Raw genomic sequence first — 57,223 nt, 5'->3', positions numbered from 1 at the left:
GACCTCCGGCCCGGTCGTGGTCCAGGTGTTGGAAGGCGAGAACGCCGTCGCCAGGAACCGTGAGATCATGGGCGCCACCAACCCGGCCAACGCCGCCGCCGGCACGATCCGCAAGGATTTCGCCGAGTCGATCGAGGCGAACTCGGTCCATGGCTCGGACAGTCTCGAGAATGCCGCGAACGAGATCGCGTTCTTCTTCGCCGGTTCGGACATCGTCGCCTGACGCTTCGGCGATAGTCGCGAGATCAGAAGCCGCCGTCGGAACGTTCCGACGGCGGTTTTTCTTTGCCCGGCGCAAAGTACCGAAATAGCAGGAGCGTCACCGAACCGGCGCATGATCGGCGAACCCTTGGACCCGTGCTTCGTCGAGCCGATCAGGAGAATGCCCCATGAGCTCACGTGCCTTCACCACAGGAATAGGCGCCGGTGCCCGGCGCAGCCACGTTCCGCCGGCGGGTGGCGCCACGTTCCAGACCCAGTCGCCGCGGTTCGTCCTGCCGAAATACCCGTTTCAACCGCTGCCTGCGCCGAACGGCCCGGCGCCCTATCGCTACGACCTGTCGCAATTGCTCCATGCCGACGACGTCCAGAAGATCGTGGAAGCGGGCGTGCTGGTGTGCCACGCGGTCGGCGATACCGGCGACTACCGGGGCCGGCAGCAGGATTTCGTCGCGGCGATGATGGCGGCCGATGCCGACGCCCTGCCGGACGGCAGGAAGCCGGCGTTCCTGTATCATCTGGGCGACGTGATCTATTTCGCCGGCGACATCGACAAGTACGGCGATAATTTCTACGAGACCTACAAGGATTATCCGGGGTTCATCGTCTCGATCCCGGGGAACCACGATTGCCAGCCCGACGACCCGCAGGACGGACCCGTCGACCCGACCAAGGTACCGCTCGACGGTTGGGTCCAGAATTTCATGACCAAGGATCCGGGCCAGCTGGGCTCGCTGAAGACCTCGTCGGGCCGGACGCAACTCGACTTGCCGAATGTGTTCTGGACCTTCACGACGCCGTTCGCGACGTTCCTCGGGCTGTTCTCCAACGTCGGCGAGATCGAGGGCGAGATCCATCAGGACCAGATCGACTGGTTCCGCGGCGAGCTGGCGGCGGCCGATCCGGATCTGGCTCTCATCGTCGCTGTCCATCATCCGCCCTATTCGGGCGACACAGAGCATAGCGGCAGCAGTGCGGTGCATCAGGTGCTGTTCGACAGCTTCGCAACGGTCGGGCGCTATCCCCATCTCGTGCTGTCGGGTCACGTCCACAATTACCAACGGTTCACGACGACGGTGACCGGGCCGCAGGGGGCCGTTCAGCTGCCGTGCGTCGTCGCCGGCGCCGGTGGCTACACAGCGCTCGGCAAACTGCAGAAGGTGAGGGGCGCCTATCCGACCACGCCCCTGCACATCGACCCGGGCCTGACGCTGGAGCGGTACGACCAGGACAATTTCGGTTTCCTGCGGCTGGAGATTTCCAAGAGCGAGATCGTCGGCAGCTACCTTTCTGCGCCTTATGCGGTCGGCGGGACGCCCGACGCCAAGGTGCTGGAAAGCTTCACGATCGATCTCGCGTCCAGAACGGTTCGGACCCGGGGTTAGGCCCGTTCGATCCGCGCGGCGTAGCAGCCCCGCTTGGCATAGTGCGCCTGGAGATAGGCGACCTTGGGATCGGACAGGAAGCGTTCGATCAGGGTCGCCAACTCCGGCCCGTCCACCAGATCGGCATCGACCATCAGATGGTCGGGGCCGAATGCCCGCAGCGAAATCGAGCGTCCGCGCAGCGCCTCGGGGATTTCGTTGACCTGGTCGTAGGTCGTTTTGGCGCCCTCGCGCACGAACACGGCGTGGCTGGAGCGGTACGGGGTGTTCGCCGGCTGATGGATGTAGTTGACCAGCAGCAGCGCTTCGCCCGGCTCTGCGTCGCGAATTTCGATCCGGTCGGGATAGCCGGGCTTCGCGTCGGCGACGCAGCGTAGCGCGCCATGCTTCGCGAGTTCCTCGTCGGACAGACTGAAGAGATGTCGGAACGGTTCAGGCGACAGACCGGTGATGCGGAAATTCATGAATGCGCGACCTTCTTCCAAGGTGATGGCCCGACGCTAGGCCGCTCCCCTGGTGTCCGCGTTCCGAATCTTGCTTCGGTATTATGGCGCGCAGTCCTCGCCCAGCCATCGCAACAGATCGAGCGACGCGGCGCTGAGATAGCCGTCTTTCCGGACGATCGCGACCACCGGGTTGGCAGCCTGGAGATCACGAACCGCGATCGTCGCGAGCGTCTGCCGCGCCCGTTCCTCGACGATGCTGCTCTCCGGCAGCAGGCCGATGCCGAAGCCGGCTTCGATCAGGCATTTCTGCGCCGTCAGGCTGTCCACTGGCGTCCAGTCGATATCCGCCACGTCGCGGATCAGGAATTGCGCGAAGATGTTGTGGCTCGACGCCTCGCGGCGCTCGTGGGGGCGGGGAAACGCCAGCCAATGCTCGTCCTTCAGGTCACGAAGACCCGACACGCTCCGGTCGGCAAGGCGGTGGTCGCGACCGCAGACGACGACCAGCCGCTCGGCATGGAGCAGGCGGCCCAAGAGATCCGGCGCAGGGTCGTCATAGTAGCGCAGGCCGATCGTCGCCTCGCCCCGTCGCACCAGATCGCTCACCTCCGCGCTCGTTGCCGTACGCAGCGACAGCGTCACGTCCGGAAAATGCGTGGCGAACCGCTTCAATGTCACCGTCAAGTCGGTGCTGGCGAGGGTGCCGACGGCGGCGATCGCGATCGGCCCGGCATGGCCTGACCGGAGTGCTGCGACCGCATCCGACGCATTCTGCAGCACGGCGAGCACACGTTCGGCATGGGGCAGCAAGACGCGCCCGGCTTGGCTAAGCGTCACGCCGCCGGTCACCCGTTCGAACAACGGCGCCCCCAACTCGTCCTCCAGCAGGGCGATCCGGCGGCTGATCGCCGGCTGGGAACGGCTGAGCAAGGCCGCCGCCGCGGAGAAGCCACCAGACCGGTGAATGGTGACGAAGGTTTTGAGTGCATCGGAATCCATCGTCAGGCCCATGCAAAAAGCTGTTCGAGCCAGAAAGAAATATGCATTGGACGGATGGAGATGCAAGTCCGCTAACTCGCCAATCGATGCTGTGAAGCGAGGAATTGCCAGATGTCGCTGACCGACTTGCCGCCGCTCGGCGCTGCAGACGCCGCTTATGTGAAGGCCCGATTCATGCCGCTGCCCCTGCTGGCGCGAGCCCATGGCTGGAACCTGGATTCGCTGCACGAGGCGATGGAACGGCGTGCAGTGCCGAAGCCATCCTACGTGCTGCCCGATGGAACCGAGATGGTGTCGACCGACTATTTCACCCTGATCGGCGACGGCTCGGACCTTGGGTCCTTGCGCGACCGCTTCGTGGCCCGTTTCGAGGCGGCCCTGCGTCGCTTGGGGTTGCCGGTGGCGGCGGAGAACAGCGTGGCGACCTGGAACAGCTATCTCACGGGCGAATTCGCGGCATGCCTCAAGAGCGTCTCGCCGGAAGCGATGGCCTTGAAGGAACTTCTCATCGGATCGATCGCCGACCTGGTGGCCGAACCGCAGCCGCAAGAGGAGGGATGGCGCGCTGCGTTGCGCGACGCGGTCGGGCGGCTCGACGATCTCGAAATGCCGTTCGCGGGTTGGGACGAGGTACGGTTCGGCACGCGAACCTCCCGCGCCCGTTCCATCGACGATGTCCACGCCCGATTCCCGGAAGTCTTCACGCAAGGATTGCCCCGATGATCACCTGCTGCATCGAATACACGCTCGATCCGCGCCGCTTGGGCGATTTCGAGACCTATGTCCGGGCCTGGCCGCCGATCATCGAGCGCTGCGGCGGCGCGCTGATCGGCTATTTTCTGCCGAAGGAAGGGGCGAATAATTTCGCTCTGGCGCTGATCGAGTTCGAGAGCCTGGCCGCCTACGAGATCTACCGTGCCCGGCTGGCGGCGGACGAGGAGGCGAGGGCGAACGTGGCGTTCGCCCGGGAGACCGGCTGCATCCTGGTCGAGGATCGCTCGTTCCTGCGCCGGCCGTGAAAATGAAAACCGCCGCACGGGCGAGCCCGGCGGCGGTTTTTGCGGCGTCCGGTCAGACGACCAGGAAGAACCAGAGGCAGACCACCAGCAGGAGAACGGCGGCCGTGCCGTACTTCACGAAATTGGTGAAACCGTCCCAGATCTGCTGGTGCCGTATGGTTTCGGTATCAGCCATCGCGAAATCCTCGAGTGAAGCCAGAAAGAAAAAACCGATATCGGGTGTTACCCTCGACCGGGCACATTTGGCAAGGGGAGGCTTGGGCGATCCAGCGGATTCATCAGCAATTCCGCCACCGCCGGGAACTTGTCGTCGATCCGCGCCCGGGCGCCGTCGATGGTGACCCGTCCCTCGGCGATCAGCCGCAAGGCCGACGGATAGGCGCGATGTTCCGCCTCCAGCACGCGGGTCGCCAGGCTCTGCTCGTCATCGTCGGGCAGCACCGGCACCACGGCCTGCACCAGGATCGGGCCGTCGTCGAGCAGCGGCCGCACGATGTGGACGGTGCAGCCATGGAAACGCACGCCGGCATCGAGCGCCTGGCGATGGGTGTGCAGGCCCTTGAAGCTGGGCAGCAGCGACGGATGGATGTTGACGATCCGGTCGTGCCACAGCTCCACGAACATCTCGCTCAGTACGCGCAGGAAGCCCGCGAGGCAGATGAATTCGACATCGCTCGCGCGCAGGGCCGCGTCGATCGCCTGGTCGAACGCGAGGCGGTCGGGAAATCCCTGGTGGGCGATGACCTGGGTCGCGATGCCGGCGCGCGCGGCCCGCTCCAGGGCCATGACGTCCGGCTTGTTCGACACGACCAGTACGATCTCGGCCGGAAAATCCGGCGTCGCGCACAGATCGATCAGCGTCTGGAGGTTCGAGCCGTTGCCCGAGACGAGAACGCCGACCTTCAGCCGGGCCATGCGGCCGATCCGAGCGCCGGAATGACGCAGCCCGGCTGGCCGTCGGGGCGGGGCCCGATCCGGCCGATCCGGCTGACCGTCTCGCCCTTGTCGGCGAAGATCCGGATCAGGCGATCGGCGTCGGCTGCAGCGACCACGGCGATCATGCCGATGCCGCAGTTGAAGGTCCGTGCCATCTCGGGCGCCGCGATGCCGGCCGTGTCGGCCAGCCAGCGGAACACCGGGGGCAGGGACCAAGCGGCCACGTCGAGTTCGGCCTGAAGAGTATCCGGCAGGACGCGCGGGATGTTTTCCAGCAGCCCGCCGCCGGTGATATGGGCGAACGCCTTGACACCACCGGCGCGCACGGCGGCCAGGCAGGACGTGACATAAAGCCGGGTCGGCGTCAGCAGCGCCTCGGCCAGCGACTGGCCGGGCGCGAACGGCGCCGGACGGGCATAATCGAGCTGCGCATCGGTCACGACCTTGCGCACCAGCGAGAAGCCGTTCGAATGCAGGCCGCTCGAGGCCAGGCCCAGGATCACGTCGCCATCGGCGACCGTCGTGCCGTCGATGACCTGGTCGCGCTCGACCGCGCCGACGGAGAACCCTGCCAGGTCATAGTCGCCGTGGGTATACATGCCGGGCATTTCGGCGGTCTCGCCGCCGACCAGCGCGCAGCCCACTTCCTGGCAGGCCTTGGCGATGCCGGCGATGATCGCCTTGCCGGCCGCCACGTCGAGCTTGCCGGTCGCATAATAGTCGAGGAAGAACAGCGGCTCGGCGCCCTGGACCACGAGATCGTTCACGCACATGGCGACCAGGTCGATGCCGACCGTATCGTGCCGTCCCGAGTCGATCGCGATTTTGAGCTTGGTGCCGACACCGTCGGTGGTCGAGACCAGCAGCGGGTCCTTGAACCCGGCCGCCTTCAGATCGAAGAATGCGCCGAATCCGCCCAGGCTGGCGTTAGCCCCTTTGCGGGACGTGGCACGGGCGAGCGGCTTGATCGCTTCGACCAGCGCATTGCCCGCATCGATATCGACGCCTGCGTCACGGTAGCTTTGACTCTTCATGGCATCCTTGCGCGTTATACGGGCGGCGCGGCCAGTTCAGCGGCTCGGGGGGCGACCTGACCCATAGGGCAACATGATTTGGCGCGACCATACTTGAAACGGGACGGACTTCAATGATCGAGCGACGCTTCCCTGGCTTGCACATGACACGGCTCGGTCCCTTCGCTGCCGCGACCTTGGCGCTTTCGCTCCTGTTCTCGAACCAGCCGGCCTCGGCCGCCGGATTTCCGCCGGCCTTCGTCGTGGCCGACGTGCCGGTCGACGCGACCGCGCAGAGCGCCGTCCAGGCCCGCGAGGCGGCGCGGCACGACGGCGAGCGCAAGGCGTTCCGGCAGTTGCTCGAGCGTCTGACGGCGAAGAGCGACTGGGCGCGCCTGCCCCAGCCGGGTGACGAGACGATCACCAACCTGGTGCAGGATTTCGAGGTCAAGAACGAGCACAGCTCCGCCGTCCGCTATCTCGCGAGCTATACCTATCGCTTCAGTCCGAACGGCGTGCGCAAGCTGCTGCGCGATGCGCACCTGGGCGTGACCGAACTGGCAAGCAAGCCGGTCGTCATCGTGCCGGTGCTGCAGGCTGGCGGGACCGCGAAATTGTGGGACGATCCCAATCCCTGGCGCGCCGCCTGGTCGACGGCCGACGGGAAGGCGGGTCTCGTGCCCTGGACCCTGCCGGCCGGCGACCTCGCCGACGTCACGGCCCTCGACGTGCCGGCCGTGGCCAAGCCGACGTCAGAACAGCTGCAGGCGCTGGCGCAGCATTATGGCGGCGGCGACGTGGTGATTGCGACGGCGACGCCGGGCAACGACGGGATCGACGTCACGATCGCTCGCTACAGTCCGGATGGAACGACCGATCCGGTCAGCATCCAGGTACCGGGAAGCAAGCCCGATGCCGCCCTTTATCTGGCGGCCGTCGTCGCATCCGAAAGGGCGCTCGAGGACAAGTGGAAGCAACTGACGCTCGGCGGCGGCGAGCAGGAAACCATCTTGTCGATCAGCGTGCCGATCGCCAGTGCGGCCGATTGGGGTGCGGTGCGCGAGCGCCTGACCCGGATTCCGTTCGTGCGCGGACAGCAGGTCGACCTGTTCGCCCGCACCGAGGTTCGCCTGCGCCTTCGGGTCCGCGGCGACGCCAACCTGCTCCGGATCGGCTTCGCCCAGCAGGATCTGGTGTATACGCCGGCGCAGCCCGTGGCGACCTTGGCGCTCCGGACGCCGGTCGCGACGGCCAAGCCTGCGGCCGTCGACCCGGCACCGGCCGATGCGGATACCGGAACGGAGTAGGCGGCGGGGCCGATCTGCGATACTCGAAAGAGGCGGGCGATCGCCCGGAACGGGCCGGCGATCGGATTGGAAGAGGTGTTCATGAATCAGGCTTGGGGCCGGACGCTGTTTTGGATCGGGGCCGTGGTGCTAGCGGCCTATATGCTCAATTTGTTGAGCAGCATTCTTTTGCCGTTCGTCATGGGCTCGGCCATTGCGTTCCTGCTCGACCCGATCGTCAACCGGCTGGATCGGCTGCGCCTGCCCCGGACCATCGGCTCCATCCTGGTCCTGTTCGCCTTTCTGGCGCTGATCGTCGCATTCATCTTGCTGCTGGTGCCGCTGCTCGAAACCCAGATCGTCGCTCTCGTCAGCCATTTTCCCTCATACCTGGCACTGGCGCGCGACGAGCTCGATCATTTCCTGGCGCTGCTGCAGGACCGGCTCGACCCGGACCAGGTCGCCAAGCTGCGCGATGCCGCGAGCGACAAGATCGGCGACATCCTGTCCGGCACCGGCAAGATCATCACCTCGCTGCTGACCGGCGGCGTTGCGGTCGCCAACGTGCTGTCGCTGATCTTCATCACGCCGATCGTCGCCTTCTTCCTGCTGCGCGACTGGGACGTGCTGCTGGCGACCATCGATTCGTGGCTGCCACGCGAACACGCCGCGACGATCCGCGAGCAGGCCCGCCTGATCGATCAGACCCTGAGCGGCTTTCTGCGTGGGCAAGCCTCCGTCTGCCTGCTGCTGGGCGTATTCTATGGGTTGGCGCTGACCATCATCGGGCTGGATTTCGGCCTGGTACTGGGCCTCGTGTGCGGGGCGCTGATCTTCATCCCGTTCCTGGGCGGCATCACCGGCGGGTTGCTGTCGATCGCGCTCGCCTTCGCCCAGTTCGGCAGCTGGCACAAGCCGCTTGCCGTGCTCGTGCTGTTCGCCGTAGGCCAGACGCTCGAAGGCAACATCATTACGCCGAAGCTGGTCGGGGACCGGGTCAACCTGCATCCGGTCTGGCTGATCTTCTCCCTGCTCGCGTTCGGTGCGCTGTTCGGCTTCGTCGGCGTGCTGATCGCCGTGCCGATGGCGGCGGTGATCGGCGTGCTCGTGCGCTTCGCGCTCACGCGCTATCTGCGGAGCCCGCTCTACGACCCGGTCAACGCGGCCCCGATCTATGACCCCCATGGCGGGGAGCCGCCGATCGGCGGTGCGCCATGATCGCGATCGCCCAACTGCCGCTCGATCTCGGCCACCGTCCGGCGCTCGACCGGGATGCATTCCTGGTCACGGACGGCAACGCCGCCGCCGTCGGCTGGATCGACCGCTGGCCGGCCTGGCCGATGCCGGCGCTGGTGCTGGAAGGGCCGCCGGGGGCGGGCAAGACCCATCTCGCCAGTGTCTGGCAGGTGCGCGCCGATGCCGCCCTGATCGACGGGCCGGCGCTCGACGCGGCAGCCGTGCCGCGCCTGCTCGATGCCGGTCGCTCGCTGGTCGTCGAACGGGCGGACCGGGCGGCGGAAAAGCCGTTGCTGCATCTCTACAACGGCTTTGCCGAACGACGGCTGAGCCTGCTGCTCACGGCCGACCGGGCTCCGGCCCGATGGGGCACGGCCTTGCCCGACCTCAGTTCGCGGCTGAGGGCGCTGCCTGTAGCGCCGATCCTGCCGCCGGACGATCGGCTGATCCATGCCGTGCTGATCAAACTGTTCGCTGATCGGCAATTGATCGTCGCCGACGACGTCGTGGATTTCCTGACCGCACGGATGGAGCGCTCGTTCGAAGCCGCCCGGCGGCTGGTGGCCGGCATCGACGCCACCGCGCTGGCGGCCCATCGCCGGGTCACGGTGCCGCTGGCCCGTGATGTGCTGCGGTCGCTCTATCCGGACGAAGGCTAGTCGCGCTCCGGCGTGCATAGATCCAGCCACCGCACCGGGACGTGGCCGAGTTCGTTCCAGCCCGCGCCATCGAACTCGATCCGTGCGCGCGCCGCCGTCGGAAAGTTGCCGACCGGACCGATGCCATCCGCTGTCTGCGCCAGGCGGTTGGCGAGATCGTGCAGTCCCGGATTATGGCCGATCAACCAGACATGGCCGACGTCCGGCGAAAGGCGACGCAGCCGCCGCAGCAGGGCCTCGGGTTCCGCCAGATAGAGCGCCTCCTCCATCAGGGCGGGCGGCATCAGATCCCAGGCTTGGCTCAGGATCGCCCAGGTCTCGCGCGTGCGAGCCGCGGTCGAGCACAGCACGAGGTCGGGCCTGGCGCCGGCGGTCTCGATCCCGACCTGGCCGGCGGCCCGCCGGCCGCGTTCGTTGAGCGGCCGGGCGTGGTCGTCGATCCCGGACAGGGCCGGCACGGCCTTGGCATGGCGCAGCAGGGTCAGTTTCATCGAGGGCATCGCCGAGCTCGGCCTCCGGGTCTCGTTGCGTCTGCCGAGCATTTGACGGCGCGGCCCAGCCAACACAAGGGCCTCGCGATGAAATCTGGTCGGAGGAGTCGGATTCCTGATAGGGTCCCGGCGCATTATTTCGCCCTGCCGGGCGAGCGCGCGATACGAATCAATTCGAGGACGATATGAGCGACGAAAACACCCAGATGGAAGCGCTTTACGATCAGGCCGCCGACATCGCCGACAAGCATCTGGTGGCGGCGCTCGAGGAAGGCGGCGCGCTCGGCTACCTCGTCGGCGTGATGATGGTCGAGGCGGCCGTCAATGCCGCGGCGGAAGCGACCAGCCGCGAGGATATCGTCCGCCTGCTGAAGGATCTGGCGACGCAGATCGAGCAGGACATCAAGGACAATCCGGGCGAATAACCGTCCACGACCGGCGGGGCGGATCGTTAATCATCCGCGCCGACCGTTCATTAAGCCCCTCTTCAGCGGCCGGGTGGCAAACTCGGTCATGTGATGGAAGGGGCGGCATCCCGTGCCCAAGTCTGTGATTAATTTTGCGGCGCCGAAAAAACGAGCGCAGTTGCGAAATGCACAGTATTTGCTCCGGTTTTGCCCGGGCGCTTCCAATATTTTCCATCATCTGAAAAAGCGGCCCGAAGTCTGTGGAAGTAGCAGATATGACCGCTTGACCAGGGTCATGGTCTGCGTAAATTGATGTGATCGCAAATTTTGCGATGTGGTGAAATTCGAGACGATGTTCGCGCGTTGTCTTGGAACGAAGGCCGGCCGATGCGGGTTGTTCTGGAATGTCCGGGCCCGTCGGCTCCGTCGATGACTTAGACGGCGAAGACCATCGCGCTGGCGATACATGTCGGCGGGGTTTTCGAGGTCACCTTTTGGAAGGTGTGACGGCACATGCTGTATCAGGCTTATCAAGCTCACGCCGACGTCATGGGGCCCTTTCGTTTGATGGCCCAGTCGACCGGTGCCTTTCTGAAGCAGCCCTGGCCGGGCTTCGGCGACAACATCATGGTCCGGACGATGGCAGCCGCGTGCGAGCTCGTCGTGCGCTCCGGCATGTCCCACAGCCGCCCGCCGTTCGGCATCGAGACGACCATGGTCAACGGCCGTGAGGTCGCGGTGATTGAAGAGGACGTGGTCGAAACCCCGTTCGGCAACCTGCTGCATTTCGCCAAGGAGGGCGGGGCCGATCAGCCGCGCATCCTTCTGGTCGCTCCCATGTCCGGCCATTTCGCCACGCTGCTGCGCGGGACGGTCGCGACGCTGTTGCCCGACAACGACGTCTACATCACCGACTGGAAGAACGCGCGCAGCGTCTCGCTGTCCCACGGGCGGTTCGATCTGGACGATTTCATCGACACGCTCGGCGGGTTCATGAATTTCCTGGGGCCGAAGCATCACGTCATCGCGGTCTGCCAACCGGCCGTGCCGGTCTTCGCCGCGGTCGCCCTGATGGCGGCCGACGGCGCGCCCAACCAGCCGGCGACCATGACGCTGATGGGCGGCCCGATCGACACGCGGATCAACCCGACGCAGGTCAACCTGCTGGCCACGACTCGCGAGCATGAATGGTTCGAGCGCAACGTGATCACGTCGGTGCCGATGCGCTATCCGGGAGCGTTCCGGCGGGTCTATCCGGGCTTCCTGCAACTGGCCGGCTTCATGACCATGAACCTCGACCGGCATGTGAACGCCCACGTCGACCTGTTCCATCATCTGGTCAGGGGCGATGGCGAGAGCGCCGAGGCGACTCGCAAGTTCTATGACGAATACACCGCCGTGATGGACCTGCCGGCCGAGTTCTATCTGCAGACGATCAAGGAAGTCTTCCAGGACCATTCGTTGCCGCTCGGGCGTTTTGTGTCCCGGGGCCGCAAGGTCGAGCCGAAGGCGATCAAGAAGACGGCGCTGCTGACGGTCGAAGGCGAGAACGACGACATCTGTGCCGTGGGTCAGACGTCTGCCGCCCACAGCCTTTGTACCGGTCTCGCCAGCGCCAAGAAAGCGCAGCATCTGCAGCGGAAGGTCGGCCACTACGGCGTGTTCAACGGCCGCCGCTGGTCGACGGAGATCTACCCGGTGGTGCGGGAGTTCATCCGGACCCACGGCTAGACGAAACCTTCGGCGCCGGGACTGCGATTTTATGGTCCCGGCGTTTTGGCTGGTTCAGCCGATGGCCTCGTCATAGGTCATGACCAGATAGACGACCGTCTCCTGCTCGCCGGGATTGCGATAGCGATGGGGGCGCCCTGCCTCGAACAGGATGGCGTCACCGGTTTCCAGGAGATGGCTTTCCTCGCCATCGAACAGGTCCAGGCGACCGGCGCTGACCGTCAGGTTTTCGATCGTTCCGGGCGCGTGGGCCGGCGCTCCCTCCGTATGACCCGGTGCGATGCGCAACTCGTAGAATTCGATGCGCCGTTCACCGTCGAACGGGAACAGGGCGCGTGAAGTGAAGCGCCCCAGGCTTGATGACAGGATCTTGGCCTCATCTCGACGCAGGACGCAGGTGCCGCCCCCGGCACCGGATGCGGTCAGGGTGGCGAACGTCACGTCGAGCGCGGTGGCGATCTTCCACAGCAGGCCGATCGTCGGCGCGCTGCGGCCGAGCTCGATCTGTCCCAGCATGCCGCGGCTGACGCCGGACAGTTTCGCCAGACGCTCCAGGGAATGGCCTTGCCGCGTCCGCAGCCGCCGCAGATTTCGCCCGACGATCGCCGCCAACTCCGCCGCGGGATCCTTGGCGACCTCCGGGTTTTCGATGTCGAGACCTTCGGCTTTGGTCGAATCAGTGGGTTCAGGATACATTGAAGGCTCATTCCAGTAACTATACTGGGCGATGTGTCCGTTATGACGGATGGGCTGTCAAGTCGCCGAGGCGACGAGTACCGCGCCGATGGCGCATGTCCGGATTTGGGCGGTAAGATCGACACGGCGCTACCAGGGAGCGGACCCATCCATGAAGCCTGCCCTCCGGCCAGCTACTGAAGGTGCCCATCGCCGGTTCGCGGGGATGGCGTTGCCGGCGACTGCCGCGGGCCTCGTGGCGATCGTGGTGCTGTCGCTCGTCGGCCTCGATCTGTGGCACAGTTGGCAGGCGCGCGATCTCGCCCTGGAGGTGGCCCGGATACAGGCGCAGAACGTTGCGGACGCCCTGGCACAGCAGGTCGCCCGCTCGATCGACCTGATCGACCTGCCGTTGCGGGAGGTGCAAGAGCGGGTCGCGGCCGAGGGCCTGGATCCCGCGCGGGCGACGGAAGTCGATACGGTGCTGAAGAACCGCGCGCGGGTCACGCCGCAACTGCGCGATCTGGTGGTGCTGGATCAGGCGGGCAAATGGTTCGCCACTTCGTTTCCCGATGCTCCGAAAGGCGAGGGCGCCAACCGGGAAATATTCGCCGCCCATCGGGACCGGCTCGATCGCGGCATCGCGATTTCGGCGCCCTATGTCAGCCGAACGACGGGGCGCCTCAGCATCGCGATCAGCCGCAGGCTCGACGATGCGCAGGGTCGATTTGCCGGCGTCGTGTTCGCCACCACGGATCTCAGCTTTTTCGACCAGCTCTACGACAGCTTGTCCGTGGGTCAGCAGGGTACGATCGTCGTGTTCCGCGGCGATGGCATCCTGCTCACGCGCCGCCCGTTCCTCGAAACGGCCATCGGGCACAGTTATGCCGACGGCCCGCTGTTCCTCGACCATGTGCGACAGGCGCCGAACGGCTCCTTCATGGCGCCGTCGATGATCGATGGTGTCAGGCGGATGGAAACCTATCGCCGCCTGACTGACCTGCCGCTGGTGATTCTGGTCGCGACGGAGGAGGGCGAGTCGCTGGCAGGCTGGCGTCGCGACTTCCGTGCGCATCTGCTTGGCATCGGCCTGCTGGGCTCGGTGGTGGCGCTGATGGGCTGGCGCCTTGCGGTGCTTTGGCGGCGGCAGAGCGCGGCCGCGGCGGAAAATGCGAGGGTGACGGCCGACTATCGGCTGCTGGCCGACAATGTCGGCGACATGATCGTCGTCAACGATCTCGGGACGCTGGAACGGCGCTACGTGTCACCGGCATCGCTCGCCCTCTATGGCGTGGCGCCCGAAGAGCTGATCGGGACCAACCCGAAGGACTTCATCCATCCGGACGACAGCGCCGACGTGGCTGCGATGTGGCACAGGCTGCTGGACGGTGGCGAGGAAGGGATGAGCTGTCATCGCATCCGGCATGCCGCCGGGCATTGGGCCTGGGTCGAGTCGAAGTCGCGGGTCGTACGCGACGGCGCGGGGCAGCCCACCGGAGAAATCGTCAGCGTCGTCCGCGACGTGGGTGCCCGGATCGCCGCCGAGCGGGCAAAGCGCGAGAGCGAGCTACGGTTCCGGGCGATCGCAGAGAATGCGACCGACATCATCCTGCGCATCGGTCCCGACGGCACGCGCCGCTATGTATCGCCGGCCTGTCGGGAGATCCTCGGGCTCGATCCAGCCGACATGACGGATTGCAACGATCTCTCTCGGGTTCACCCCGAAGATCGGCCTCTGGTCGCCGATCGCTTCAGCGCGATGATGCGGGGAAGCGGACCCGAGATCGGCGTGTACAGCTTTCGCGCACTGCATCGCGACGGGCGAACGATATGGCTCGAAGCCCGGGACCGGCTGCTCAAGGACGAAGTCACGGGCCAGGCGATCGAACTCATCAGCATGCTGCGCGACGTGACCGAGCGTGTGCGCAGCGAAGACGAATTGCGCGAGAGCGAGGGGCGCTACCGGCTGTTGGCGGAAAACTCCACCGACATGATCATCCGCCTGCGGCTCGACGGGCAGCGCGTCTATCTGTCACCGGCCTATCGCGACGTCCTGGGCTACGAGTTGGATGAACTGAAGACGGGCATCGCCGGCGACATCGTCTTTGCTGCCGATCGTCAGATGGTCACGAACGCGATCGCCGATCTGGCGGCGGGTCTGCGCGATGTGGTCGGGATCGAATACCGTGTCCACCACAAGGCAGGCCATCTGATCTGGGTCGACACACGTCTGAAGCTGGTGCGCGATGCGGTCACCGGCGCGCCGGTCGAAATCGTCGGCGTGGTGCGCGACAACAGCCGCCAGAAGGCGAACGAGGAAAAGCTGCGCGCCGCCCATGACGAGGCCGAACGATCGAACCGCATGCGCAGCGCGTTCTTTTCGAACATGAGCCACGAACTGCGCACGCCGTTGAACGCGGTCATCGGCTTTGCCGACCTGATGCGCCATGAAACGCTGGGTCCGCTGGGCGTGCCGAAATACCGGGAATATGTGGACGATATCCATGCGAGCGGCGAGCACCTGCTGGCCATCATTAACGACATTCTCGATTTCGCGAAGCTTGAGGCGGGTGCGCTGGTGCTGCATCAGGAACCGGTCGAACTCGGCACATTGGTCGCGACGAGCTGCCGCTTGATGGCGACGAAGGCAGAGCAGAAGGGGGTCGAGCTCGGCTCGGTGATCGAAGGTGATGCGCCGGACGCGATGGGCGATCCGGTGCGGATCAAGCAGGTGCTGCTCAATCTTTTGTCCAATGCGATAAAATTCACGCCGACCGGCGGCCAGGTAAGGATCTCGGTCTTCCGGGCCGCCGATGGAACGCCGGCGATTTCGGTCGCGGATTCCGGCATCGGCATCTCGCCCGAAGACCTGGTGAAGGTGGTCGAGCCGTTCGGCCAGGTCGACAACGCCCGCAACCGGGAGGGCGACGGTACCGGGCTGGGCCTGCCGCTGTCGCGACGCCTGATGGAGATGCAGGGCGGTGCGCTCGAGATCACGTCGCGCCTCGGCGCCGGCACGACGGTGACCGCGCGCTTCCAGACCGCGGAGGGCGAGATCGCGCTGGCGTCGACCGGCTAGACGGGACCGTCCGTCTTTACAGGCCGATGATGGACGACATGGTGGTCGAGGACAGGTTCTCTCGGGCTATGCGGTCTGCTCGATCGCTTTCGGCAGGCTTTCCGCCAGAGCGCGAAGCGTCGACGCGGCGTGGTCCGGAAACGGCCGGGACTTCCGCGTCGTCACGTCCATCAGCACGACGACGGCCTCGGACGTAGCCACGCAGCGTCCATTGTTGAACAGGCCTTGGCCGAAAGTGACGGAACTGCGGCCGAGCTTCATCAGCCGGGTGCCGACCTCGATCGAGCCCGGATAATGCACCTCGTGGCGATAGTCGATAACGATCCTGACCAGCACGAACAGATCGTCCCAACCGATCAGCGGGCGCACGACCGTGTCGAAGAAACGAACCCGGCCGTTCTCGCAGAAACTGGCGAAGGCGACGTTGTTGACATGGTTCTGCCGGTCGAGATCGCCGAAGCGCAGCACATCCTCGTGCCAGTAAGTAAAACTCGACCGGTCGAGGAGGTCGCTCACGGCGCCCCGTCGCGAGTCGTGAAGGCGACGCCGTCGGCGACCAGCTGGTCGATTTCAGCATCCGTATAACCGGCCTTCCCCAGCACCGCACGGGTCGCGTGGCCGAATTTCTGCGGGACGCTCCGCACGCCGCCCGGGGTGCGCGACAGCTTGATCGGCGTGCCGAAGCCGCTGTACTCGCCGTCATGGACCACCATCTCGCGATGGATCGTCTGGGGATGGGCGATGACGTCGGGCAGGTCGAGCACGGGACCGCACGGCACGCCCTCGGCCAGCAACCGCTCGGCGATAGCATGGCCGTCCAGCTCGTCCAGGACCGGCTGCAGCAGTGCCGTCAGCGCGTCGCGGTTGGCGACCCGGTCCCGGTTGGCGGCGAAGCGCGGGTCGGCGATCAGGGCTTCGATGCCCAGGCTCTTGCAGAACAGGGCGTATTGCCTGTCGTTGCCGACTGCGAGGAAGATCGGCACCGTCTTCGTCGGAAAGCAATCGTACGGGCTGATGTTCGGATGCGCGCTGCCGGTGCGCCCCGGCGTCTTGTGGTTCAGCAGGTAGTTGGCCAGGTGCGGATGCAGCAGTGCCACGCCGCTGTCGAACAGCGAGGCTTCGACGAACTGGCCCAGCCCCGATTTGCCGCGCTCGATCAACGCCATCAGAATGCCGATCGCGGTGTTGAGGCCGGTCGCCAGATCGACGATCGGAATGCCCAGCCGCAACGGCGCGCCGCCGCGCTCGCCATTGACGCTCATCAGCCCGGCCATGCCCTGGATGACCGCGTCGTAGCCGACCCGGCCACCCAGCGGCCCGTCGCTGCCGAAGCCCGAGACTCGGGCATGGATCAGCTTCGGGAAGCGCGCACGCAGCGTCTGTTCATAGCCGATGCCCCAGCGTTCAAGCGTGCCGGCCTTGAAATTCTCGACCAGCACGTCGGCATCCTCGAGCAGCCGGAACAGCAGCTCGCGCGCCTGGGGTTTGGTGAAATCGAGGGCCATCGCCTGCTTGTTGCGATTGACGCCGATGAAGTAGGACGCGTCGCCGTCCCGGAACGGCGGACCCCAGCCGCGCGTCTCGTCGCCGGTCGGCGGCTCGATCTTGATCACTTCCGCCCCATGGTCGCCCAGGATCTGCGTGCAATAGGGGCCACCCAGAACGCGGGTCAGATCGATCACCCTGATGCCGGCGAGCGCGCCGGGATGGGGTTGCGGCGCGGTACTCATCGGACGGTCTCTCCGGAAGGGGCGTGCCAGCCGAGCACGTCGGCGGCAAAGGTGGGATAGGTTTCGGCGAGGTCCTGGGCGACCGCGCCACGCAGCAGCGCCAGGTCTTCGTCGGACGGGAATGCCGTGGTCGGCACGATCTCCGGCGCCTCGAACGCGAAGCCGGTGCGGTCGCGTACCTGGTCGAGCGTCACGCCAGGATGCAGGCTGGCGAGCGTGAAGCGGCCGGCTTGGCGGTCGAAATGGAACACGCACAGCTCGGTCACCAGGGCGTGCGGTCCACCGGGCCGATAGGTCCCAGCGGGACTGGTGCCGGGTGCCGAGACGAAATCCACCTTCTCGACCAGGGTGCGGTTGGTATGTTCAAGCCGGAACAGGATCACCTTGGGCACGACGTAATAGAGATAGGCGGAGCCGAACGAGCCGGAGAACCGCGCCTTGGGCTTCTCATAATCGCCGATCGCGACCAGATTGACATTGCCGGCGCCGTCGATCTGGCCGCCCGACAGGAAGAAGGCGTCGATCCGGCCCTGGCCGGCACAGTCGAACAGCTCCCGCCCGCCGTCGGTGAAGAAGCTGTGCCGCCGGCTGTTGAGGATCGAGACCCGCATGCCGTCATGGCGCCGGGCGCCCAGCAAGGCCGCGGCGGCCGGGATCGGTGACAGGGCGCCGACCGCGACGTGACGCACCCGGCCGATCAATTCCGCGACGACGCCGATCAGCAGTTCCTCGGGACGGCAGGGCGCGCTCATCGGGCCAGCTCGCGGGCGAGATAGGTCTGGAACCCTGCCTCGGTCTGGGCGAGTTTGGCATAGTCGGCCATGTGCGCCCCGTCGGTCGGACGCGCGCCGAACCGGATCGGCCATGTGCCTTCGGGCACCACGGCGATGCCGCTGACATAGAGCGCTGGCAGGGTACCGGCCGCCAGGGTTTCGTCGGCCAGCAGATCACCGTCGTAGAGTTTCTCGACCGTCACCACGGTATCGGCCGCGGCATGGGCCATGGTCACCAGCTCCCGACGCTTGCCGACCCAGACGTTGCCGTGGCGATCGGCCATTGGCGCATGGAACAGCGCCACGTCCGGCCGGATCGCCGGAATGAGCGCCACCGGGTCGCCGCCCTCGCCGAACGGATTGTCGATCACCCGCCAGTCGGGCCGGACCGTCAGCAGGTCGCTGCCGATCAACCCGCGCATCGCAGTGAAGGGCGCGCCCTTCTCGCTGGCCTGCAAGCCGGCATGGATCGCCGGGCAGGTCGCGTCCTTGATGCGGATCGCGCCGCTGCGGATGGCGGCGATGAAGCGCGGGGCCAGGCCGTATTCGCCCAGGGTCACGGCGGCGGTCTCGATCTCGGCCACGGCGCCGGCACCGATCAGCATGTCCGCCTGCAGGCCGCTCTGCGGTACGCAGACCAGGCGAAGGTTTCGCACGCCTCGACGGATCAGCGCCCGGGTTGCCGCGAGCGCGGCGCCGGCATAGTCGGGCGGAATCGCCAGCAGCGTGCCGTCTCCGATCAGCCGGAGCGCGGTATGGAGATCGGTCGGGATCGCGACGGCCATGGGCGGGCCTTTCTAGCGGACGCGGTAGAGATGGATGCCGTCGCGCCCGGTTTCGCGCGACAGCTCCCGGCGGCGCATCATGTAGTTCAGATGGGCCACGACCTCGCCGACCGCGAAGCCGGTCTGATGGGCATCGAGCGGGCGCCGGAACAGGATCGGGATGATGTCGGCGGCGCTTTTCGGCTCCGCCCGGCAGGCGTCGAGAATTTCACCACAGCGCTGCTGGTGATGGGCCGCCAGCTCGTCGATCCGGCGATGCAGGCCGTAGAACGGCAGGTTATGGCACGCGACCACGAAGGCGTCTTCGGGCAGGGTCGCCCGGATTTCGGCCAGGGACGACAGATACAGGCCGAGCGGGTCGGCCTCCGGTTCCATCGACCAGACACTGACGTTGGGCGAGATCTTGGCCAGCACCTGGTCCGCCGAAAAGAACAGTTTCGACTCGGGTTGAAACAACATGACCTGCTCCGGTGCGTGGCCGCCGCCGGTCGAGACATCGAAGCCCCGGCCGCCCAGATCCAACCGGTCGCCGGCCATGAGGCGCAGGAAGGTCGGCGGCAGGCCCGTGGTCCGCTTCAGGTAGCTGTGGCCGCGGCCGACGACCTGCTCGATCTGTTCCTCGTTGAGGCCGGTCGTGCGGTGGAACACGCGCAGCTGCTCGTCCGCCGTGCCGGCCCGGTCGAGTTGGATCGACAGGCTGAACAGGTACTCGGTCTGGCTCATGTGCAGGGCCAAGCCATGGCGCTCGCACAGCCAGCCGGCGAGTCCGACGTGATCGGGATGGAAATGCGTGACGATCAGGCGGGTAAGCCGGCTGCCGGCGAGGGGGCCGGCCAGCACCGCCTCCCAGGCGGCGCGCGTCTCGTCGTCGCCCAGGCCCGTGTCGAGCACGGCCCAGCCGCCGTCATCCTCGATCAGGTAGATGTTCACATGATTGAGCGCGAAGGGCAGGGCCAATCGCAGCCAGAGTACGCCCGGTGCGATTTCCACCAGGCCGCCGGGCTCCGGCGGCGTCGCTTGGGGAAAGGTGAGGCCGGCGGCCGCGGCCGCGGGGGACGAACTGCTCATTCGGATGAAACTAAGGGATCGTGCCTGCCCTCACAAGCGCCCGTGCCGGAAAACCGTCAGCGGGGCCGGCCGGTCGCGGTCCGCGGGGCGACCAGTTGGTCGATGAAGCGGCCCTGATACATGGCGATGCCGATGCTATGCCCGAAACGCAGCGCGTCTTCATTGTCGACGTGGCACATGATGACCTTGGTCTTGCCGGTTCGTTCGACCATGTCGCGGATCTTGGCTTTTTTCTCGGGCAGGCGATCGTCGCCCATGTTGGATTTCCACTGCAGCTTGACGAGGTCGATGCCCAGTTGCTCGCGGTCGACGACCGGCAGGGTCAGCTCGTTCAGCCCGTCGAGGCACAGGCGATAGCCGCGCTCGCGGGCGAAATCGCGGGCGAAGGTGAAGGCGGCGATGTCGGCATAGACGTCGAGCATCTGCAGCTCGATCACGATCGTGCCGCGTGCACCGGCCTTGAGCGAACTGTCGAAGGCCATGAATTCCTTGGACAGGATGGTCGAGACGTTGAGATTGACGCTGAAGGAGTTGGAGATCGCCGGGTCGTCGTTCTTGCCCAGCATCGCCAGCATGCGCTTGTCGAGCGTCTCGGTCAGGTACTGGAACAGCCAGCGGTTGGCCAGGATGTCGTAGTTCGGCAGCACCAGCTTCTGCAGGTCGCCGATCGAGATGAACAGCTCGCGGAACAGAGGCTGGGGCGCCTGGGTCGACAGGATCGCGAAGACCGCCTGCCGGCGCAGCAGGTTGGACAGGTCGGCCTTGGCGATGATGTCGATGAGCTCGCCCAGGCGATGGGCATTGATCGGCGTCTTGGCGCCGTGGGCACCGCCGGTACCGGCGATCTGCGCCAGGCGCTTCTGGCGCTTCTGGACGTCTTCGTAGAGCGCCTGGGCGACGGCGCGCAGGTCGTTATACTGCCTTTCCAGGTCGTACCAGGTGCAAAAGCCGTCGACCTCGTCGCTGTCCTGCACCAGCGGGTCGTCCGTGAACAGGTAGCGCAGGCGCATGACCGCCTCGTCGATCTCGCTCGGATCGACGTCGCGGTAGATGAAGAACAGGTCCTGGTTGGCCAGGCGAAACATCTGGCCTTCGAACGACCGGACCTGGTTCTCGAACGTGCTGGCGGCAATGCGCAGATGATGGTCGCGCCGGTTTTCCGAGCGAAGCCGGGACAAGTGGATATGAACAGCGCGACGGCCTTCGCGATGACGCGACAAGCGGTCGACCTGCTCCAGGAGCCGATACTCCTGGTCCGACGAAATTTCTTCCTGACCTGACCTAGACATCATGCCTCACGTGCGGGCGCCCTCATCAACAACCGATTTCCGCAAGCGGTTTCTGCTGGCTGCCATTGGAGCCCATTTGTGTTAACTCGGTGTAAACCCTGTTGCACTAGGGGCGCCACTATCGGTCGCCCGTAGGAATAAGCGCCTGGTCCGCCATCTAGACCGCTGCGACCGATCGACCAGAGGGAAAATGAAGATGTTGAAGGCAGATCTGTCGGGCAAGCGGGCGCTGGTAACCGGCGGCATTTCCGGTATCGGCCGCGCGACGGTCGAACTGCTGGCGCGGTGCGGCGCCCGCGTCGCGGTCAATCATCTGGCCGATGATCCGCGCGCCGCCGACGTGTTGGGCGAATTGAGCGGGCAAGGCTTCGACGTCGTTGCCGCCCCCGGTAGCGTGGCCCTGGCCGGCGAGGCGGAGCGCATGGTCGTGGCGGCCGTCGACCAGCTCGGCGGGCTCGATATTCTGATCAACAATGCCGGCACGCCCGCTGCCGCCGTTCCCGTCGATTTCGCCGATCTCGACCGGATGGACGAGGCGTTCTGGCAAACGATCCTCGCGACCAACCTCATCGGTCCGTTCCGCTGTGCCCATGCCGCGGCGCCGGCGCTGAAAGCTGCTCGGGGCGCCATCGTCAATACCGCCTCGGTCGCCGGCCTCGATCAGGCGGGCAGCTCGATCGCTTACGGGGCGTCCAAGGCCGGGCTGATCAACCTGACCAAGAGCCTGGCGCGCGCGCTGGCCCCCGACGTCCGGGTCAATGCGGTGGCGCCCGGCCTGGTCGACTCGCCCTGGACCAAGGATTGGCCCGAAGACCGCAAAGCACGGACCCGGGCGATCACGCTGCTCGACCGGCTGGTCCAGCCGGCGGAAATCGCTGAGGCGATCCTGTTCCTGGCGGTCCATCCGATGGTGACCGGGCAGGTGCTGGTCGTGGACGGCGGGCGGCGCTAGCGTGGGCGGGGTTTAACGCCGCTTCATCGCCGGTCATTCTGGTCGCCGCAGGCAGGGACAGGCAACGGGATCCGAGGCCATGCGGCATCACCAGCTTTCGGCCATGATCGTCACGTCCGGACCTGCGGGAGCCGCCCGACCGGCGCCTGTCCTCAGGCCCGCTTGCGCTTGGTCTCCGCCGCGCGCGCCAGATACGGCGCCAGATACCGGCCGGTATAGCTTTCCGCAACCTCGGCCACGTCCTCCGGCCGGCCCTCGGCAACGATCCGGCCGCCGCCGGCACCGCCCTCGGGGCCGAGGTCGATCAGCCAGTCGGCGGTCTTGATCACTTCCAGGTTATGCTCGATGACCAGCACCGTGTTGCCCTGGTCGACCAGGGTGTGCAGCACCTCCAGCAGCTTGCGGACATCCTCGAAATGCAGGCCGGTCGTGGGCTCGTCGAGGATGTAGAGCGTCTGACCCGTAGCCCGGCGCGACAGTTCCTTGGCCAGCTTGACCCGCTGCGCCTCGCCGCCCGACAGCGTCGTCGCTGATTGGCCGACATGGATATAGCCGAGGCCGACCTGTTCCAGGGTCTTGAGCTTGTCGCGGATCGCCGGCACCGCCTTGAAGAACTCGGCGCCATCCTCGACCGTCATATCGAGCACGTCGGCGATCGACTTGCCTTTGAAGGTGATGTCGAGCGTCTCGCGGTTGTAGCGCCGGCCTTTGCAGACGTCGCACTGCACGTAGACGTCGGGCAGGAAGTGCATCTCGATCTTGATCAGCCCGTCACCCTGGCACGCCTCGCACCGGCCGCCCTTGACGTTGAACGAGAAGCGGCCGGGCGCGTAGCCGCGTGCCTTGGCCTCGGGCAATCCCGCGAACCAGTCGCGCATCGGCGTGAAGCAGCCGGTATAAGTCGCAGGGTTCGAGCGCGGCGTGCGGCCGATCGGCGACTGGTCGATGTCGACGATCTTGTCGATCCGTTCCAGCCCGTCGATCTTGTCATGGGCAAGCGGTTGCTCGCGCGCGCCGTTCATCCGCTTGGCCAGCGACTTGTACAAGGTCTCGATGATCAGCGTCGACTTGCCGCCACCCGATACGCCGGTGACGCAGGTGAAGGTGCCGAGCGGGATCTTGGCTGACACGTTCTGCAGGTTGTTGCCGCGGGCGCCGACGATGCCCAGCACCTTCTTTTTGTCGATGCGGCGTCGTTCGGTCGGCACCGGGATCGACCGCTCGCCGGTCAGGTAGAGCCCCGTCAGGCTGTCCGGATGGGCCATCACCTCGGCCGGCGTGCCCTGGGCGATGATCTGGCCGCCATGGGCGCCGGCGGCCGGTCCCATGTCGATCAGGTAGTCGGCCGCGCGGATCGCGTCCTCGTCATGCTCGACCACCAGCACCGTATTGCCGATGTCGCGCAGGCGCCGCAGGGTCGCCAGCAGCCGGTCGTTGTCACGCTGGTGCAGGCCGATCGACGGCTCGTCCAGCACATAGAGCACCCCGGTCAAGCCGGAGCCGATCTGGGAAGCGAGGCGGATGCGCTGGCTCTCGCCGCCCGACAGGGTCGCCGACGCGCGCGCGAGCGTCAGGTATTCCAGGCCGACATTGTTGAGGAAGCCCAGGCGGTCGTTGATTTCCTTGAGGATGCGATGGGAGATCTCGGTCTGCTTCGGAGTCAGGCTCTGGGTCAGGTTGGCGAACCAGCGGCCAGCATCGGCGATCGACAGGGCCGTCGTCTCGGAGACATGCAGGCCGCCGATCTTGACCGCCAGCGCTTCCGGCTTGAGGCGCGCGCCGCCGCACACTTCGCAGGTCTGCTGGTTCTGGTAACGCGACAGCTCGTCCCGGATCCAGGCGCTATCGGTCTCTTTCCAGCGCCGGTCCATGTTCGGCACGATGCCTTCGAACGGCTTCGAGGTCGTGTAGTTGCGCAGGCCGTCGGCATAGGTCAGCGGCACGATCTTGCCGTCCGAGCCGAACAGGATGACCCGGCGCGCGTCCTCGGGCAGTTCGGCCCAGGGCGTCTTCATGCTGAAGTGATAGTGCTTGGCGAGGCTCTCGAGCGTCTGCGCGTAATATTGCGAGGTCGAATTGGCCCAGGGCGCGATGGCGCCGTTCGCGAGCGATTTGCGTTCGTCAGGCACGATCATGTCGGGATCGAAATACATTTTGGCACCCAACCCGTCGCAGGCCGGGCAGGCACCGAACGGGTTGTTGAACGAGAACAGCCGCGGCTCGATCTCGTCGATGGTGAACCCCGAGACGGGACAAGCGAACTTGGCCGAGAAGGTCGTGCGCTCGCCGCCGTCGGCATTCTCGGTCAATACCAGCCCGTCCGACAGTTCGAGCGCGGTTTCGATCGAGTCGGCCAGGCGGTTGCCCAGTTCCGCCGACACGACGACGCGGTCGACCACGACCTCGATATCGTGCTTCAGCTTCTTGTTGAGCGCCGGCGCATCCTCGATGTCATGGAGCGTGCCGTCGATCTTGACCCGCTGGAAGCCGCGCTTCTGCAACTCCAGCAGCTCTTTGCGATACTCGCCCTTGCGGCCGCGCACGACGGGGGCGAGCAGCAGCAGCCGCGTGCCTTCCGGCATGGTCATGATGCGATCGACCATCTGGCTGACGGTCTGGCTTTCGATCGGCAGGCCGGTCGCGGGCGAGTAGGGGATGCCGATGCGGGCATAGAGCAGGCGCAGGTAATCGTAGATCTCGGTCACCGTGCCGACGGTCGAGCGCGGGTTCTTCGACGTCGTCTTCTGCTCGATCGAGATGGCCGGCGACAGGCCCTCGATCGAATCGACGTCGGGCTTTTGCATCAGTTCCAGGAATTGGCGGGCGTAGGCCGACAGGCTCTCGACGTAGCGGCGCTGGCCTTCGGCATAGATCGTGTCGAAGGCCAGCGAGGATTTGCCGGAGCCGCTGAGCCCGGTGATGACCACCAGCTTATCGCGCGGAATGTCGACGTCGACGTTCTTGAGATTGTGCTCACGGGCGCCGCGCACGCTGATCTGCTGCATCAGGAAATTCTTCCGTATGGGGGTCGCGTGACTATATGGGGCGACGGCCCGGAAAATCGACTCATGTCTGTCCTGCACGACGAGAACAAAACAGGACCACGGTACAACATGTTGGCCATAGAGCAAAACCTATCTTGCGGGCCGCGGTTTCGTCGGACGCTTGCTGAAGTGCACTGCACAATGCGATAAGATGGAAAGTTACAAATTTCCATGTCGTGAGAAACTAATGCTTGCTGATTCAGGGGCCGAAAGAGCTGATTTCGATCGCGTGCAACGCAGCATGCTGGCTTCGCGCCTGCGGGCGCTGCTGGCCGGATCGGCGGCCTCCACGGCGGATGGCGCGACGCTCGAACGGCTGTTGCGCGAGCGACTCTTCGTGCTGGCGGAGCAGGCGGAGGTCGATCCATTCGGCAATCCGATCCTGCTGATGGCGCTCGAGATCTCACGCATGATGGACGGTGGGCAGGCGTCGCCCGAAGCGATCGACCAGCTGGTGCAGCGGTTGTCGGTCAAATCCTTCGCCGATCGGGTCGACCGGCAGGTGCGCTATCTGGGCGATACTGATCCCCAGGCGAATGCGCTCGCGATCGCTGCCGTGGTGCGGACGATCGCCGGCACGCCGCTGCTGTCGTTCGACGCGTTTCGTACGCGGATCGAGCGCGCCGTGCTGGGCATCGTGCTGACCGCGCACCCGACCTTCGGCATGAAGATCGAGCTGTCGCGCGCGCTGATGCGCATGGCGACGGGTCGCGAGGAGGCGGGCGGTCCGCTGGGGGCGTCGGCCGGCGCCGATACGTTGCGCGAGGTCATGAACGCCGATCACCTGCCGCCCGGCAACCTGACGCTCGCGGTCGAGCATGATTTCTCGATCGAGGCGCTGGGCCACATCCAGGACGCGCTGGACCGGACCAACGAGATCGTGCTCGACGTCGCGGCCGAACTCTATCCCGACCATTGGAGCCAGCTGCGGCCGAACCTGATCACGGCGGCCTCCTGGGTCGGCTACGACCTGGACGGCCGAACCGACATCGCCTGGAGCGATACGGTGGCGAAGCGTCTCGGCGTCAAGCTCGCGCAGTTGAAGCGCCATCAGCTCGCGATCGCGCGGATCGGCGGGGCCGACCCGGCCGTCGCCGACGCCTTGGCACCGGCCGGAACGCTGCTGGACGGGGCCGTCACGATGGTCGAGCAGCAGCAGGTCCTGCTGGCCGCAGTCGCCGGCCATCCGGAACGGGTCGGCGACCTGTCCCATCTGTTCGTCACCGGGCGAGAGGCCGGGCTGGTCACGGCGGCGCCGCTGCGGGCGGTCGTCGCGGCGGCACTGGCCGCGACCGAGGATCGGACGATCCAGCGCGACCTCGTCACGCTCGACGCCAGCCTCGCCAGCCACGGGCTGGGCCTGGCCCATACTCATGTTCGCCTGAACGCGACCCAGTTGCACAATGCCATCCGCAAGCAGGTCGGCATGGAGACGGCGCCGAACGATCCGAGCCATCGGCGCAGCTATCACAATGCGATCAACGACCTGCTGGGGTCGGTCACGCCGGTGACGGTCAATTTCGCCGACCTGATGGCCGAGCGGGCGACCGCCAAGCGCCTGTTCATGATCGTACGGCAGATGGTGAAATACGTCGATGCCGACACGCCGGTCCGCTTCCTGATCGCCGAGACCGAGGCCGGCTTCACCTTGCTGACCGCGCTCTATTACGCCCGCCTGTTCGGCGTCGAGGACCAGGTCGAGATTTCGCCGCTCTACGAGACCGCCGAGGCGCTGGAGCGCGGCGACGGCATCATCGAGGAGGCCCTGCGCAGTCCGCACTACAAGGACTATCTGAAGCGCACCGGCCGGTTGACCGTGCAGTTCGGCTTCTCCGATTCCGGGCGCTACCTCGGCCAGATGGCGGCGACCTTCATGATCGAGCGGCTGCGCCTGCGCCTTGCCGGACTGTTGGAGCGTCACGAACTGACCGACGTGCAGATCGTGCTGTTCAACACCCATGGTGAATCGATCGGCCGCGGCGGCCATCCGTCCAGCCTGGCCGACCGGTTGCGCTATGTCAGCCCGCCGGTGACGCGCGCCAATTTCGAGAAATTCGGCATCGCGGTGAAGGAGGAGGTGAGCTTCCAGGGTGGCGACGGCTTCCTGCCGTTCATGGGTTTCGCCTCGGCGCTGGCGGTGATGCGCGGCGTGTTCGAAACCATGCTGTTGCCCGACCCCGAAGCGATCGACGACCCGATCTATCGCGAGAACGACTATGCGGTCGAATTCTTCGCGACCATCCAGCAGCTGTTCGAGAGCCTGGTCGAGGATCCGAACTACGCGGTCCTGGTCAGCGCCTACGGCGCCAACCTGGTGCCGCGCACCGGCTCGCGCCCGACCAAGCGCCAGCACGACGGTTCGGCGCGCGCCATGGAAGTGACCCATGTCTCGCAGATCCGCGCGATCCCGAACAACGCGATCCTGCAGCAGCTGGGCTTGCTGGCCAACACGCTGTTCGGCGTCGGCCGCGCGCGGGCCAAGGATCCGGAATTATTCGACGAGCTGTGTCAGCGCTCGCCGCGCTTCCGCCGCGCCATGGTCATGGTCGAGACGGCACTGGGCTTCAGCGACCTCGACGTGCTGCGCGCCCATATCGACACGCTCAATCCCGGCATGTGGCTGTCGCGCTCGGCCCGGACCCGGCGGCCGGAGCGGGCGATGGAGCTGCGCGGCGTGTCGAGTGCCTTGGAACGGCTCGACCTGCATCCGGCGCTGATCAAGCTCTATCGGAGACTGCAGGCGGATTTCCTCGACCTGACCGACCGGGCCGGCGCCTATGGCGGCGGGCTCGAAGGCAAGCTGGAGCCCGATCGCCAGCACACACTCGTCCTGTTGCATGTCGTGCGCCTGGCGCTCATCCACCGGATCTACCTGCTGGCCATGCATGTACCGGATTTCTCGCCGCACCACGGCCTGATGCGGGCCGACATCGTGACCCGGTTGATCCGGCTCGACGTGCCGGGCGCGGTGCAGCTGCTGAAGGAGATTTTCCCCAAGGTCGACGATGGCGCGGTGCCGGCGGCGGCGGGCAGCGACGAGCCCTCGACCTACGAGGGTGAGGCGGCCCAGGGCTACGCGCGCGAGCATGAAACCCTATTCGATCCGCTGCTGGCGCTCTATGCCCAGGTGCTGCGCCTGTCGAACGCCATCGCCTATCAAATCGGCGCGGTCGGGTAAACTCGGGCTTGCGTCGCCCGGGTCTTCCAGCCTACCTCATGAGCATCGATTTCAATGGCGCATAGGGGTGTTTCATGGCCGGTTCGGTGAACAAGGTCATTTTGATCGGCAATCTCGGCAAGGACCCCGAGATCCGCTCGACCAACGACGGCACCAAGGTCGCCAGTCTGACGATTGCGACCTCGGAAAACTGGAAGGATCGCACGTCAGGCGAGCGCAAGGAGCGCACCGAATGGCATCGCGTGGTGATCTTCAACGATCGCCTGGTCGACGTGGTCGAGCGGTACGTGAAGAAGGGCGCCAAGGTCTATATCGAGGGCGCGCTGCAAACCCGGAAATGGACGGATAATTCCGGTCAGGAGCGCTACACGACCGAGGTCGTGCTGCAGAAGTTCCGCGGCGAGCTCACCATGCTCGACAGCCGCCAGGGTGGCGGCGGCGGCGGCGGCGGTGAGTTCGGCGACGACGAAGGCGGCGGCTACAGTAGCGGTGGCGGAGGTGGCGGCTATGGCGGTGGGTCGCGCGGCAGCTCCAGCGGGGGCGGCGGCGGTGGGCGTAGCGGTGGCGGCGGGCCTGCCCCAGCGACCGATCTCGATGACGAGATCCCGTTCTGAGCCTTTCCAAAATCTGATGTTGCAAGAATGGTCGGACCTCAGGTTCCGGCCATTTTTGTTTTTCGCGAGCATCGACCGGCTTGCCGGTACGGATTGCAGCTGGCTTTCAGAAGTCGCGCGGCCGGTAGGATTCCGTCAATCCTTGTCGGGCAAGCTGTCCGCGCGGCCGTGGCCGCGGTTTGGAGTGAGAGGACGCTCCATCGGGAAGCGTCGGTCGCCGGTATGGGAGAGGTGCAGTGCGCGGCTTCGGTCTGCTGGCGCTGATCGCGTGTTTCCTGGGTGCCGGTTCCGCTGGCGCCATGGCGGGGGATTTGCCCCATCTGCGCCTGTTCACCAGCTCGCAGACGCCGCCCAAGACCTATCTCGACCAGGGTAAAGCTACCGGCTATCTGGTGGAAATCTCCGTCGAAGCGATGCGCCTCGCGGGCTACGAGCCTGAAGTCGAGGCAATTCCCTGGGCACGCGCCGTCGCCGCCGCCGAGGCCGGGGAGGGCGTGATCACTGCATTCTCCCACACGCCGGACCGTGACCGGCTGTTCGAATATTCCGATGTGGTCTTCGAGGATCGTGTCGTGCTGGTGACCCGGCGCGGCGCCGACTTTCCGTTCGAGAGCCTGAAGGATCTCGCCGGCCGAACGATCGGCATCCAGCGTGGCAGCAGCTACGGTCCCTCGCTGGAGGCGGCGCTGGACACGTTCAATGCGGTGCGCGACAGCGGCCATGTCGAGCGCCTGAAGATGCTGGTCGCCGGCCGGATCGAGGGTGCAATCGTGTCGGGCGGCACGCCGGCCGTGATGTTCAATGCCAGTGCCGCCGGCATCGAACTGCGCAATCTGGTGATCCATTCCACGCCGATCGCGATCGACCCGAACTACATGGCCATCGCGAAGAGCCGGCCCGACGGGGCCGAGGTTCTGGGACGGATCAATCGGGCAGTCGAACAGATGAATCGTGACGGTATCATCCGCAAGATCATCGCCGCCTATGAGGACGATTTCTGAGCGGTCGCGGCGAGTGGACCGGTTGTTTTTCCGAGGAGTGGTCCTTTCGGAGCTGCATTCCTACGACATAGGGTAACGCACCATCGTCAATGGCGATGCCGCAGACGCGAGCGGCCTTTCTTTCAGAGAGTTGCGAGCCCATCCCCATGAAACGACGGCTTCGGATCGGCACTCTGCTCTGCGGCCTGGTCGCCATCCTCCCGCCGTTATCGGGCTGTGCCTCGCAGACCTCCGCCGCGGCGCCGTCAAGCGCGGTGCGGCCGGCCGTGCCGCAAGACGGGCAGAAGGATTTCGATTTCGAGATCGGCACTTGGAAGACGAGCCTGTCACGCCTGGTGCATCCGCTGACCGGATCGACGACGTGGGTTGGGTACGAAGGCACGACGACCGTCCGAAAGGTCTGGGACGGTCGCGCCAACCTGCTGGAGCTCGAGGTCGACGGTCCGCCGGGGCATATCGAAGCCCTGTCCCTTCGGCTTTATGATCCCGTCTCGCGCCAATGGAGCCTCAATTTCGCCAACAGCAGCGGCGGCGGCTTCGGCTCGCCCACGGTCGGTGCTTTCGAGAAGGGCCGCGGCGAATTTTATGACCAGGAAACGCTGAACGGCCGGGCCATCCTTGTGCGCTTCGTCATCTCCGACATCACTCCCAGGACGTGCCACTTCGAACAGGCCTTCTCGCCGGATGGCGGCAAGACATGGGAGGTTAACTGGATCGCGACGGACACGCGCATCGATTGAGAATTCGGCCCGTTGCCGCGACCCGTGCGCGGCGGGTCCGAGCGGTCACGACCGGTTGCGGTTGTAGACGTCGAAGCACACGGCGGCGAGCAGCACCAGGCCCTTGATGACCTGCTGCCAGTCGATGCCGACGCCGACGATCGACATGCCGTTGTTCATGATGCCCATGATGAAGGCGCCGATCACGGCCCCGGTCACCTTGCCGACGCCGCCGGACGCCGAGGCGCCGCCGATGAAGCACGCTGCGATGACGTCAAGTTCGAACGACAGGCCGGCCTTCGGTGTCGCGGTGTTGAGCCGGGCGGCGAACACCAGCCCGGCCAGGGCCGCCAGCACGCCCATGTTGACGAAGGTGAGGAACGTCAGCCGTTCGGTATTGATGCCCGACAGCCGTGCCGCCTTCTCGTTACCGCCAAGCGCATAGATGCGGCGGCCGATCGTCGTGCGCAACGTCGCGAACGTATAGAGCGCGATCAGCACGATCATGATGATGAGGACGTTCGGCAGGCCCTTGTAGGACGATAGCAGGTAGCCCAGCCCCAGGACGGCGACGGCCATGACCACGTGCTTCAGCCAGAAGAACAGCGGCGATTCTTGCGAGATGCCGTTCTCCAGCCGCTTGACGCGATTGCGCCAGGCCAGCCCGACCAGAGAGGCGGTCAGCAGGATGGTGAGGACGAGCGACGTGACGTTGAGCTTGCCGCCGGCCAGCACGTCCGGCAGGAAGCCGGAACTCAATTTCTGAAAATCGACCGGGAACGGTCCGATCGACTGGCCGGCGAGCGTCACCAGGCACAGGCCGCGAAACACCAGCATGCCGGCCAGGGTGACGATGAAAGAGGGGATCTTGAAATACGCGATCCAATAGCCCTGTGCGGCACCGATCAGCGCGCCGGCCGCCAGGCACAGCAGCGACGTCAGGATGAAATTCAGATGGAACTGCACCATCAGCACAGCGGCGAGCGCGCCGATGAAGCCCGAGACGGAGCCGACCGACAGGTCGATGTGCCCGGCGACGATGACCAGCAGCATGCCCAGCGCCATGATGACGATGTAGCTGTTCTGCAGCACCAGATTGGTGAGATTGAGCGGCAGCAGCAGCGCCCCGTTCGTCGTCTTCTCGAAGAAGAGGACGATGACGGCGAGCGACAGGATCATGCCGTATTCGCGCAGATGCCCGCGCCACGCCCCCTTTGCCGGCGGCTGGGGCGGGCGGCTTTCCTTCGCCGCGGGGACTGTGAACTTCAGGCTCATGACGCTCTCTCCCCGGCCTTCACGATCGATCTCATGATCTTTTCCTGCGACGCGTCGGCGGCCGGCATCTCGGCGACGATCCGGCCTTCGTTCATGACGTAGATCCGATCGCAGACGCCCAGCAGTTCCGGCATCTCCGACGAGATCATCAACACCGCTTTGCCCTCGTCGGCGAGATGATTGATGATCGTGTAGATCTCGTATTTGGCGCCTATGTCGATGCCGCGCGTCGGCTCGTCCAGGATCAGCAGGCGCGGATCGGCATAGAGCCATTTGCTGAGGACGACCTTTTGCTGGTTGCCGCCCGACAGGGTGCCGGCGGTCTGCAGAATGCCCGAGCAGCGGATCTTGAGCTGGCGCCGATAGTCGTTGGCGACGGCGGCCTCGCGGCCGTCGTCGATCACCAGATGGCGGGACACGCCCCGGAGGTTGGCGAGCGAGACGTTGTGCAGGATGCTGTCGTCGAGCACGAGGCCGTAGTGCTTGCGGTCCTCTGTCGCATAGGCGACGCCCTGGGCGATCGCCTTCTGCACCGTGCCGAGATCGACTTCCTTGCCTTCCAGATAGGCCGTGCCGGTGATGTTGCGGCCGTAGGAGCGGCCGAACACGCTCATGGCGAACTCGGTCCGGCCGGCCCCCATCAGGCCGGCGATGCCGACGATCTCGCCGCGCCGCACGTTGAGGTCGATGTCCCGGATGACCTGCCGCCCGGCATGGCGGTGGTGCTGGACGCTCCAGTTCCGAACCTCGAACAGCACGTCGCCGATCGCCGGCGTGCGCTTGGGATAGCGATCGTCGAGCGCTCGACCGACCATGTTGCGGATGATGCGGTCCTCGCTGATCGGCTCGGCGCGGCAATCGAAGCTTTCGACCGTGGCGCCGTCGCGCAGCACCGTGATGCTGTCGGCCACCTTCGAAATTTCGTTCAGCTTGTGCGAGATCAGGATCGAGGTGATGCCCTGTGCCTTCAGCGCCAGCAGCAGGTCGAGCAGCACGTCGCTGTCGCTTTCGTTCAGGCTGGCCGTCGGTTCGTCGAGGATCAGCAGCTTTACCTCTTTCGACAGCGCCTTGGCGATCTCGACCAGCTGCTGCTTGCCGACGCCCAGATGAGTGACGAGCGTCTCCGGCGGCTCGTCCAGGCCCACGATGTCGAGCAGCGCCTTGGTCTGGTTCATCACCGCCAGCCAGTCGATCACGCCGTGGCGAGCGCGCTCGTTGCCGAGGAAGACGTTCTCGGCGATCGACAATTGCGGCACCAGGGCCAGTTCCTGATGGATGATGATGATGCCCAGCTTTTCGCTGTCGGCGATGGTGCGGAAGTGTTGTTCTTCGCCCCGATAGACGATCTGCCCCTGGTAGGAACCGTGCGGATAGACGCCGCTCAACACCTTCATCAGGGTCGACTTGCCGGCGCCGTTCTCGCCGACGATGGCGTGGATTTCGCCGCGGCGCACCGCGAGGGTGACATTGTCGAGAGCGTTCACTCCCGGGAACGTCTTGGTGATGCCTCGCATCTCCAGGATCGCGTCCATGGCTTCCTTCCCCTTCGAGACCGCCAACGCCGTGGCGGCCCCTTGGTTTCGCCAACGCTGGAGCACGATGATCTGAGGCCGGCCCGGCCTCAGATCTGAAACGCTCTCCAAACCTATAACTAGAGACCGGGCCACCGATCAAACCGAGTCGGTTTGTTCGGATCAGGCTCTAGTGCAGCTGGCTTTCCTTGTAATAGCCGCCGTCGACCAGAACCTGCTTCCAATTGCCGGCATCGACCTCTACCGGCTTCAACAGATAGGCCGGCACGACCTTGATGCCGTTGTTATAAGTCTTGGTGTCGTTGACCGGCACCGCCGTGTTTTTCTCGATCGCCTCGACCATGTCGACGGTGACTTTGGCCAGTTGGCGCGTGTCCTTGTAGATCGTCGAATGCTGCTCGCCGGCGATGATCGACTTGATCGACGGGATTTCCGCGTCCTGGCCGGTCACGATCGGCATGGGCTGGCCGGCACCGCCGTAACCAACCCCCTTCAGCGACGAGAGAATGCCGATGCTGAGCCCGTCGTAGGGCGACAGCACCGCATCGAGCCGCTTGTTGCCGTAGTAGGCGCTCAGCAGATTGTCCATACGTGCCTGGGCGACGGCGCCGTCCCAGCGCAGGGTCGAGACCTTGTCCATACCCATCTGGCCGCTGCCGACGACCAGTTTGCCGCTCTTGATGTAGGGATCGAGCACCGACATGGCGCCGTCGTAGAAGAAATAGGCATTGTTGTCGTCGGGCGAGCCACCGAACAGTTCGATGTTGAACGGACCCTTGCCTTGTTTCAGGCCGAGCGCCTTTTCGATCGAGGTCGCCTGCAGCACGCCGACCTGGAAATTGTCGAAGGTCGCATAATAGTCGACGTTGGGTGATTTGCGGATCAGCCGGTCGTACGCGATGATCTTGATCTTCTTGTCGGCCGCCTGCTGCAGCACGTCCGACAGCGTGGTGCCGTCGATCGCCGCGATCACCAGGATCTTGTCGCCCTTGGTAATCATGTTCTCGATCTGCGCGAGCTGGTTCGGGATGTCGTCCTCGGCATATTGCAGGTCGGTCTTGTAACCCTTGGCCTCGAACTGCTTGACCATGTTGTTGCCGTCGTCGATCCAGCGCGCCGAGGATTTCGTCGGCATGGCAATGCCGATCGTGTCCTTCTCCTGTGCCCGGGCGCCAGGGGCGAGCGCCATGGAACCCAGGATCATGGCGGTCAGTATGAATTTCACCGTCATCGCATTCCTCCCGTTCATCGCTTGCGGCGGCCGATATGTTTCGGCTGTCTGTCGCTATTTATGATCAGTACCGCGTCATAAATATGTGGGTTTTCCGTGTTCTCGCAGCCGGTTTTGTTGGCTGAGAGGGTTCGGCAGGTGCTTCAGGTAACCCATCTTATGCGAGAAAATCGAAAATTTCGCGGCAATCTTCGCGTAATTATTTGTAAATGAATGATTTTAAAAACAACTCATACATATCAATGGACTGGCGTCATGACCCGAAGCGGCCGTATTAATGTCTACCGGCATGACAAAAAGGCCGGCCTAGAGGGCCGGCCTTTTCCGATCGGGTCCGCGAGGATGCGCTAGATCGCCGGTGCGACCCTGCCGCGGCATTCGCCGAAGCCGATGGTGACGAAGCCGTCGCGCCGGCACCGGGCGCGGAAGATCACCTCATCGCCGTCCTCCAGGAACCGGCGGGTCTCGCCGGAGGGCAAGGCCAGCGGCTTGCGGCCGCCCTCGGTGATTTCCAGCAGGCTGCCAAAGCTGTCGGTCGTGGTACCCGAGATGGTGCCGGAGCCCAGCAGGTCGCCCGGCGCCAGGTTGCAGCCGCCGGACGCGTGATGGGCGACCAGTTGCGCAGGCGTCCAGTAAAGCTCGCGCGTGTTGCTGCCGCCGATGCGGACCGGCTCTTCGCCGGCCATGCGTCGGCCTGCGGTCTGCAGGAAGACGTCGAGGCCGATGTCGATCGCGCCGGCCTGTTGGTCGGCGTCGTCCCACAGGTAGTCGAGCGGCCGGGGATCGCCCTCGGGCCGCACGTTCTGCGCGGCGCGGAACGGCGCCAGCGCTTCCGGAGTCACCAGCCAGGGCGAGACCGTGGTATGGAAGCTCTTGGCCAGGAACGGGCCCAGCGGCTGGTACTCCCAGCCCTGGATGTCGCGCGCGGACCAGTCGTTCAGCAGGCAATAGCCCACGATATGGTCTTCCGCTCCTGCGATCGGGATGGTCGTTCCCAGCCCGTTCCCCGGGCCGATCCAGATGCCCAGCTCCAGCTCATAGTCGAAATTTCGCGACGGACCGTAGCTGGGAAATTCCTCGGTCGCCGGCTTGCGCTGGCCGTTCGGCCGGATCACCGCGCCGCCGGACGCCCGCACCGACGAGGCGCGGCCGTGATAGCCGATCGGCACGTATTTATAGTTGGGCATCAGCGGATTGTCGGGCCGGAACAGCCGCCCGACGTTGGTCGCGTGATTGATGCCGGCATAGAAATCCGTGTAGTCGCCGATCCGGGCCGGCAAGTGCAGCGTGCAATCCACCGCCTTGTGCAGCAGCACCGTGCGATAGCCCTCGACCTTGGCGCGCTCGCCACCGGCCTCGTCCAGCAATTCCGAGAGGCGACCACGCAGCGCCACGCGTGCGGCACGGCCCTGTGCCATCAGGGGATTGAGCGTGGGACCGGACGCCGCCTCCGCGGCCTCCCTGATGGCGCCGGAGAACAGGCCGAGGGTGACGGCTTCCTTCAGGTCGAAGATCTCGTCGCCGATCGCCACACCGCCGCGCGGGCTTCCGTTATGCGGCTGGAAGATGCCGAACGGCAGGTTCTGGATCGGGAAATCGGCATGGCCGTGGGCACTGGAGATCCAGCTGCGACGGGACTGGGCGTGCGTCTGATCCAGTTGGGTCATGGGGTGCGCGTCACTTCCGGAAATTGCTGCCGAGCCCGTCCCAGCACGCATCGTAATCCTGCTGCAGTTCCGGCGCCGCGAGGGCCCAGTCGGTCGGCCTGATGACCCAGCGGGTCTCGAACATGAAGGCCAAGGTATTGTCGATCTTGTGCGGCTGCAATTCCGCCCCGACCGCCTTGTCATAGCTTACGAGATCGGGACCGTGACCCGACATGCAATTGTGCAGGCTCATGCCGCCCGGGGCGAAACCGCCGGCCTTGGCATCGTAGGTACCGTGGATCAGGCCCATGAATTCGTTCATGACGTTGCGATGGAACCAGGGCGGCCGGAAGGTATGCTCGGCCACCATCCAGCGCGGCGGAAAGATCGCGAAATCCGCGTTCGCCGTGCCCGGCTGCTCGCTGGGCGCGGTCAGCACGGTGAAGATCGACGGATCGGGATGGTCGAAGCTGACCGTGCCGATCGTGTTGAACTTCGCGAGGTCGTATTTGTAAGGCGCGTAATTGCCATGCCAGGCGACGACGTCGAGCGGCGAGTGATCGAGCGTGGTCGCCCACAGGTTGCCCTGGAATTTCTGAACGATCTCGACCGGCCGCTCGACCTCTTCGAACCAGGCGGCGGGGGTCAGGAAATCCCGGGCATTGGCCAGTCCGTTGGCGCCGATTGGACCCAGTTCGGGCAGGCGGAACAGCGCGCCGTGGTTCTCGCAGACATAACCGCGCGCGGCGCCATCGGGCAGCTCGACCCGGAAGCGCACACCGCGCGGCATGACCGCGATCTCGCCGGGCGCGACCTCGAGCCGTCCCAGCTCGGTGAACAGGGCGAGGCGGCCCTGCTGCGGCACGAGCAGCAACTCGCCGTCGGCGTCGTAGAACACCCGGTCGACCATCGATCGGTTGGCCCGGTAGACATGGATCGACACGCCGCTGCCGGATCCGACGTCGCCGTTCCCGGCGACCGTCGCCAGCCCGTCGACGAAGTCGGTCGGCGCGACGGGCAGGTCGAGCGGATCCCAGCGCAGCCGGTTGGGCGACGCCTCGTCCGCGAACCGGCCGCCGATCAGGCCGTTGTCGATGCGGCGATAGGGCTTGTGGCTGGCGGTCGGACGGATGCGATAGAGCCAGGAGCGCTTGCTCTCGCCGCGCGGTGCGGTGAAGGCCGTGCCGCTCAATTGCTCCGCATAGAGACCGAGCGGCACCCGCTGCGGCGAATTCTGTCCTTCGGGCAAAGCGCCCGCGATCGCCTCGGTCGCGAAACTGTTGCCGAAGCCCGAGAGATAGCCGCCGTCAATCTGGGTCATCGCGCTCCACCCTCGATTATGGTTTCATTTGAAACTATATATAGCCGATCGGCACCCTCCCGTCCAGGACCGAGCCACCTCGGCGCCTCATACCGTCACCAGCGTCCCGTCGATCACCGCCTTGCGATGGAGCATGCGCAGCAGGTGACGGTCCCGGTCGCCGATCCGCCCTGCCTTCAGCGCGTCGCGCAGGGCGGCGAGACGCAGCTTCAGGATATCGGACACCTGGGTCGCCGCCAGCAACTCGTCGAGCTTGCGCAGGTCGGCCTTGTCGGATGAGCGCTTCGGAACCGCCGTGGCGGGCGCGGGGCTCAGCAACTTGTCCCAGTCGCGACCGCCGGCGCGCACCATGGCTTCGATATGGCGCGCCGCGTTCAGCACCTCGCCGTCATGGGCGGAACCCAGCATGCCCAGCAGCTTGATCAGCCGCTCGCGGTCGAATTTGTCCGGCATCGGCGCTCGTCAGGTCGCCGACGCCAGAAGCAGCGCCCGCAGCTTCTCGGCGAGATCGGCCGGGCGATAGGGCTTCTTCAGGAAATTGGCCGAGCTGACCAGGCCGCCCTCCTGGGGCTGGGTGTCGGAATAGCCGGACGTGAACAGGATCTTCAGGTTCGGCCGGCGCTTCTGGATCTCGCGCGCCATCATGACGCCGTCGAGCAGCCCGGGCATGACGATGTCGGTCAGGACGATGTCGATCTCGGGATTGGTCTCGGTCGCGACCAGGCCGGCATCGCCGGTCTCGGCTTCGATCACCCGGTAGCCCAGATCGTCCAACACGCCGCAGGCATATTGCCGGACTGCCTCGTCGTCCTCGACCACAAGCACGGTCTCGCCCCGGCCCAGACTTACTTCGCGATGGGGCTGGGCCGCATCGGGCACCATCTTGCCGAGCGCGCGCGGCAGGTAGATCAGGACGCGGGTGCCGGTGCCCTCCGTGCTTTCGATCACGATATGGCCGCCGGACTGGCGCACGAAGCCATAGATCATGCTCAACCCCAGCCCGGTGCCACGGCCCTGGGGCTTGGTCGTGAAGAACGGTTCGAACACGCGATCCAGCACGTCCTGCGGCATGCCGGTCCCGGTGTCCGTGACGGTCAGCAGCACGCTCGAGTCGAGCCCGGGCGGCAGGCCCAGCACCATGCTGGAACGTGGTTGGGCATTTTCCGTCTCGATCGTGATCCGGCCGCCATCGGGCAGGGCGTCGCGCGCGTTCAGGATCAGGTTCAGCAGCATGCTCTCGACTTGGTTGCGGTCGACCAGGCTCTGCCAGAGTGCCTCGCCCGGCCGGAAATCGATCTCGATCCGCTCGCCCACCGTCTTGCGCAACAGGTCGCGGATGCCGGAAATCACCGCATTGAGGTCGAGCGGCTCCGGCTGCAGCTGCTGCTTGCGCGAAAAAGCCAGCAGCTGTTGGGTCAGCCGTTCGGCCCGGCTCACCGCCATGGAGGCTGCAGCGGCCAGACGCTTCACGTCCGGCCGGTCGGTCAGCCGCATCTCCAGCAGTTCCAGATTGCCGGCGACGATCGTCAGCACGTTGTTGAAATCATGGGCGATGCCGCCGGTCAGCTGACCCACCGCCTCCATCTTCTGTGCCTGGCGCAAAGCCTCTTCCAACCCGCGCTGCTCGGTCGTCTCGTGCAGGAAGGCGACGCCGCCCAGGATGATGCCGGCCTCGCCATAGACCGGGGCCACGGTCGCCTCGAAGAAGCCGCGCCGACCGGCCGTGGAAAAGACGAACGGCTCGTCCGCGATCGTCACGGACCGGCCGTTGATCGCCGACTCCATGGCGTCGAGCACGCCGCTGGCGCCGTAGCCGTCGCCGAACAGTTCGGGCCGCCGGCCCAGGATCTCGTCGGCATTGACGCCGGTCATGCGCTCGAGCGCCGAATTCCACAGCGTCAGCTTCAGGTCGCGGTCGAACGCGAAGACGCCCTGTGGTGAACTGCGCACCAGCAGCTCAGAGAATTCGCGCTCGCGCTTCAGGGCGGCCTCGGCTCGATTGCGGTCGGTGACGTCGACCAGCAGGGCGAAGGACTGACGGAAGGCGCCGGTCTGGTCGCGCTCCAGGCGCGAGGACAGCAGCACATCGACGATTTGGCCGTCGTGCCGGATGAATTCATAGGGTTCGTCGCGCACCTCGCCGACCGCGAGGAATTCATCCCAGTGGCTTTCCTGGAAACGGACCGCCGATCGGGGCACCATGAATTCGCTCAGATGACGGCCGATCACCTCGTCGCGTTCGTATCCCAGCATGGTCAGCCAATAGTCGCTGACGCCGATCAGGCGGCCGCCGGCGTCGAGCGAGTGCATGGGGGCCGGCGAGCGGTTGTAGAGCGTGCGATAGCGGTCCTCGGACTGTCGCAGGCTCTCCGCGGCGGCGCTGCGCTCCCGGATCTGGATCGACAGGTCGTCGTTGATCTGTTCGAGCGCCGAGGGCGAGGGCAGGACCAGCGCGTGCCGCAGCATCGGCCAGATGAGGATCGCCGTGACCACGGAGATTGCGGCCGTCAACGCCTTCGCCAGGCCTTCAGCCGCATAATCGGCGTGCCACAAGTTCCAGACACTGAAGAAATGGGTCGTGCCGCACGCGATGATGAAGGCCGCGAACAGGCCGATGAGGCCGGTGAATTCGACGCTCTGGCGCCGGGCCAGGAACAGGAGCAATGCCACGGGAATGGAATAATAGGCGGCACCGATCGCCAGGTCGGAAAACACATGCAGCCACAACAGGTCCGGCCGCCAGAAAAGACAGGTCCCGTGGGCGAGCAAGGTCGAGCTGTCGAAAAAATTGGCGAGCGCGCTCATCGTGCGGGATATTCCTTCGGCGCAGGCCGGACGATGCGGCCGTCAGCAGAGCGTTGGAAGGTACGGCGGAAACGCGAGGCGAATACCCTCTCTATACCCCCGGATTGTTGCGGCGGGGAAACTTTGCTAGGGTCCGCCCCCGACCGTGCCGCCCATTGCCGCCGAGCGCCCGAGAGCGTGGCGACGATGGTCGGCCCGGCACTCCACTAGAGTACGATTGCCCCGACCTTGGTCACAACACCGTCCGCCCCAACGCCCTTCGACATCACCCCCGTCACCATCGAAGACGAGATGAAGCGCTCGTACCTCGATTACGCCATGAGCGTGATCGTGTCGCGTGCGCTGCCCGACGTCCGTGACGGCCTGAAACCGGTCCACCGCCGCATTCTCTATGCGATGAAGGAGACCGGCAACGAATGGAACCGGGCCTTCCGCAAGTCCGCCCGCGCGGTCGGCGACGTCATGGGTAAATACCATCCCCATGGCGACAGCTCGATCTACGAGGCCCTGGTCCGCATGGCGCAGGATTTTTCCATGCGCCTGCCACTGATCCAGGGCCAGGGCAATTTCGGCTCGATGGACGGCGACCGGGCGGCGGCGATGCGCTACACCGAGGCGCGCCTCGCCAAAGTGTCGGAATACATGCTGGCCGACATCGACAAGAGCACCGTCGATTTCCAGCCGAACTACGACGAGCGCACCGTCGAGCCGATGGTGCTGCCGGCCCGATTCCCCAACATCCTCGTGAATGGCGCCGGCGGCATCGCCGTCGGCATGGCGACCAACATCCCGCCCCATAACCTGGGCGAGGTGATCGATGCCTGCTTTGCCTATATCGAAAATCCCGGCATCACGATCGACGAGCTGCTGCAGATCGTTCCCGGCCCCGACTTCCCGACCGGCGGCCTGATCATGGGGCGCAGCGGCAGCCGCGCAGCCGCGCAGACCGGGCGCGGCTCCGTCGTCATGCGCTGCCGCCACCATGTCGAGGAAGTCCGCAAGGATCGTGAAGCGATCATCGTCACCGAGATCCCCTATCAGGTGAACAAGTCGCGCCTGATGGAACGCATCGGCGAGGTCGTCCGCGAGAAGCTGGTCGAGGGCATCTCCGACCTGCGCGACGAGTCGGACCGCGACGGCGTGCGCATGGTCATCGAGATCAAGCGCGACGCGTCGCCCGACGTGGTGATGAACCAGCTGTTCCGGCATACGCCGCTGCAGACGACCTTCGGCGTCAATACCCTGGCCCTCAATCGCGGTCGGCCGGAACTGATGACCTTGAAGGACATCATCGCGCTGTTCATCGAGTTCCGCGAAGAGGTCATCACCCGCCGCACCATCTTCGAGCTGGGCAAGGCGCGCGAGCGCGCCCATGTCTTGGCCGGCCTCGCGGTCGCGGTCGCGAACATCGACGAGATCATCCGCGTCATCCGCTATGCGCGCGATCCGGTCGAGGCCCTGCACCAGCTGACCTCCCGCTCCTGGCCGGCCGCCGACGTGGCGCCGCTGATCGAGCTGATCAGCGAGCCCGGCCGAGGTGTGGGATCCGACCAGACCTATTACCTGTCGGAGCCGCAGGCCAAGGCCATCCTGGAACTGCGCCTGCAGCGCCTGACCGGCCTCGAGCGCGACAAGATCGCGGCCGAGCTGAGCGAAATCGTCGCCAAGATCTCCGAACTGCTGTCGATCCTGCGTTCGAAGGACCGCAAGTACGAGATCATGCGCGCGGAACTGCAGGAGATCCGCGACCAGTTCGCCACGCCCCGCAAGACCCAGATCGAGGATGTCGAGCACGAGACCGACATCGAGGACCTGATCGAGCGCGAGGACATGGTCGTCACGGTCAGCATGAACGGCGCGATCAAGCGCGTGCCGGCCTCGACCTACCGCGCCCAGCGCCGCGGCGGTCGCGGCCGCTCGGGCATGGCGATCCGCGACGAGGATTCGGTCAGTCAGCTGTTCGTGGCCTCGACCCATACGCCGGTGCTGTTCTTCACCTCCAGCGGCAAGTTCTACAAGCTCAAGGTCTGGCGCCTGCCGGTGGGCACGCCCCAGTCGCGCGGGCGGGCGATCATCAACCTGCTGCCGAACATCCAGCCGGGCGAATCGATCTCGGCGATCCTGCCGCTGCCCGAGGACGAGGCGACCTGGGGCGACTATACGGTCATGTTCGGTACGTCCAAGGGCAACGTCCGCCGGAACTCGCTCGCCGATTTCGCCAACGTCATGTCGAACGGCAAGATCGCCATGAAGTTCGAGGGCGAGGACGCCGACGATTCGCTGATCGGCGTCGGCATCTGCACCGCCGACCATGACGTGCTGCTGGCGACCCGGCGCGGCCGCTGCATCCGGTTCCGCGCCGACGACGTGCGTGTGTTCGCCGGCCGCAATTCGGTCGGCGTGCGCGGCATCCGCCTCTTGGACAAGAATGGCGACGACGCGGTCATCTCCATGTCGATCATCGACCATGTCGAAGCGAGCGCCGGCGAGCGCGAGGCCTTCCTCAGCCTGTCCAACAAGAAGCGCCGTGCCGCATCGGGCGAGGCCGAGGGCGAAACCGAGATCGCCGAAGTCGAGCCCGAGGCGGAGGTCGAGGACGGCGAAGCCGGCGGTCCCGCAGAAATCGACGAGGCGCGCTATAACGAGCTTGAGGCGCGCGAGCAGTTCCTGCTGACCGTATCGACCAAGGGTTTCGGCGTCCGCACCTCGGCTTATCATTTCCGCATCACCAAGCGCGGCGGTCAGGGCATCGACAACATGGACGTGGCCCGGCGCAAGGATGAGGTGCTGGCCGTGTTCCCGGTCGAGCATGACGACGAGATCGTGCTGGTCTCGAACGAGGGCCAGGTCATCCGTTGCCCGGTCGACGACATCCGCATCTCGGGGCGCCGGACCCAGGGCGTGACCGTGTTCCGGGCCGGCGAGACCGAGCGCGTGGTGTCGATCGCGTCCATGAAGGATCCGGCCGATGCGGCCGGGGCCGAAGAGGGCGACGAGCCGGGCGGCGCGGACGAGATGGGTGAGGCCATTCCCCCGGCGGAGACGCCCGAGGGCGACGGGCCCGCCGCCTGATCGGATCAGCGCAACAGGGAAGGGAGTCCCGGATGAGCCAGCCGCGCATCGGCGTCTATCCCGGTACGTTCGATCCGATCACCAACGGCCACCTGGACGTCATCGTCCGGGCGGCCGCCTTGGTCGATCATCTGATCGTGGGCGTGGCCAAGAACGACGGCAAGGGGCCGCTGTTCAAGACCGCCGAACGGGTCGCCCTGGTCGAGGACGAGATCGCCCATCTGCCCGATCGTGCCTTGGCCGCGCGGATCGAAGTACGGCCGTTCGACGTGTTGTTGATGAATTTCGCCGTCGCGGTCGGCGCCCGGGTGATCATCCGGGGGCTGCGCGCCGTTTCGGACTTCGAATATGAATTCCAGATGGCCGGCATGAACTCGCATCTCAACCCGACCGTCGAGACCGTGTTCCTGATGTCGTCAGACCGGCATCAATTCATCTCGTCGCGGTTCGTCAAGGAGATAGGGCGGCTGGACGGCGACGTCGGCCATTTCGTCTCCCCGCGGGTCGTCGATAGGCTGAAAACCCGCTTTGCCGAACAGGATGAAGCAGCGGCGAAAATGGTCGCGGCGCCGGGCTGAGTTCGAAAGCCGGGTTTTCATGCTTCGCGCTCCACCAGGCGAAGCGCCACGGGCGCGCGGGGGGCCGCAGGCTCCGGTGCCCGTCGCAGGCTGATGCCGATCGCGACACCATGGGCGGCCAGGAACAGGCCGAGCCCGACGAGGCCCAGCGCATCTCGGGAACCGGCCGGCAACAGGGTCGGCGCCAGATTGCCGACCACCGTCGCCAGGGCGATCGTCGCGACCCCGGCAAGCACGGTCCAGAACGTGACCGCCTTGTTCAAATCCGATCTCATCGTCATCTGAAATCCCCGTGCTGCCGTTCATGCCGATTGGCTGAGGGGGATGATCACCCAGCAGGGGTGGCCGCGCGTGTGAACGCGCTCATACGCGATGCGGGACCACGAAAAAGCCCCCGGAAATGCACCTGGCACGTCCGGGGGCCTGATCATGGTGAGCCCGATGGGATTCGAACCCATGACACTTCGATTAAAAGTCGAATGCTCTACCAACTGAGCTACGGGCTCGGTCGGAGGTGTCGTAAAGTTACAACGGCCGTGGGTCAACCCCCGTCGGGCACATGGCGGCCTTTGCCGGATCGTTCAGGTCGGTGGCCATAAAAGCTTCGATCCCGAGTTCGCCCGCCAGTTTGGTGAGATCGGCCATCCTTCCGGGATCGTGGCGCCACGTCGACGCGCCAGATTGACCTTGCCGCGCGCGACCGCAGGGTTGGCGATGTCGAGCATAGCGGCGCAAGGCCGGGTGGCGGAACGGATCCCACGGTCAGTCCGGAAACCTCCGGAAGCGGTATCGAAATATGCCGTGCCGAAAGCCGGACACTGCTATGATCGGCGATCTTTCCCGTTTGGGGCAAGACAATGAAAATAAGAATACTGCCCCTCATCTGCGGGATGGTGGTTGCTTCGCCGGGAGCGGCAAATGCCGAGGTTCCTGAGTTGGTCTTCGCATTGCCGGACGCTGCGCCTCAGGCTTTCAGCGGCAATGAACTGAGGCATGGTATTGCAGGAGATGCCTGTATCGAGGCGGCGAAGCGGGCCGGATTCCTTGGAAGAGTAGAGTTTCCGCCCTGGAAAAGGGCACAGGATGACGTGAGCTCCGGGAAGGATCTATTGATCGCCGGTCTGGCTCGAATCCGGGAGAGAGAAACCCGATTTACCTGGATCTATCCGATCATGTCCATGGGGCGGGCGTTCGTGACTCTCGATCGCGGCATCGAGAGCTACGCGCAAGCCGCGGCGGAGTTGCGGTATATCCTCGTCGGCCTCGGTGCTGCGGAATATGATGTTCTGCGGGCGAATGGCATTCCGGAAAGCCAAATTCGCCAGGTGAGGTTCGACGCGCAGGAAGCGGGAATGATGCTTGCCGGCCGCGCCGATGGCTGGTTCAACACGATCCCCCAGGCCAGGTGGTTCATCAAGAATCACCCGGAAACCAAAGATCTCGTGATTGGACCAGCCCTGAACGTCACGGAGCAGTACATGGCCTGCTCCAGGCTGTGCAGCCCGGCGCTCGTCGCGGCGCTGACCGATGCGCTCGCATCGATGAAGGCCGACGGGACCCTCGATCGCATCGTCTCCGCTTACGAATAACCCAGGTTGGTGTCGGGGAAGTTCCAGTCTTAGGGCGGAACAATTGCCCATTGCCTATTTTTTTGGCGGTCACGGCCGCCGGTCGAGCCTCCTCGGGGGCATGTCCCTCGCATGGGCTTCGGCACCGTTCTTGCCAGGCATCCGTTCGAACGCATCGGGGCGAGGACATCGGGCATGAGCGGGCGGCAGCGGATCGTTCGCGAGCGGCGGCAGTATAACCAGTGGGTCGCCAACCAGACGCTCGAGGATTACGCGCTGCGCTTCACGGCGAAGAAGGCCCGGCGCTGGTCCGCGTTCCGGGTCGCCAATACCGCGGTCGGGGCCATCTCGTTCCTGGCGTGCGAGGCGATCGGCGGCAGCTTGACGCTCAACTACGGCTTCACCAACACGGCGGCGGCGATCCTGGCGGTGGGGTTGCTGATCTTCGCGACCGGTCTGCCGATCTGCTACTACGCGATCCGCCACGGCGTCGACGTCGACCTGCTGACCCGCGGCGCGGGTTTCGGCTATATCGGCTCGACCATCACCTCGCTGGTCTATGCCTCGTTCACCTTCATCCTGTTCGCGGTCGAGGCCGTGATCATGTCGACGGCGCTGGAGACCTGTTTCGGGATCCCGCAGCCGGTGGGATATGTGCTGGCCTCGGTCGCGGTCATCCCGATCGTCGCATACGGCATCAAGATGATCAGCCGGCTGCAGGTCTGGACCCAGCCGATCTGGCTGTTCTTCCAGATCGTGCCGCTGGTCGTGATCGCGGTCGGCCATCCGGCCGAGATCGCCGACTGGACCGACTATCGCGGCCTGCTGGGTAACGGCAGCGGCCGGTTCGACCTGCTGCTGTTCGGCATCGCGGCCTCGATCCTGCTCTCGCTCATTCCGCAGATCGGCGAGCAGGTCGATTACCTGCGCTTCCTGCCGAGCCGGACCGCCGGCAACCGCTTCGGCTGGTGGGCCGCCCTGCTGGTCGCGGGCCCCGGCTGGATCTTCATGGGCGCGGCCAAGCTGTTCGCCGGCTCGTTTCTGGCCGTGCTCGTGCTGCAGCACGGGGTGCCCTACCTCCATGCGACCGAGCCCGCCCAGCTCTATTCGGTGGCATTGCAATATCTGGCGCTGTCGCCGAAGACGGCGCTGATCCTGACCGGCATCTTCGTCGTCACCTGCCAGATGAAGATCAACGTCACCAACGCCTACGCGGGCTCGATCGCCTGGTCGAACTTCTTCTCGCGCCTGACCCACAGCCATCCGGGCCGCGTCGTCTGGGTGCTGTTCAACATCGTGCTGTCGCTGACCCTGATGAACCTCGGCATCTTCGGGGTGATCGAACGGATCCTGGGGCTCTATTCCAATTTCGCCGTCGCCTGGCTGGGTGCCATCGTCGCCGACCTGGTGATCAACAAGCCGATGGGCTGGAGCCCGCCGGGCATCGAGTTCAAGCGCGCACACCTCTACGACATCAACCCGGTCGGCGTCGGAGCCATGCTGCTGGCGGTGATTGCCTCGACATTGGCGTTCTTCGGCAGTTTCGGCGGCACGTCCCAGGCTTTCGCGCCGTTCATCAGCCTGGCCGTGGCCTTCGTGGCGGCGCCGCTGATCGCCTGGGCGACCCAGGGGCGCTATTACATCGCGCGCGCGCCCCAGATCGGCTTGGAGCCGGGCGCCGAACTGCGCTGCTCGATCTGCGAGAACGTGTTCGAGCGCGAGGACATGGCCTATTGCCCGGCCTATGGCGGCGCCATCTGCTCGCTCTGCTGCACGCTCGACGCCCGCTGCCACGACAGCTGCAAGGAAGAGGCGCGCTTCGTCGAGCAGATCACGGCCCTGCTGCGCCGCCTGCTGCCGTCGCGGCTGGCGCTCGGGCTGCATTCGCGGGTCGGCCATTTCATCGGCGTGCTGTTCGTGTTCGCGCTGGTCATCGGCGGCGCGCTGACCTTCATCTATTACCTGGACGCGATCGGGCCGCCGTCCGACCGGGCGATCATCGCGCGGACCCTGTGGCTGGTGTTCGTCAGCCTGCTGATCGTCTCCGGCGTCGCCGCCTGGCTCCTGGTCCTGGCCCACGAGAGCCGGCGCACCGCCGAGGAGGAGTCCGATCGCCAGACCCACATGCTGATGCGCGAGATCGAGGCCCATGAGCGCACCGATGCCGAGTTGCAGAAGGCGAAGGAAGTGGCCGAGGCGGCGAATTTCGCCAAGAGCCGCTATGTCATCGGCATCAGCCACGAGATCCGGGCACCGCTGAACGCGATCTTCGGCTATGCCCAGCTGATGGAGCGCGACGGGGCGGCGGCCCCGCTCCGGCAGAACGCGATCCGGGTGATCCGGCGCAGCGCCGAGCACCTGTCGAACCTGATCGACGGGCTGCTCGACATCTCGAAGATCGAGGCCGGCCGCTTCATGCTGTATCGCGACCGGGTCCGCATCCACGAGTTCCTGGACCAGATCGTCGACATGTTTCGCCTGCAGGCCCAGGCGCAGGGCATCGCGTTCTATTACCAGCAGCCCACCCTGCCGACCTACGTCTATACCGATGAGAAGCGCCTCAGGCAGATCCTGATCAACCTGCTGTCGAACGCGGTCAAATACACCGAGCGCGGCCATGCGGCCCTGCGCATCACCTATCGCAGCCAGGTCGCCGAGTTCGAGATCGAGGACAGCGGCATCGGCATTCCCGCGAGCGACATCCACCGCATCTTCGAACCGTTCGAGCGCGGGCAAATGCCGAACGCCCGCGCCGTGCCCGGCACCGGCCTGGGCCTGACCATCACCAAGCTGCTGACCGAGATGATGGGCGGCGCCATCTCGGTCGAAAGCACGCTCGGCAGGGGCAGCCTGTTCCGCATCAAGCTGTTCCTGTCGGAGGCGACGGCGCCCGACACCCTGCCGGCACCCCAGGCGCGGATTTCCGGCTATCGCGGCCGCCGCATCAAGGTGCTGATCGCGGACGACGACGGCGCGCATCTGGAATTGATCCAGGAGCTGCTGACGCCGCTCGGCTTCCTGATGTTCAGCGCGTCGGACGGGCTCACCTGCCTGTCGCTCGCCGAGGAATGCGAGCCGGATCTGGTCCTGCTCGACATTTCGATGCCGGGCCTCGACGGCTGGAGCGTCGCGCGGCGCCTGCGCGAGGCCGGCCACAACACGGCCCGGATCGTTATGATCTCGGCCAACGTCGACGAGTTCAAGACGCGCCGGGAGGCGGAGCCGGCCCATGACGACTACCTGATCAAGCCGATCGACGTGCAGCGGCTGATCGACCGGATCCAGGCGCTGCTCGGGCTCGAGTGGATCGAGCAGGGCGAGGAGGAGCCGGAACCGCCGCCGGCGGCACCGGCCGCTGCGGAGGTCCTGCCGTCGCGCCGGCACTTGGACGAACTGCACCAGTTGGGCCGCATCGGCTATGTCAGGGGGATCGAGGCGAAGCTGAGCGAGATCGCTGCGGAAGATGCGACGCTCGCCCCCTTCACCGGCCGGCTGGACGAGATCGTCAAACGCTTCGACCTCAAGCGTTACATGAGCATCCTCGAGGAATTGCGGACCGATGAGTGAGCTCGATATCCGGCGGGACATCGTCCTGATCGTGGATGATTCGCCGGAGACGCTCAGCTTCCTGACCGACGCGCTGGACCGGTCGGGCCTGACCGTTCTGGTCGCGGTCGATGGCGCCGGCGCGCTCGAGCTGCTCGACCAGATCACGCCCGACCTGGTGCTGATGGACGCGATCATGCCGGGCATGGACGGGTTCGAATGCTGCCGCCGGCTGAAACGCCTGAAGCATCTGGCATCGGTGCCGGTGATCTTCATGACGGGCTTGAGCGAGACCGAGCATGTCGTGAAGGGCCTGGAGGCCGGTGGCGTCGACTATGTGACGAAACCGATCGTCGCCGAGGAGCTGATGGCACGCATGCGCGTCCACCTGGCCAATGCCCGCCTGACCTCGAGCGCCCATGCGGCGCTCGATGCGACCGGTCGCTTCCTGCTGGCGATGGACGGGCAGGGGCGTCTGCGCTGGGCGACGCCGCAGGCGGCCTCGCTGCTCGGTGCCGCCTTCGACGGGTTCGATGCCGAGGATTTCGCCCTCGATCCGGATCTCGCCCGGCGGCTCGGCCTGTCCCAGGGCGAGCGTCTGGCGCTCGGGGGCGGCCGCCGGCGGCTGGAACTGACCTATCTCAGTCGGACCGGCCCCGACGAGATCCTGCTGCGCCTGACCGAGGCAGAGGAGGGCGGCGACGAGGGGTTCCTGAAGCAGCAACTGGCCCTGACCGCGCGCGAGGCGGAGGTGCTGGTCTGGCTCGCCCGCGGCAAGCCCAACCGCGACATCAGCGAAATCCTGGGCATCAGCCCCAGGACCGTGAACAAGCATCTGGAGCAGATCTTCTCGAAGCTGGGTGTCGAGAACAGGGCTTCGGCGACGGCGTTGGCGGTCAGGGCGCTGGGGCAGAGGGGGTGATCGGCTCTCGCAGCGCAATATACGTCAAACGCCCCATACCGCAGCGCACCCAACCGACCCTAGGCTGATATTCGGTCGAAGGCGAGGGCGCCCAAGTCCCATCCTTTCGACCAGGGGCTTCATCGATGCCCGGCGGCCTCCCCGTCGGCATCTCGGGATTAGGGGGTTGGGATGGCAGTTTTGACGAGACGGGCGGCACTTGCGGGTGCGACGGCCCTGGTGACAGCGCTCAGCTTCACCCAATGCGCGCGCGCCGCCGACGATACGATCAAGATCGGCGTGCTGCATTCGCTCAGCGGCACGATGGCGATCAGCGAGACCACGCTCAAGGACACGGTCCTGATGATGGTCGACGATCTCAACAAGCATGGCGGCTTGCTCGGCAAGAAGGTCGAGGCGGTCGTGGTCGACCCGGCGTCGAACTGGCCGCTGTTCGCCGAAAAGGCGCGCGAGCTGATCTCCAAGGACCATGTCGCCGTCGTGTTCGGCTGCTGGACCTCGGTCAGCCGCAAGTCGGTCCTGCCGGTGTTCAAGGAACTGAACAGTCTGCTGTTCTATCCGGTCCAATACGAGGGCGAGGAGAGCCAGAACAACGTGTTCTACACCGGTGCGGCGCCGAACCAGCAGGCGATCCCGGCCGTCGAATACCTGATGAGCAAGGAAGGCGGCGAAGTGAAGCGCTGGGTGCTGGAAGGCACCGATTACGTCTATCCGCGCACGACCAACAAGATCCTCGAGGCGTTCCTGAAGTCGAAGGGCGTGCCGGCCGAGGACATCAAGGTCAACTACACGCCGTTCGGCTTCAGCGATTGGCAGACCGAAGTCGCCGACATCAAGAAGTTCGCGTCGGCCGGCAAGAAGACCGCCGTCATCTCGACCGTCAATGGCGACGCCAACGTGCCGTTCTACAAGGAACTGGCGAACGAAGGCATCAAGGCGACCGACATCCCGGTCATGGCCTTCTCGGTCGGTGAAGAAGAGCTGGCCGGCATCGATACGAAGAACCTGGTCGGCCATCTCGCCGCCTGGAACTACTTCGAGTCGGTCAAGAACTCGACCAACGAGGCGTTCATCAAGCAGTGGCACGCCTACACCAAGAACGACAAGCGGACGACCAACGACCCGATGGAAGCGACCTATATCGGCTTCAAGATGTGGACCCAGGCCGTCCAGCAGGCCGGCACGACCGACGTCGATGCGGTCCGTCAGGCGATGTACGGCCAGAAGGTCAAGGCACCGGGCGGCTTCACCGCCGTCATGAACACGAACCATCACCTGTCGAAGCCGGTGATGATCGGCGAGATCCAGGCGAACGGCCAGTTCGACATCGTCTGGCAGACCAAGGAGCCGATCAAGGCCGACGCCTGGAGCCCGTACCTGGCCGAGGACAAGGGCAAGGTCGCGGACTGGACCTATCCCTGGGTCTGCGAGAGCTGCACGTCGCCGACCTACTCCGCGACGCCATAGTCAGCGGCTGACGAGAACGAGGAACCGCAGCGACGGACCGGGCGGCGATGCCGTCCGGTCCGGAGCAGTCTGATCGAAGTTACGGGGCGGGGGTTCCTGGACGTGAATATCCTTCGTGTGCTGATGCTCGTGGGCCTGCTGCTGGCGCCGCTCGCGGTTCATGCGGCCAATCTGGCCGATGCGGACCTGGCCAAGCTCACGTCCGGCCTCGCCGGCGACGGCTTCGACGACAAGATCGCGGCGATCGATGCCTTGGGCACAAGCGGCGACGCCCGCGCGGTCGCGATCCTGAAGGCGCTCGCCGACGGCAAGCTCGCCGCGACCGAGACCAAGCAGATTCTGGTCGAAGGCAGCGCCGGGCACTTCGCCGACGCGGTGACCGGATCTCCCGTGGCTCCGGCTGCCGATCCGGTCCGCATTCGCGTCAATAACCGGCTGCGCGGTCAGATCGATGTCGCCCTGTCGCGCCTGACGCTCTATAGCGCCGATCCCGCCGACCGGCTCAGCGCCGCGACCGAGGCGCTGCATCGCCCGTCGCTCGATGCGGTGCCGGCGCTGGACAAGGCGCTCGCCACCGAAAAGGACAAGGGCGTCGCCGCCGCGCTCAAGCTGGCCCGGGCCGCGGCCCTGCTGCAGAGCCCCGATGCCGCCCAGCGGCTGGCGTCGGTCAACGAATTGGCGGCCTCGACCGACTCCCAGGTGCGCGGACTGCTGGGCGAACTGGTCGGCGGCCACGAGAGCGACCCGAAGGTGATCGCCGCGGCCAAGACGGCGCTCGCCAAGATCGAGCGCCAGCTGGCCTATATCGAGATCGGCATCAACCTGTTCCAGGGCCTGAGCCTGGGGTCCGTCCTGCTGCTGGCGGCGATCGGGCTGGCCGTGACCTTCGGCGTCATGGGCGTGATCAACATGGCCCATGGCGAAATGATCATGCTGGGCGCCTATACGACCTTCGTGGTGCAGGAGCTGTTCCGCTCGTTCCTGCCGGCCAGCCTGTTCGATTTCTACCTGGTGGTCTCGGTCCCGGCCGCGTTCCTGGTCGCCGGCGCCATGGGCGTGGCGCTGGAACGTACCATCATCCGCTTCCTCTACGGCCGGCCGCTCGAAACCCTGCTCGCGACCTGGGGCATCAGCCTGATGCTGCAGCAGCTGGTGCGCAGCATCTTCGGCGCGCCGAACAAAGAGGTCGCGAACCCCAGCTGGATGACCGGCGGCTTTCAAATCATGGGCGGCTTCACCGTGACCTGGAACCGGCTGGTGATCATCGCCTTCGGCTTCGTCGTCTTGGGCCTGCTGGTCCTCGTGCTGCGCAAGACCAACCTCGGGCTGCACATGCGCGCCGTCACCCAGAACCGCAAGATGGCGGCGATCATGGGCATCCCGACCGACCGTGTCGACGCGCTGACCTTCGGGCTGGGCTCCGGCATCGCCGGCATGGCCGGGGTGGCGCTCAGCCAGATCGGCAACGTCAGCCCGAACCTGGGTACGATCTACATCATCGACAGCTTCATGGTCGTCGTGTTCGGTGGGGTCGGCAGCCTGGTCGGCACGCTCGCCGGCGCCATGGGCCTGGGCGTGGTCAACAAGTTCCTGGAGCCGTTCGCCGGGGCCGTGCTCGGCAAGATCCTGGTGCTGGTCGCGATCATCATCTTCATCCAGTTCCGGCCGCGCGGCCTGTTCGCGCTCAAGGGCCGGTCCGCGGAGGCGTGAGCACGATGCAACGGACTCCGCTTCTCGGCCGTACCGGCTGGCTCGTCTTCCTGGCGTCGGCGCTCGTCGCCGTCGTGCTGATCCCGCTCCTGGCGACGGTGCCGGCGCCTGGTTCCGCCTTCCGGATCCCCGCCTACCTGGTGCCGCTGTTCGGCAAGTACCTCTGCTACGCCATCCTGGCGCTCGCCCTCGACCTGATCTGGGGCTATGCGGGTATCCTCAGTCTCGGCCATGGCGCGTTCTTCGCGCTCGGCGGCTACGCCATGGGCATGTACTTGATGCGCCAGATCGGCACGCGCGGCGTCTATGGTGACCCGATCCTGCCTGATTTCATGGTGTTCCTGAACTGGCGGGACCTGCCGCTGCCCTGGTGGGGTTTTGGCAATTTCGCCTATGCCGCCTTCATGGCGCTGGCGGTGCCGGGGGTGCTGGCCGCCGCGTTCGGCTGGTTTGCCTTCCGCAGCCGGGTGACCGGCGTCTATCTGTCGATCATCACCCAGGCAATGACCTACGCTCTGCTGCTCGCTTTCTTCCGCAACGACATGGGCTTCGGCGGCAACAACGGCCTGACCGATTTCAAGGAGATTCTGGGCTACGACATCCAGGCGCCCTCGACGCGCATCGGGCTCTACGTTGTCACGGCCGTGGCGCTGGGCCTGGCTTTCCTGATTTGTCGCTTCGTGGTGACGACCCGGTTCGGCCGCCTGCTGCTGGCGGTGCGCGACGCGGAAAGCCGGGTCCGGTTCCTGGGATATTCGACGACGGGGGCCAAGCTGTTCGTGTTCGTGCTGTCGGCGTTGCTGTGCGGACTGGCCGGTGCGCTCTATGTGCCGCAAGTCGGCATCATCAATCCCGGCGAGTTCCAGCCGGGCAATTCGATCGAGGTCGCGATCTGGGTCGCGGTCGGCGGGCGCGGCACGCTCGTCGGCGCGATCCTGGGCGCGCTCGTGGTGAATTTCATCAAGACCTGGCTGACCGGTGCCGCACCGGAACTGTGGCTGTTCGCGCTCGGCGCCCTGTTCATCATCGTCACGCTGGCCATGCCGCAAGGCATCCTGGGGCTGGCCGCGCGGCTGAAACGCTGGCGTCGCCTGTCGTCGGTGCCGGTCGGCGTCGAGGAGACGGCCCATGACTGACCTGCTGTCGACCGCCCAGCTCTATCTCGACGGCATCACCGTCAGCTTCGACGGGTTCAGGGCATTGAATTCGCTGTCCCTGGTGATCGAGCCCGGCGAGCTGCGGACCATCATCGGCCCGAACGGTGCCGGCAAGACGACCATGATGGACGTCATCACCGGCAAGACCCGGCCGGACAGCGGCACGGCGATGTTCGAGGGGCGCCACGACCTGACGCGGCTCGACGAGCCCGCCATCGCCAACCTGGGCATCGGCCGCAAGTTCCAGAAACCGACCGTGTTCGAGAACCTGACCGTCGAGGAAAATCTCGAACTGGCCATCAAGGACGACCGGCGCATCCGTCATACCCTGTTTCGCCGGCTCGACGACGAGCAGGAGGGGCGGCTGGAGCGGGTGCTGGGGCAGGTCGGTCTCGTCCGGCGCCGCGCCGAACTCGCCGGGCTGTTGAGCCATGGCCAGAAGCAGTGGCTCGAGATTGGCATGCTGTTGGTCCACGACCCGCGCCTGATCCTGCTCGACGAGCCGGTCGCGGGAATGACCGACGCCGAAACTGCCGCGACGGCCGATCTCATCGTCCGGTTGGCCCGCGACCGCACCATCGTCGTGGTCGAGCACGACATGGTGTTCGTGCGCAGCCTGGGCGCCAAGGTCACGGTCCTGCACGAGGGCTCGGTCCTGGCCGAGGGGTCGATCGATGCGGTGCAGAACGATCCGCGCGTCATCGAGGTCTATCTGGGGCGATGAAACGATGTTGACCGTCGATGCGATCGATCTCTCCTACGGCGCCAGCCAGATTTTGCGGCGGGTCAGCCTGACCGTGCGCAAGGGCGAGGTCACGTGCGTGCTGGGCCGCAACGGCGTTGGCAAGACCAGCCTGATCCGCGGGATCTTCGGCCAGCAGCCGATCAAGGCCGGGCGCATCCTGTGGAACGACCAGCCGATCGACAAGCTGCCGGCCCATCGCCGCGCCGCCGCCGGCCTGGCGCTGGTGCCGCAGGGCCGCGAGATCTTCCCGCGCCTGACGGTGCTGGAGAACCTGAAGACCGGCCTCGCCGCCGCCAAGGGGGCCAGGACGATTCCCGATGAGATCTTCGAGCTGTTTCCGGTGCTGGACAAGATGCTGCACCGGCGCGGCGGCGACCTGTCGGGCGGCCAGCAGCAGCAACTGTCGATCGCCCGGGCACTGGTGACCCGGCCGACCTGCCTGGTGCTGGACGAACCGACCGAGGGCATTCAGCCATCGATCATCAAGGACATCGGCCGCGTCATCACGCTGCTGGCCCAGCGCGGCGACATGGCGATCCTGCTGGTCGAGCAATATCTCGACTTCGCCCGCGAGTTGGCCGACCGTTTCGCCGTCATGGAACGGGGCGAGGTCGTGCTGTCCGGCAACCGGGGCGAACTCGACGACCAGGCGATCCAGCGGTATCTGGCGGTCTGACGGACTTGCCTCAGGCCGTCGGCAGGACGGCCTCAGGCAGTCGGCAGGACCTGGAGGATCGCCGCCATCATGGCGAAGATCGCGAGCAGCGAAGTGGCGAACGCGAGGGTTCGCCACGGCTGCATGGCTCTCAGATAGACGATCGAATGGGCGATCCGGGCCATGGCGAAGATCGTGAAAATAGGCGCGGCAATCTCGACCCTGCCTCCTGCCAACACATAGACCAAACCCAGCAACAAGAAGGGATAGCTGGTGGCCTCGGCGTTGCGATGTGCGCGTAGGAGCCGCGCCACGGCGGGCGGGTCCCGTTCGGACACGGGCGTGCCATAGCGCGCGCCGTCTTCCGGATTGACCGCCACGCCGCCCCGTGCGCGGGCCGCTCCGCTGGCGACCCAGAGCATCAGAAGGTTGAGGCTCAGGACGAGGCACGTCAGGACATAGGCGAGGAAGGCCGGATTTGCCGCAACCGCGGATGATGGCGGCATCGTTCCCACCATGAGCAGCTTGCCCGGCAGACCGATGTTCAACCTGGCTCCGTGCCGATGTATTCGACCAGATTGTCGAGTGTCCTGGCCGTGCCGGCATCGATGCCCATTTTCAGATACTGCTCCAGGTGATCTCCCGACGCACACTCGATCCGCAGCGTCAAATGCGTCTTGCCGCCGAGGTCTATGAGAATGACGCGCCCGATCGCGCCCATCGCCTCGAAGACGAGACGGCCCGGTGCCGCGATCTCGCGATAGACGCCGGCGAACGGGGGCGCACCGGACGAGGGGTGGTTGAGAAATCTGAAGGTGCCGCCCGGACGCAGGTCGATCTCGCATTCCGCCAGCGGGCGGCCCGCGGGGTCCCACCAGCACGCGACGTGCTCCGCGCGCGTCCAGGCTTCGAAAACCTGTTCACGGGATGCCGCAACGATGCGCGTGAGGACGATCGTGTGCGCCTCCCGGTCGATCACGGTTCCGGTGTCGGCGACCGTCTGGGTCTTCAGCGACATGCTATTCTTCCTTCTCGGCCACGGTCGCAAGATGGCGATCCAGATTTCCGAACCTGGCTTCCCATTGCTGGCGGAACGGCTCCACCCAGTCGGCAATATCCTTGAGAGCGATGGGCACCAAACTGCGCGGCCGTCGCTGCGCATCACGTCCGCGTTCGATGAAGCCGGCATCCTCAAGCACCTTGAGGTGTTTCGAGATCGTCGGTTGGCTGAGTTCGAACGGCGCCATGAGCTCGGACAC

General features: G+C 65.6%; 50 protein-coding genes and 1 tRNA gene (1 of these 51 cut by a window edge). 25 read left to right on the top strand and 26 right to left on the bottom strand.

Annotation, left to right across the window (positions count from 1 at the left end):
- Both ndk and VGV37_RS15485 read left to right on the top strand, forming a co-directional pair.
- On the top strand, positions 1-223 hold the 3' portion of the coding sequence (gene ndk, locus VGV37_RS15490) for a nucleoside-diphosphate kinase (protein ID WP_326880589.1). The gene continues 200 nt to the left of window position 1, outside the view; 223 of the gene's 423 nt are visible here — the last part of the coding sequence; its start codon lies off the left edge, out of view; its stop codon occupies positions 221-223.
- A gap of 166 nt (positions 224-389) precedes the next feature.
- Positions 390-1,604: a metallophosphoesterase family protein gene (locus VGV37_RS15485; RefSeq protein ID WP_326880588.1), complete on the top strand. Its 1,215-nt coding sequence runs from the start codon at positions 390-392 to the stop codon at positions 1,602-1,604.
- On the opposite strand, the gene VGV37_RS15480 is transcribed toward VGV37_RS15485, so the two are convergent.
- Positions 1,601-2,068, bottom strand: coding sequence for a DUF1203 domain-containing protein (locus VGV37_RS15480; RefSeq protein ID WP_326880587.1), 468 nt, complete (start codon positions 2,066-2,068; stop codon positions 1,601-1,603). The genes VGV37_RS15485 and VGV37_RS15480 overlap by 4 nt on opposite strands.
- 81 nt (positions 2,069-2,149) lie before the next feature.
- Positions 2,150-3,253 (bottom strand): LysR family transcriptional regulator, encoded by a 1,104-nt coding sequence (locus VGV37_RS15475; RefSeq protein ID WP_326880586.1) that lies wholly within the window; start codon positions 3,251-3,253, stop codon positions 2,150-2,152.
- On the opposite strand from VGV37_RS15475, the gene VGV37_RS15470 reads away from it, so the two are divergent.
- Together VGV37_RS15470 and VGV37_RS15465 are read left to right on the top strand one after the other, a co-directional pair.
- Positions 3,224-3,772: a DUF6058 family natural product biosynthesis protein gene (locus VGV37_RS15470; RefSeq protein WP_326880585.1), complete on the top strand. Its 549-nt coding sequence runs from the start codon at positions 3,224-3,226 to the stop codon at positions 3,770-3,772. The two genes, VGV37_RS15475 and VGV37_RS15470, sit on opposite strands and share 30 nt — an antisense overlap.
- A complete protein-coding gene (locus VGV37_RS15465; RefSeq protein WP_326880584.1) occupies positions 3,769-4,068 on the top strand; it encodes an NIPSNAP family protein in 300 nt (99 codons plus the stop codon). The genes VGV37_RS15470 and VGV37_RS15465 overlap by 4 nt, the downstream gene beginning before the upstream one ends.
- Before the next feature lie 52 nt (positions 4,069-4,120).
- On the opposite strand, the gene VGV37_RS15460 is transcribed toward VGV37_RS15465, so the two are convergent.
- The 3 genes from VGV37_RS15460 to purM are packed head-to-tail and all read right to left on the bottom strand — an operon-like array spanning position 4,121 to position 6,038.
- Positions 4,121-4,243: an aa3-type cytochrome c oxidase subunit IV gene (locus VGV37_RS15460; protein WP_326880583.1), complete on the bottom strand. Its 123-nt coding sequence runs from the start codon at positions 4,241-4,243 to the stop codon at positions 4,121-4,123.
- Positions 4,244-4,290: 47 nt separating this feature from the next.
- Positions 4,291-4,983 carry a phosphoribosylglycinamide formyltransferase gene (gene purN, locus VGV37_RS15455; protein WP_326880582.1) on the bottom strand — a complete coding sequence of 231 codons (693 nt, stop codon included), beginning with the start codon at positions 4,981-4,983 and terminating at the stop codon, positions 4,291-4,293.
- On the bottom strand, positions 4,971-6,038 hold the full coding sequence (gene purM / locus VGV37_RS15450) for a phosphoribosylformylglycinamidine cyclo-ligase (protein ID WP_326880581.1): 1,068 nt from the start codon (positions 6,036-6,038) through the stop codon (positions 4,971-4,973). The genes purN and purM overlap by 13 nt, the downstream gene beginning before the upstream one ends.
- A 143-nt stretch (positions 6,039-6,181) precedes the next feature.
- On the opposite strand from purM, the gene VGV37_RS15445 reads away from it, so the two are divergent.
- From VGV37_RS15445 to VGV37_RS15435, 3 genes are all read left to right on the top strand, one after another.
- The gene (locus tag VGV37_RS15445) at positions 6,182-7,324 is read left to right on the top strand and encodes a DUF2066 domain-containing protein (protein WP_326880580.1); all 1,143 of its coding nucleotides are present in this window, start codon (positions 6,182-6,184) and stop codon (positions 7,322-7,324) included.
- An 81-nt stretch (positions 7,325-7,405) separates the two neighbouring features.
- Positions 7,406-8,521 (top strand): AI-2E family transporter, encoded by a 1,116-nt coding sequence (locus VGV37_RS15440; protein ID WP_326880579.1) that lies wholly within the window; start codon positions 7,406-7,408, stop codon positions 8,519-8,521.
- On the top strand, positions 8,518-9,198 hold the full coding sequence (locus VGV37_RS15435) for an HdaA/DnaA family protein (protein WP_326880578.1): 681 nt from the start codon (positions 8,518-8,520) through the stop codon (positions 9,196-9,198). The genes VGV37_RS15440 and VGV37_RS15435 overlap by 4 nt, the downstream gene beginning before the upstream one ends.
- Here the strand turns inward: VGV37_RS15435 and VGV37_RS15430 are convergent.
- Positions 9,195-9,689 carry a SixA phosphatase family protein gene (locus VGV37_RS15430; protein WP_326880577.1) on the bottom strand — a complete coding sequence of 165 codons (495 nt, stop codon included), beginning with the start codon at positions 9,687-9,689 and terminating at the stop codon, positions 9,195-9,197. The genes VGV37_RS15435 and VGV37_RS15430 overlap by 4 nt on opposite strands.
- A gap of 185 nt (positions 9,690-9,874) precedes the next feature.
- On the opposite strand from VGV37_RS15430, the gene VGV37_RS15425 reads away from it, so the two are divergent.
- Positions 9,875-10,114, top strand: coding sequence for a hypothetical protein (locus tag VGV37_RS15425; protein ID WP_326880576.1), 240 nt, complete (start codon positions 9,875-9,877; stop codon positions 10,112-10,114).
- A gap of 495 nt (positions 10,115-10,609) precedes the next feature.
- Positions 10,610-11,827, top strand: coding sequence for a polyhydroxyalkanoate depolymerase (locus tag VGV37_RS15420; protein ID WP_326880575.1), 1,218 nt, complete (start codon positions 10,610-10,612; stop codon positions 11,825-11,827).
- A 54-nt stretch (positions 11,828-11,881) separates the two neighbouring features.
- Here VGV37_RS15420 and VGV37_RS15415 read toward each other — a convergent pair whose 3' ends face one another.
- Positions 11,882-12,523 carry an XRE family transcriptional regulator gene (locus tag VGV37_RS15415; protein WP_326880574.1) on the bottom strand — a complete coding sequence of 214 codons (642 nt, stop codon included), beginning with the start codon at positions 12,521-12,523 and terminating at the stop codon, positions 11,882-11,884.
- Positions 12,524-12,674: 151 nt separating this feature from the next.
- Here VGV37_RS15415 and VGV37_RS15410 point away from each other — a divergent pair, with 151 nt between their 5' ends.
- Positions 12,675-15,581 carry a PAS domain S-box protein gene (locus VGV37_RS15410; protein ID WP_326880573.1) on the top strand — a complete coding sequence of 969 codons (2,907 nt, stop codon included), beginning with the start codon at positions 12,675-12,677 and terminating at the stop codon, positions 15,579-15,581.
- A gap of 66 nt (positions 15,582-15,647) precedes the next feature.
- Here VGV37_RS15410 and VGV37_RS15405 read toward each other — a convergent pair whose 3' ends face one another.
- From VGV37_RS15405 to VGV37_RS15380, 6 genes are read right to left on the bottom strand one after another with little or no spacing between them, the layout of a single operon-like run.
- The gene (locus VGV37_RS15405; RefSeq protein ID WP_326880572.1) at positions 15,648-16,097 is read right to left on the bottom strand and encodes a thioesterase family protein; all 450 of its coding nucleotides are present in this window, start codon (positions 16,095-16,097) and stop codon (positions 15,648-15,650) included.
- On the bottom strand, positions 16,094-17,311 hold the full coding sequence (locus VGV37_RS15400) for a CoA transferase (RefSeq protein ID WP_326880571.1): 1,218 nt from the start codon (positions 17,309-17,311) through the stop codon (positions 16,094-16,096). The genes VGV37_RS15405 and VGV37_RS15400 overlap by 4 nt, the downstream gene beginning before the upstream one ends.
- Positions 17,308-18,063, bottom strand: a complete 756-nt coding sequence (locus tag VGV37_RS15395; RefSeq protein ID WP_326880570.1) for a CoA-transferase — start codon at positions 18,061-18,063, stop codon at positions 17,308-17,310. Before VGV37_RS15395 ends, VGV37_RS15400 begins: the two co-directional genes overlap by 4 nt.
- Complete coding sequence (locus tag VGV37_RS15390) at positions 18,060-18,869, bottom strand: CoA transferase (protein ID WP_326880569.1); 810 nt, start codon at positions 18,867-18,869, stop codon at positions 18,060-18,062. Before VGV37_RS15390 ends, VGV37_RS15395 begins: the two co-directional genes overlap by 4 nt.
- 12 nt (positions 18,870-18,881) lie before the next feature.
- Positions 18,882-19,937, bottom strand: a complete 1,056-nt coding sequence (locus tag VGV37_RS15385) for an MBL fold metallo-hydrolase (protein ID WP_326880568.1) — start codon at positions 19,935-19,937, stop codon at positions 18,882-18,884.
- A gap of 56 nt (positions 19,938-19,993) precedes the next feature.
- Positions 19,994-21,115 carry an EAL domain-containing protein gene (locus VGV37_RS15380; RefSeq protein WP_326880567.1) on the bottom strand — a complete coding sequence of 374 codons (1,122 nt, stop codon included), beginning with the start codon at positions 21,113-21,115 and terminating at the stop codon, positions 19,994-19,996.
- A gap of 307 nt (positions 21,116-21,422) precedes the next feature.
- Between VGV37_RS15380 and VGV37_RS15375 the strand changes: the two genes are divergently transcribed.
- Positions 21,423-22,178: an SDR family NAD(P)-dependent oxidoreductase gene (locus VGV37_RS15375; RefSeq protein ID WP_326880566.1), complete on the top strand. Its 756-nt coding sequence runs from the start codon at positions 21,423-21,425 to the stop codon at positions 22,176-22,178.
- A 152-nt stretch (positions 22,179-22,330) separates the two neighbouring features.
- Here VGV37_RS15375 and uvrA read toward each other — a convergent pair whose 3' ends face one another.
- Positions 22,331-25,183: an excinuclease ABC subunit UvrA gene (gene uvrA, locus VGV37_RS15370; RefSeq protein WP_326880565.1), complete on the bottom strand. Its 2,853-nt coding sequence runs from the start codon at positions 25,181-25,183 to the stop codon at positions 22,331-22,333.
- Positions 25,184-25,463: 280 nt separating this feature from the next.
- Between uvrA and VGV37_RS15365 the strand changes: the two genes are divergently transcribed.
- The 4 genes from VGV37_RS15365 (at position 25,464) to VGV37_RS15350 (ending at position 30,755) form a co-directional block, all read left to right on the top strand.
- Positions 25,464-28,400, top strand: coding sequence for a phosphoenolpyruvate carboxylase (locus VGV37_RS15365; RefSeq protein WP_326880564.1), 2,937 nt, complete (start codon positions 25,464-25,466; stop codon positions 28,398-28,400).
- A gap of 74 nt (positions 28,401-28,474) precedes the next feature.
- Positions 28,475-29,014 (top strand): single-stranded DNA-binding protein, encoded by a 540-nt coding sequence (gene ssb / locus VGV37_RS15360; protein WP_326880563.1) that lies wholly within the window; start codon positions 28,475-28,477, stop codon positions 29,012-29,014.
- A 236-nt stretch (positions 29,015-29,250) separates the two neighbouring features.
- Complete coding sequence (locus tag VGV37_RS15355) at positions 29,251-30,015, top strand: substrate-binding periplasmic protein (RefSeq protein WP_326880562.1); 765 nt, start codon at positions 29,251-29,253, stop codon at positions 30,013-30,015.
- A gap of 89 nt (positions 30,016-30,104) precedes the next feature.
- A complete protein-coding gene (locus VGV37_RS15350; protein WP_326880561.1) occupies positions 30,105-30,755 on the top strand; it encodes a hypothetical protein in 651 nt (216 codons plus the stop codon).
- 45 nt (positions 30,756-30,800) lie between these two features.
- Here VGV37_RS15350 and mmsB read toward each other — a convergent pair whose 3' ends face one another.
- From mmsB to VGV37_RS15315, 7 genes are all read right to left on the bottom strand, one after another.
- The gene (gene mmsB / locus VGV37_RS15345; protein WP_326880560.1) at positions 30,801-32,009 is read right to left on the bottom strand and encodes a multiple monosaccharide ABC transporter permease; all 1,209 of its coding nucleotides are present in this window, start codon (positions 32,007-32,009) and stop codon (positions 30,801-30,803) included.
- Positions 32,006-33,541 (bottom strand): multiple monosaccharide ABC transporter ATP-binding protein, encoded by a 1,536-nt coding sequence (gene mmsA / locus VGV37_RS15340; protein ID WP_326880559.1) that lies wholly within the window; start codon positions 33,539-33,541, stop codon positions 32,006-32,008. The genes mmsB and mmsA overlap by 4 nt, the downstream gene beginning before the upstream one ends.
- Positions 33,542-33,710: 169 nt before the next feature.
- Entirely contained in the window at positions 33,711-34,772 is a 1,062-nt protein-coding gene (chvE, locus tag VGV37_RS15335; protein WP_326880558.1) for a multiple monosaccharide ABC transporter substrate-binding protein, read from the bottom strand.
- Positions 34,773-35,119: 347 nt separating this feature from the next.
- A complete protein-coding gene (gene fahA, locus VGV37_RS15330) occupies positions 35,120-36,439 on the bottom strand; it encodes a fumarylacetoacetase (RefSeq protein ID WP_326880557.1) in 1,320 nt (439 codons plus the stop codon).
- A gap of 10 nt (positions 36,440-36,449) precedes the next feature.
- Positions 36,450-37,739 carry a homogentisate 1,2-dioxygenase gene (gene hmgA, locus VGV37_RS15325; RefSeq protein WP_326880556.1) on the bottom strand — a complete coding sequence of 430 codons (1,290 nt, stop codon included), beginning with the start codon at positions 37,737-37,739 and terminating at the stop codon, positions 36,450-36,452.
- Positions 37,740-37,826: 87 nt separating this feature from the next.
- Positions 37,827-38,192 carry a hypothetical protein gene (locus VGV37_RS15320; protein WP_326880555.1) on the bottom strand — a complete coding sequence of 122 codons (366 nt, stop codon included), beginning with the start codon at positions 38,190-38,192 and terminating at the stop codon, positions 37,827-37,829.
- 9 nt (positions 38,193-38,201) lie between these two features.
- A complete protein-coding gene (locus VGV37_RS15315; RefSeq protein WP_326880554.1) occupies positions 38,202-40,544 on the bottom strand; it encodes a PAS domain S-box protein in 2,343 nt (780 codons plus the stop codon).
- Positions 40,545-40,772: 228 nt separating this feature from the next.
- Here VGV37_RS15315 and gyrA point away from each other — a divergent pair, with 228 nt between their 5' ends.
- Both gyrA and coaD read left to right on the top strand, forming a co-directional pair.
- On the top strand, positions 40,773-43,616 hold the full coding sequence (gene gyrA / locus VGV37_RS15310) for a DNA gyrase subunit A (protein WP_326880553.1): 2,844 nt from the start codon (positions 40,773-40,775) through the stop codon (positions 43,614-43,616).
- Positions 43,617-43,648: 32 nt separating this feature from the next.
- Positions 43,649-44,194 (top strand): pantetheine-phosphate adenylyltransferase, encoded by a 546-nt coding sequence (coaD, locus tag VGV37_RS15305; RefSeq protein WP_326880552.1) that lies wholly within the window; start codon positions 43,649-43,651, stop codon positions 44,192-44,194.
- Positions 44,195-44,211: 17 nt separating this feature from the next.
- Here coaD and VGV37_RS15300 read toward each other — a convergent pair whose 3' ends face one another.
- Together VGV37_RS15300 and VGV37_RS15295 are read right to left on the bottom strand one after the other, a co-directional pair.
- Positions 44,212-44,475, bottom strand: a complete 264-nt coding sequence (locus VGV37_RS15300; RefSeq protein ID WP_326880551.1) for a hypothetical protein — start codon at positions 44,473-44,475, stop codon at positions 44,212-44,214.
- A gap of 149 nt (positions 44,476-44,624) precedes the next feature.
- Positions 44,625-44,700, bottom strand: a tRNA-Lys gene (locus VGV37_RS15295).
- Positions 44,701-45,051: 351 nt separating this feature from the next.
- Between VGV37_RS15295 and VGV37_RS15290 the strand changes: the two genes are divergently transcribed.
- From VGV37_RS15290 to urtE, 8 genes are all read left to right on the top strand, one after another.
- Positions 45,052-45,783 carry a substrate-binding periplasmic protein gene (locus tag VGV37_RS15290; RefSeq protein WP_326880550.1) on the top strand — a complete coding sequence of 244 codons (732 nt, stop codon included), beginning with the start codon at positions 45,052-45,054 and terminating at the stop codon, positions 45,781-45,783.
- A 174-nt stretch (positions 45,784-45,957) separates the two neighbouring features.
- Positions 45,958-49,329 carry an ATP-binding protein gene (locus VGV37_RS15285; protein ID WP_326880549.1) on the top strand — a complete coding sequence of 1,124 codons (3,372 nt, stop codon included), beginning with the start codon at positions 45,958-45,960 and terminating at the stop codon, positions 49,327-49,329.
- Complete coding sequence (locus VGV37_RS15280; protein ID WP_326880548.1) at positions 49,322-50,230, top strand: DNA-binding response regulator; 909 nt, start codon at positions 49,322-49,324, stop codon at positions 50,228-50,230. The genes VGV37_RS15285 and VGV37_RS15280 overlap by 8 nt, the downstream gene beginning before the upstream one ends.
- A gap of 171 nt (positions 50,231-50,401) precedes the next feature.
- Positions 50,402-51,697 (top strand): urea ABC transporter substrate-binding protein, encoded by a 1,296-nt coding sequence (gene urtA, locus VGV37_RS15275; RefSeq protein ID WP_326880547.1) that lies wholly within the window; start codon positions 50,402-50,404, stop codon positions 51,695-51,697.
- A gap of 102 nt (positions 51,698-51,799) precedes the next feature.
- The gene (gene urtB / locus VGV37_RS15270) at positions 51,800-53,407 is read left to right on the top strand and encodes an urea ABC transporter permease subunit UrtB (RefSeq protein WP_326880546.1); all 1,608 of its coding nucleotides are present in this window, start codon (positions 51,800-51,802) and stop codon (positions 53,405-53,407) included.
- A 5-nt stretch (positions 53,408-53,412) separates the two neighbouring features.
- On the top strand, positions 53,413-54,543 hold the full coding sequence (gene urtC / locus VGV37_RS15265) for an urea ABC transporter permease subunit UrtC (RefSeq protein ID WP_326880545.1): 1,131 nt from the start codon (positions 53,413-53,415) through the stop codon (positions 54,541-54,543).
- Positions 54,536-55,288, top strand: coding sequence for an urea ABC transporter ATP-binding protein UrtD (gene urtD / locus VGV37_RS15260; RefSeq protein ID WP_326880544.1), 753 nt, complete (start codon positions 54,536-54,538; stop codon positions 55,286-55,288). Before urtC ends, urtD begins: the two co-directional genes overlap by 8 nt.
- A gap of 4 nt (positions 55,289-55,292) precedes the next feature.
- Entirely contained in the window at positions 55,293-55,985 is a 693-nt protein-coding gene (gene urtE, locus VGV37_RS15255; protein ID WP_326880543.1) for an urea ABC transporter ATP-binding subunit UrtE, read from the top strand.
- 32 nt (positions 55,986-56,017) lie between these two features.
- Here the strand turns inward: urtE and VGV37_RS15250 are convergent, their stop codons facing one another.
- From VGV37_RS15250 to VGV37_RS15240, 3 genes are all read right to left on the bottom strand, one after another.
- Positions 56,018-56,512, bottom strand: coding sequence for an MAPEG family protein (locus tag VGV37_RS15250; protein WP_326880542.1), 495 nt, complete (start codon positions 56,510-56,512; stop codon positions 56,018-56,020).
- Positions 56,509-56,982, bottom strand: a complete 474-nt coding sequence (locus VGV37_RS15245; protein ID WP_326880541.1) for an SRPBCC family protein — start codon at positions 56,980-56,982, stop codon at positions 56,509-56,511. The genes VGV37_RS15250 and VGV37_RS15245 overlap by 4 nt, the downstream gene beginning before the upstream one ends.
- Position 56,983: 1 nt before the next feature.
- The coding region (locus VGV37_RS15240; protein ID WP_326880540.1) for an ArsR/SmtB family transcription factor at positions 56,984-57,223 on the bottom strand (240 nt) is incomplete at its 5' end.

Source organism: Aliidongia sp. (genome assembly GCF_035943795.1).
In the GTDB taxonomy this organism is placed as follows: domain Bacteria; phylum Pseudomonadota; class Alphaproteobacteria; order ATCC43930; family CGMCC-115725; genus Aliidongia.
The sequence above is the reverse complement of the archived record's forward strand: the minus strand, read 5'-3'. Positions and strand labels throughout refer to the sequence as shown.

Coding starts and splice junctions, on each gene's coding strand:
- urtA (WP_326880547.1), top strand. CDS start 50,402: ATGGCAGTTTTGACGAGACGGGCGGCACTTGCGGGTGCGACGGCCCTG.
- VGV37_RS15425 (WP_326880576.1), top strand. CDS start 9,875: ATGAGCGACGAAAACACCCAGATGGAAGCGCTTTACGATCAGGCCGCC.
- VGV37_RS15375 (WP_326880566.1), top strand. CDS start 21,423: ATGTTGAAGGCAGATCTGTCGGGCAAGCGGGCGCTGGTAACCGGCGGC.
- VGV37_RS15245 (WP_326880541.1), bottom strand. CDS start 56,982: ATGTCGCTGAAGACCCAGACGGTCGCCGACACCGGAACCGTGATCGAC.
- VGV37_RS15290 (WP_326880550.1), top strand. CDS start 45,052: ATGAAAATAAGAATACTGCCCCTCATCTGCGGGATGGTGGTTGCTTCG.
- VGV37_RS15385 (WP_326880568.1), bottom strand. CDS start 19,937: ATGAGCAGTTCGTCCCCCGCGGCCGCGGCCGCCGGCCTCACCTTTCCC.
- VGV37_RS15480 (WP_326880587.1), bottom strand. CDS start 2,068: ATGAATTTCCGCATCACCGGTCTGTCGCCTGAACCGTTCCGACATCTC.
- VGV37_RS15300 (WP_326880551.1), bottom strand. CDS start 44,475: ATGACGATGAGATCGGATTTGAACAAGGCGGTCACGTTCTGGACCGTG.
- uvrA (WP_326880565.1), bottom strand. CDS start 25,183: ATGCAGCAGATCAGCGTGCGCGGCGCCCGTGAGCACAATCTCAAGAAC.
- VGV37_RS15280 (WP_326880548.1), top strand. CDS start 49,322: ATGAGTGAGCTCGATATCCGGCGGGACATCGTCCTGATCGTGGATGAT.
- VGV37_RS15420 (WP_326880575.1), top strand. CDS start 10,610: ATGCTGTATCAGGCTTATCAAGCTCACGCCGACGTCATGGGGCCCTTT.
- VGV37_RS15390 (WP_326880569.1), bottom strand. CDS start 18,869: ATGGCCGTCGCGATCCCGACCGATCTCCATACCGCGCTCCGGCTGATC.
- VGV37_RS15350 (WP_326880561.1), top strand. CDS start 30,105: ATGGCGATGCCGCAGACGCGAGCGGCCTTTCTTTCAGAGAGTTGCGAG.
- VGV37_RS15365 (WP_326880564.1), top strand. CDS start 25,464: ATGCTGGCTTCGCGCCTGCGGGCGCTGCTGGCCGGATCGGCGGCCTCC.
- mmsA (WP_326880559.1), bottom strand. CDS start 33,541: ATGGACGCGATCCTGGAGATGCGAGGCATCACCAAGACGTTCCCGGGA.
- VGV37_RS15445 (WP_326880580.1), top strand. CDS start 6,182: ATGACACGGCTCGGTCCCTTCGCTGCCGCGACCTTGGCGCTTTCGCTC.
- VGV37_RS15430 (WP_326880577.1), bottom strand. CDS start 9,689: ATGAAACTGACCCTGCTGCGCCATGCCAAGGCCGTGCCGGCCCTGTCC.
- urtE (WP_326880543.1), top strand. CDS start 55,293: ATGTTGACCGTCGATGCGATCGATCTCTCCTACGGCGCCAGCCAGATT.
- ssb (WP_326880563.1), top strand. CDS start 28,475: ATGGCCGGTTCGGTGAACAAGGTCATTTTGATCGGCAATCTCGGCAAG.
- purN (WP_326880582.1), bottom strand. CDS start 4,983: ATGGCCCGGCTGAAGGTCGGCGTTCTCGTCTCGGGCAACGGCTCGAAC.
- VGV37_RS15315 (WP_326880554.1), bottom strand. CDS start 40,544: ATGAGCGCGCTCGCCAATTTTTTCGACAGCTCGACCTTGCTCGCCCAC.
- VGV37_RS15465 (WP_326880584.1), top strand. CDS start 3,769: ATGATCACCTGCTGCATCGAATACACGCTCGATCCGCGCCGCTTGGGC.
- hmgA (WP_326880556.1), bottom strand. CDS start 37,739: ATGACCCAGATTGACGGCGGCTATCTCTCGGGCTTCGGCAACAGTTTC.
- VGV37_RS15400 (WP_326880571.1), bottom strand. CDS start 17,311: ATGAGTACCGCGCCGCAACCCCATCCCGGCGCGCTCGCCGGCATCAGG.
- VGV37_RS15470 (WP_326880585.1), top strand. CDS start 3,224: ATGCCGCTGCCCCTGCTGGCGCGAGCCCATGGCTGGAACCTGGATTCG.
- VGV37_RS15475 (WP_326880586.1), bottom strand. CDS start 3,253: ATGGGCTCGCGCCAGCAGGGGCAGCGGCATGAATCGGGCCTTCACATA.
- VGV37_RS15395 (WP_326880570.1), bottom strand. CDS start 18,063: ATGAGCGCGCCCTGCCGTCCCGAGGAACTGCTGATCGGCGTCGTCGCG.
- urtC (WP_326880545.1), top strand. CDS start 53,413: ATGCAACGGACTCCGCTTCTCGGCCGTACCGGCTGGCTCGTCTTCCTG.
- fahA (WP_326880557.1), bottom strand. CDS start 36,439: ATGACCCAACTGGATCAGACGCACGCCCAGTCCCGTCGCAGCTGGATC.
- VGV37_RS15460 (WP_326880583.1), bottom strand. CDS start 4,243: ATGGCTGATACCGAAACCATACGGCACCAGCAGATCTGGGACGGTTTC.
- coaD (WP_326880552.1), top strand. CDS start 43,649: ATGAGCCAGCCGCGCATCGGCGTCTATCCCGGTACGTTCGATCCGATC.
- VGV37_RS15320 (WP_326880555.1), bottom strand. CDS start 38,192: ATGCCGGACAAATTCGACCGCGAGCGGCTGATCAAGCTGCTGGGCATG.
- VGV37_RS15285 (WP_326880549.1), top strand. CDS start 45,958: ATGAGCGGGCGGCAGCGGATCGTTCGCGAGCGGCGGCAGTATAACCAG.
- VGV37_RS15435 (WP_326880578.1), top strand. CDS start 8,518: ATGATCGCGATCGCCCAACTGCCGCTCGATCTCGGCCACCGTCCGGCG.
- purM (WP_326880581.1), bottom strand. CDS start 6,038: ATGAAGAGTCAAAGCTACCGTGACGCAGGCGTCGATATCGATGCGGGC.
- VGV37_RS15410 (WP_326880573.1), top strand. CDS start 12,675: ATGAAGCCTGCCCTCCGGCCAGCTACTGAAGGTGCCCATCGCCGGTTC.
- chvE (WP_326880558.1), bottom strand. CDS start 34,772: ATGACGGTGAAATTCATACTGACCGCCATGATCCTGGGTTCCATGGCG.
- mmsB (WP_326880560.1), bottom strand. CDS start 32,009: ATGAGCCTGAAGTTCACAGTCCCCGCGGCGAAGGAAAGCCGCCCGCCC.
- VGV37_RS15485 (WP_326880588.1), top strand. CDS start 390: ATGAGCTCACGTGCCTTCACCACAGGAATAGGCGCCGGTGCCCGGCGC.
- VGV37_RS15440 (WP_326880579.1), top strand. CDS start 7,406: ATGAATCAGGCTTGGGGCCGGACGCTGTTTTGGATCGGGGCCGTGGTG.
- VGV37_RS15415 (WP_326880574.1), bottom strand. CDS start 12,523: ATGTATCCTGAACCCACTGATTCGACCAAAGCCGAAGGTCTCGACATC.
- urtD (WP_326880544.1), top strand. CDS start 54,536: ATGACTGACCTGCTGTCGACCGCCCAGCTCTATCTCGACGGCATCACC.